46 protein-coding genes (1 of these 46 running past the window's edge) are annotated in these 57,671 nt (G+C 64.8%); 12 read left to right on the top strand and 34 right to left on the bottom strand.

The features are described from left to right. The 33 genes from nirB to ACT6QU_RS09240 form a co-directional block, all read right to left on the bottom strand. On the bottom strand, positions 1–2,366 hold the 5' portion of the coding sequence (gene nirB, locus ACT6QU_RS09400) for a nitrite reductase large subunit NirB (RefSeq protein WP_444563639.1). It extends 85 nt beyond the left edge of the window; 2,366 of the gene's 2,451 nt are visible here — the first part of the coding sequence; its start codon is at positions 2,364–2,366; the stop codon falls past the left edge of the window. Positions 2,367–2,374: 8 nt separating this feature from the next. Further along, positions 2,375–3,172, bottom strand: a complete 798-nt coding sequence (locus tag ACT6QU_RS09395) for an ABC transporter ATP-binding protein (protein WP_444563640.1) — start codon at positions 3,170–3,172, stop codon at positions 2,375–2,377. Positions 3,173–3,186: 14 nt separating this feature from the next. After that, positions 3,187–4,083: a nitrate ABC transporter permease gene (gene ntrB / locus ACT6QU_RS09390; protein WP_444563641.1), complete on the bottom strand. Its 897-nt coding sequence runs from the start codon at positions 4,081–4,083 to the stop codon at positions 3,187–3,189. Positions 4,084–4,141: 58 nt separating this feature from the next. Then, on the bottom strand, positions 4,142–5,452 hold the full coding sequence (locus ACT6QU_RS09385; protein ID WP_444563642.1) for a CmpA/NrtA family ABC transporter substrate-binding protein: 1,311 nt from the start codon (positions 5,450–5,452) through the stop codon (positions 4,142–4,144). A gap of 329 nt (positions 5,453–5,781) precedes the next feature. Then, positions 5,782–7,017, bottom strand: a complete 1,236-nt coding sequence (locus tag ACT6QU_RS09380; RefSeq protein WP_444563643.1) for a CmpA/NrtA family ABC transporter substrate-binding protein — start codon at positions 7,015–7,017, stop codon at positions 5,782–5,784. A gap of 2 nt (positions 7,018–7,019) precedes the next feature. Beyond that, positions 7,020–7,622 (bottom strand): ANTAR domain-containing response regulator, encoded by a 603-nt coding sequence (locus ACT6QU_RS09375; protein ID WP_444563644.1) that lies wholly within the window; start codon positions 7,620–7,622, stop codon positions 7,020–7,022. Positions 7,623–7,698: 76 nt separating this feature from the next. Continuing rightward, on the bottom strand, positions 7,699–9,399 hold the full coding sequence (locus tag ACT6QU_RS09370) for a S8 family serine peptidase (protein WP_444563645.1): 1,701 nt from the start codon (positions 9,397–9,399) through the stop codon (positions 7,699–7,701). Between the two features lie 18 nt (positions 9,400–9,417). Continuing rightward, entirely contained in the window at positions 9,418–10,464 is a 1,047-nt protein-coding gene (locus tag ACT6QU_RS09365; protein WP_444563646.1) for a phospholipid phosphatase, read from the bottom strand. Between the two features lie 24 nt (positions 10,465–10,488). After that, positions 10,489–12,288, bottom strand: coding sequence for an SARP family transcriptional regulator (locus tag ACT6QU_RS09360; RefSeq protein WP_444563647.1), 1,800 nt, complete (start codon positions 12,286–12,288; stop codon positions 10,489–10,491). 337 nt (positions 12,289–12,625) lie between these two features. Beyond that, a complete protein-coding gene (locus tag ACT6QU_RS09355) occupies positions 12,626–12,931 on the bottom strand; it encodes a hypothetical protein (RefSeq protein ID WP_444563648.1) in 306 nt (101 codons plus the stop codon). A gap of 168 nt (positions 12,932–13,099) precedes the next feature. Then, on the bottom strand, positions 13,100–13,492 hold the full coding sequence (gene mnhG, locus ACT6QU_RS09350; RefSeq protein ID WP_444563649.1) for a monovalent cation/H(+) antiporter subunit G: 393 nt from the start codon (positions 13,490–13,492) through the stop codon (positions 13,100–13,102). After that, positions 13,489–13,770, bottom strand: coding sequence for a K+/H+ antiporter subunit F (locus ACT6QU_RS09345; RefSeq protein ID WP_444563650.1), 282 nt, complete (start codon positions 13,768–13,770; stop codon positions 13,489–13,491). The genes mnhG and ACT6QU_RS09345 overlap by 4 nt, the downstream gene beginning before the upstream one ends. Continuing rightward, positions 13,767–14,252 carry a Na+/H+ antiporter subunit E gene (locus ACT6QU_RS09340; protein WP_444563651.1) on the bottom strand — a complete coding sequence of 162 codons (486 nt, stop codon included), beginning with the start codon at positions 14,250–14,252 and terminating at the stop codon, positions 13,767–13,769. Before ACT6QU_RS09340 ends, ACT6QU_RS09345 begins: the two co-directional genes overlap by 4 nt. Beyond that, positions 14,249–15,865, bottom strand: coding sequence for a monovalent cation/H+ antiporter subunit D (locus ACT6QU_RS09335; RefSeq protein ID WP_444563652.1), 1,617 nt, complete (start codon positions 15,863–15,865; stop codon positions 14,249–14,251). Before ACT6QU_RS09335 ends, ACT6QU_RS09340 begins: the two co-directional genes overlap by 4 nt. Then, a complete protein-coding gene (locus tag ACT6QU_RS09330; RefSeq protein ID WP_444563653.1) occupies positions 15,862–16,206 on the bottom strand; it encodes a Na+/H+ antiporter subunit C in 345 nt (114 codons plus the stop codon). The genes ACT6QU_RS09335 and ACT6QU_RS09330 overlap by 4 nt, the downstream gene beginning before the upstream one ends. Beyond that, positions 16,206–19,130 (bottom strand): monovalent cation/H+ antiporter subunit A, encoded by a 2,925-nt coding sequence (locus ACT6QU_RS09325; RefSeq protein ID WP_444563654.1) that lies wholly within the window; start codon positions 19,128–19,130, stop codon positions 16,206–16,208. The genes ACT6QU_RS09330 and ACT6QU_RS09325 overlap by 1 nt, the downstream gene beginning before the upstream one ends. Positions 19,131–19,253: 123 nt before the next feature. Continuing rightward, positions 19,254–19,619, bottom strand: coding sequence for a hypothetical protein (locus ACT6QU_RS09320; RefSeq protein ID WP_444563655.1), 366 nt, complete (start codon positions 19,617–19,619; stop codon positions 19,254–19,256). 140 nt (positions 19,620–19,759) lie between these two features. Next, positions 19,760–22,270, bottom strand: a complete 2,511-nt coding sequence (gene secD / locus ACT6QU_RS09315) for a protein translocase subunit SecD (RefSeq protein ID WP_444563656.1) — start codon at positions 22,268–22,270, stop codon at positions 19,760–19,762. Between the two features lie 72 nt (positions 22,271–22,342). Further along, a complete protein-coding gene (locus ACT6QU_RS09310; protein ID WP_444563657.1) occupies positions 22,343–22,759 on the bottom strand; it encodes a hypothetical protein in 417 nt (138 codons plus the stop codon). 138 nt (positions 22,760–22,897) lie between these two features. Continuing rightward, positions 22,898–24,784 carry a bifunctional sugar phosphate isomerase/epimerase/4-hydroxyphenylpyruvate dioxygenase family protein gene (locus ACT6QU_RS09305; protein WP_444563658.1) on the bottom strand — a complete coding sequence of 629 codons (1,887 nt, stop codon included), beginning with the start codon at positions 24,782–24,784 and terminating at the stop codon, positions 22,898–22,900. Between the two features lie 123 nt (positions 24,785–24,907). Further along, positions 24,908–26,080 carry a glycoside hydrolase family 18 protein gene (locus tag ACT6QU_RS09300; RefSeq protein ID WP_444563659.1) on the bottom strand — a complete coding sequence of 391 codons (1,173 nt, stop codon included), beginning with the start codon at positions 26,078–26,080 and terminating at the stop codon, positions 24,908–24,910. Positions 26,081–26,123: 43 nt separating this feature from the next. After that, positions 26,124–27,440: a polysaccharide biosynthesis/export family protein gene (locus ACT6QU_RS09295; RefSeq protein ID WP_444563660.1), complete on the bottom strand. Its 1,317-nt coding sequence runs from the start codon at positions 27,438–27,440 to the stop codon at positions 26,124–26,126. 74 nt (positions 27,441–27,514) lie between these two features. After that, positions 27,515–30,730 (bottom strand): glycosyltransferase, encoded by a 3,216-nt coding sequence (locus ACT6QU_RS09290; protein WP_444563661.1) that lies wholly within the window; start codon positions 30,728–30,730, stop codon positions 27,515–27,517. 356 nt (positions 30,731–31,086) lie between these two features. Beyond that, a complete protein-coding gene (locus tag ACT6QU_RS09285; RefSeq protein WP_444563662.1) occupies positions 31,087–31,989 on the bottom strand; it encodes a LysR family transcriptional regulator in 903 nt (300 codons plus the stop codon). 73 nt (positions 31,990–32,062) lie between these two features. Beyond that, positions 32,063–32,854 carry a hypothetical protein gene (locus ACT6QU_RS09280; protein ID WP_444563663.1) on the bottom strand — a complete coding sequence of 264 codons (792 nt, stop codon included), beginning with the start codon at positions 32,852–32,854 and terminating at the stop codon, positions 32,063–32,065. Beyond that, positions 32,851–34,137, bottom strand: coding sequence for an amidase family protein (locus ACT6QU_RS09275; RefSeq protein ID WP_444563664.1), 1,287 nt, complete (start codon positions 34,135–34,137; stop codon positions 32,851–32,853). Before ACT6QU_RS09275 ends, ACT6QU_RS09280 begins: the two co-directional genes overlap by 4 nt. A gap of 7 nt (positions 34,138–34,144) precedes the next feature. Next, positions 34,145–34,843 carry a DUF2848 domain-containing protein gene (locus ACT6QU_RS09270; RefSeq protein ID WP_444563665.1) on the bottom strand — a complete coding sequence of 233 codons (699 nt, stop codon included), beginning with the start codon at positions 34,841–34,843 and terminating at the stop codon, positions 34,145–34,147. A 31-nt stretch (positions 34,844–34,874) separates the two neighbouring features. Beyond that, positions 34,875–36,152 carry a TRAP transporter large permease gene (locus tag ACT6QU_RS09265; protein WP_444563666.1) on the bottom strand — a complete coding sequence of 426 codons (1,278 nt, stop codon included), beginning with the start codon at positions 36,150–36,152 and terminating at the stop codon, positions 34,875–34,877. After that, positions 36,149–36,694, bottom strand: a complete 546-nt coding sequence (locus tag ACT6QU_RS09260) for a TRAP transporter small permease subunit (protein ID WP_024587105.1) — start codon at positions 36,692–36,694, stop codon at positions 36,149–36,151. Before ACT6QU_RS09260 ends, ACT6QU_RS09265 begins: the two co-directional genes overlap by 4 nt. A 57-nt stretch (positions 36,695–36,751) precedes the next feature. Then, entirely contained in the window at positions 36,752–37,807 is a 1,056-nt protein-coding gene (locus ACT6QU_RS09255) for a TRAP transporter substrate-binding protein (protein WP_444563667.1), read from the bottom strand. A gap of 60 nt (positions 37,808–37,867) precedes the next feature. Further along, positions 37,868–38,650, bottom strand: a complete 783-nt coding sequence (locus ACT6QU_RS09250; RefSeq protein ID WP_444563668.1) for a putative hydro-lyase — start codon at positions 38,648–38,650, stop codon at positions 37,868–37,870. A gap of 148 nt (positions 38,651–38,798) precedes the next feature. Then, positions 38,799–39,956 carry an NADH:flavin oxidoreductase/NADH oxidase gene (locus ACT6QU_RS09245; RefSeq protein ID WP_444563669.1) on the bottom strand — a complete coding sequence of 386 codons (1,158 nt, stop codon included), beginning with the start codon at positions 39,954–39,956 and terminating at the stop codon, positions 38,799–38,801. 117 nt (positions 39,957–40,073) lie between these two features. Next, positions 40,074–40,592, bottom strand: a complete 519-nt coding sequence (locus tag ACT6QU_RS09240; protein WP_444563670.1) for an ureidoglycolate lyase — start codon at positions 40,590–40,592, stop codon at positions 40,074–40,076. Positions 40,593–40,788: 196 nt separating this feature from the next. On the opposite strand from ACT6QU_RS09240, the gene ACT6QU_RS09235 reads away from it, so the two are divergent. Then, positions 40,789–44,400, top strand: a complete 3,612-nt coding sequence (locus ACT6QU_RS09235) for a hydantoinase B/oxoprolinase family protein (protein ID WP_444563671.1) — start codon at positions 40,789–40,791, stop codon at positions 44,398–44,400. Between the two features lie 14 nt (positions 44,401–44,414). On the opposite strand, the gene ACT6QU_RS09230 is transcribed toward ACT6QU_RS09235, so the two are convergent. Beyond that, complete coding sequence (locus tag ACT6QU_RS09230) at positions 44,415–45,104, bottom strand: GntR family transcriptional regulator (protein ID WP_444563672.1); 690 nt, start codon at positions 45,102–45,104, stop codon at positions 44,415–44,417. 105 nt (positions 45,105–45,209) lie between these two features. On the opposite strand from ACT6QU_RS09230, the gene ACT6QU_RS09225 reads away from it, so the two are divergent. From ACT6QU_RS09225 to ACT6QU_RS09175, 11 genes are all read left to right on the top strand, one after another. Then, positions 45,210–46,574: an acyclic terpene utilization AtuA family protein gene (locus ACT6QU_RS09225; protein WP_444563673.1), complete on the top strand. Its 1,365-nt coding sequence runs from the start codon at positions 45,210–45,212 to the stop codon at positions 46,572–46,574. Beyond that, on the top strand, positions 46,571–46,939 hold the full coding sequence (locus tag ACT6QU_RS09220; RefSeq protein ID WP_444563674.1) for an AtuA-related protein: 369 nt from the start codon (positions 46,571–46,573) through the stop codon (positions 46,937–46,939). The genes ACT6QU_RS09225 and ACT6QU_RS09220 overlap by 4 nt, the downstream gene beginning before the upstream one ends. Positions 46,940–46,970: 31 nt before the next feature. Then, positions 46,971–47,936, top strand: coding sequence for a TAXI family TRAP transporter solute-binding subunit (locus ACT6QU_RS09215; protein ID WP_444563675.1), 966 nt, complete (start codon positions 46,971–46,973; stop codon positions 47,934–47,936). A gap of 67 nt (positions 47,937–48,003) precedes the next feature. Then, positions 48,004–49,881 carry a TRAP transporter permease gene (locus ACT6QU_RS09210; protein ID WP_444563676.1) on the top strand — a complete coding sequence of 626 codons (1,878 nt, stop codon included), beginning with the start codon at positions 48,004–48,006 and terminating at the stop codon, positions 49,879–49,881. A gap of 930 nt (positions 49,882–50,811) precedes the next feature. Next, positions 50,812–50,958 carry a hypothetical protein gene (locus ACT6QU_RS09205; RefSeq protein ID WP_444563677.1) on the top strand — a complete coding sequence of 49 codons (147 nt, stop codon included), beginning with the start codon at positions 50,812–50,814 and terminating at the stop codon, positions 50,956–50,958. A gap of 216 nt (positions 50,959–51,174) precedes the next feature. Then, positions 51,175–52,350 (top strand): hypothetical protein, encoded by a 1,176-nt coding sequence (locus ACT6QU_RS09200; RefSeq protein ID WP_444563678.1) that lies wholly within the window; start codon positions 51,175–51,177, stop codon positions 52,348–52,350. Further along, entirely contained in the window at positions 52,347–52,883 is a 537-nt protein-coding gene (locus ACT6QU_RS09195; RefSeq protein ID WP_444563679.1) for a hypothetical protein, read from the top strand. Before ACT6QU_RS09200 ends, ACT6QU_RS09195 begins: the two co-directional genes overlap by 4 nt. Next, a complete protein-coding gene (locus ACT6QU_RS09190; RefSeq protein ID WP_444563680.1) occupies positions 52,880–54,973 on the top strand; it encodes an AAA family ATPase in 2,094 nt (697 codons plus the stop codon). The genes ACT6QU_RS09195 and ACT6QU_RS09190 overlap by 4 nt, the downstream gene beginning before the upstream one ends. Positions 54,974–55,032: 59 nt before the next feature. Next, a complete protein-coding gene (locus ACT6QU_RS09185; RefSeq protein ID WP_444563681.1) occupies positions 55,033–55,887 on the top strand; it encodes an ATP-dependent Zn protease in 855 nt (284 codons plus the stop codon). Positions 55,888–56,352: 465 nt separating this feature from the next. Beyond that, complete coding sequence (locus tag ACT6QU_RS09180; RefSeq protein ID WP_444563682.1) at positions 56,353–56,706, top strand: hypothetical protein; 354 nt, start codon at positions 56,353–56,355, stop codon at positions 56,704–56,706. Between the two features lie 453 nt (positions 56,707–57,159). Beyond that, positions 57,160–57,671, top strand: a 512-nt coding sequence (locus ACT6QU_RS09175; protein ID WP_444836871.1) for an alpha/beta hydrolase family protein, incomplete at its 3' end; no start/stop codon positions are given.

The following is a 57,671-nucleotide window of genomic DNA, read 5'->3' as shown; positions in this document are numbered from 1 at the left end:
TCGACCTGCGCGAATTTCTGGGAGAAGACGAAGCGCTCGTAATAGGCTTGCCGCTTGTCGGCATCGTCCATGATCTGGCGACGGATCTCGGCCACCCCAATGCGCTTTGCCCACTTGTAGATGCGTTCGAGATAGCGCCCCTGCTCGCGATACATCTGCGTCAGGGCGACGATGTGGACGAGCGCGTCGTCCTCGGTCTTCACCTGGCCGAGGATTTCGGTGCCTTTGATGTCGAGCCCGGCGGCACCTGCGAAATGGATTTCGAAGCCGGAATCGACGCAGATCACGCCGATGTCCTTGCACGTCGCCTCGGCGCAGTTTCGCGGACATCCGGACACGCCCATCTTGAGCTTTGCCGGCGTCCACGAGCCCCACATGAACTTTTCGATGCGGATGCCGAGGCCGGTCGAATCCTGCGTTCCGAACCGGCACCAGTCGGTGCCGACGCAGGTTTTCACCGTGCGCAGGCCCTTGGCATAGGCATGGCCCGAGACGAAGCCGGCCTGACCCAGATCGGCCCAGACGGCGGGCAAATCCTCCTTGGCGATGCCAAGCATGTCGATACGCTGCCCGCCGGTCACCTTCACCGCCGGGATACTGAACTTGTCGACCGCGTCGGCGATGGCGCGCAGTTCCTTCGACGACGTCATGCCGCCCCACATGCGCGGCACGACGGAATAGGTGCCGTCCTTCTGGATGTTGGCGTGGGCACGCTCGTTGATGAAGCGCGACTGGTAGTCGTCGGCGTAGTCGGCCGGCCAGTCGCAGACGAGGTAGTAGTTCAGCGCCGGCCGGCATTTGGCGCAGCCGCACGAGGTCTTCCACTCCAGTTCCTGCATGACGGCGGGGATCGTCTTGAGGCCCTTGGCGACGATCAGGCGGCGCACATCATCATGGCCGAGATCGGTGCAGCCGCACATTGGCGTAATGGCGGCGGGGTTGTAGGCGTCGCCCAGCGTCAGCACCATCAGCTTTTCGACCAGCCCGGTGCAGGTGCCGCACGAGGCGGATGCCTTGGTGTGGGCGCGCACGCCATCGAGCGTGGTCAGGGATTTCGACGTGATCGTGCTGGTGATCTGGCCCTTGCAGATGCCGTTGCAGCCGCAGATCTCGGCATCATCCGAGAGCGCCGCAACGGCTGCCAGAGGGTCCGCGGAGGGGCCTCCCTGGAAGGATTGGCCGAAGATCAGCGTGTCGCGCATCTGCGAGATGTCGGTCTGCTTCTTCTGCAGGTCGGCGAACCAGCCGCCATCGGCTGTATCACCGAAAAGCACCGTGCCGATGATGCGGTCGTCGCGCAGGATGACGCGCTTGTAGACGCCCGCCGAGGCGTCTCGCAGGACGATCTCCTCGCGATCGTCGCCATCGGCGAAGTCGCCGACGGAATAAAGGTCGATGCCGGTCACCTTGAGCTTGGTCGGCGTTTCGGAATGGACGAAACGGTCGTCGCTGGCGCCGGCAAGACCGGCCGCGGCTATCCGCGCCATCTGATAGAGCGGCGCGACGAGGCCGTAGACATTGCCGCCGACCTCGGCGCATTCGCCGAGCGCGAAAATGTCCGGGTCCGACGTCAGCATCTTGTCATCGGTCACGATGCCTCGCCCGACATCCAGTCCGGCATCCTTCGCCAGCGCCGTGTTGGGACGGATGCCGACCGCCATGACGACGAGCGTCGCCGGAATGATCGTGCCGTCGGCCAGTTCCACGCCTTCGACCTTGCGGTCGCCGATGATCGCCTTGGTGTTCGCCCTGGTCAGCACTTCGATGCCGCGCGCTTCCACCGCCTTTTGCAGGAGATACCCGGCGGCCGGATCGAGCTGGCGTTCCATCAGCGTCGGCATGACATGGAGTACGGTTACGTCCATGCCGCGCGCCTTGAGGCCGGCGGCGGCTTCGAGGCCGAGCAGGCCGCCGCCGATGACGACGGCCTTGTCGCGCGATTGCGCGGCAAGCATCATCGCGTGGACGTCGTCGAGATCGCGATAGGTGAGGACGCCGGGCAGATCCTTGCCGGGCACCGGGATGATGAAGGGCACCGAGCCGGTGGCGATGACGAGCTTGTCGTAGCTCTCGGTGACCCCGTGATCGGAGGTCACGGTCTTGGCTGCACGGTCGATCGCGACGATGCGGTGGCCTTTGTAGAGCGTCACGCCATTGTCGATGTACCAGCCATCGCCATGGATGACGATGTCGTCATAGCTCTTCTCGCCGGAAAGGACCGGGGAGAGCATGATGCGGTCGTAATTGACGCGTGGCTCGGCATTGAAGATCGTCACTTCGTAGGCGCCGGGTGCCGTATCGAACAGGTTTTCCAGCATTCGGCCGGGCGCCATGCCATTGCCGATGACGACGAGTTTCTGTGTCATGGGAAATCCTATTCCGCGGCTTCGACGAAGCGGTGGCGTTCGTAGAGGAACTTCAACACCGCCTCGCGGCATTTGAGGTAGGTGCGGTCGCTCGCAAGGCCGATCCGCGCACGCGGGCGCTCCAGCGGCACGTCGAGCACTTCGCCGATAGTTGCGGCGGGGCCGTTGGTCATCATGACGATGCGGTCGGACAGAAGCACCGCCTCGTCCACGTCATGCGTGATCATGATGACGGTGTTGCCGAGCCGTGCGTGGATCTCCATCATCTGGTCCTGCAGATGCGCGCGGGTGAGGGCATCGAGTGCGCCGAACGGTTCGTCCAGAAGCAGGATCTTGGGCTCCATCGACAGCGCTCGCGCAATGCCGACGCGCTGCTTCATGCCGCCCGAAATCTCGGACGGGCGCTTGTCGGCTGCATGGGCCATCTGGACGAGGTTCAGATTGTCCATGATCCATTCGTGGCGTTGGGCTTTCGATTTCTTGCCCGCGAAGACCTTGGAGACGGCCAGATTGACGTTCTCGTAGACGCTCAGCCACGGCAGCAGCGAATGGTTCTGGAACACCACTGCACGGTCCGGGCCGGGCGCATTCACTTCCTGGTTTTCCAGGAGGACCGCGCCGGTGGTCACCGGCGTCAGGCCGGCGACGAGGTTGAGCAAGGTCGACTTGCCGCAGCCCGAGTGGCCGATGATCGAGACGAACTCGCCTTTTTCAATGGTCAGGCGGATGTCGCGCAGCACTTCGGTCGACTGCGCGCCGCGGGTGAAACTCTTGCCAATATAGTCGAGCTTGAGATAGGCGGACATGGGCCGGTGCTCCTTCAGTTGACCGCCGCGCCGCGCGTGACGAGGGTGCCGACAAAGCTGACCAGCTTGTCGAGCATGAAGCCGACGAGGCCGATATAGACCAGCGCGACGATGATGTCGGTGAGGCGAGACGAGTTCCACGCATCCCAGATGAAGAAGCCGATGCCGACGCCGCCGGTGAGCATTTCGGCCGCGACGATGGCCAGCCAGGACAGGCCGACGCCGATCCGCAGGCCTGAGAAGATGTAGGGCGCGGCGGCCGGCACCATGATCTTGAAGAAGAACTCGACCTGGTTGAGCTGCAGCACGCGCGCGACGTTGCGATAGTCCTGCGGGATGTTGCGGATGCCGACGGCGGTGTTGATGATGACCGGCCAGATCGAGGTGATGAAGATCACGAAGATCGCGGACGGTCCGGAATCAAGGAACGCGGCCAGCGACAGCGGCAGCCAGGCCAGCGGCGGCACGGTGCGCAGAACCTGGAAGATCGGGTCGAGGCCGCGCATCGCCCAGACTGACTGGCCGATCAGCGCTCCGACGAGGATGCCGATGATGGCAGCCAGCCCGAAGCCGTAGGCGACGCGCTCCATCGAGACCAGGACGCGCCAGCCGAGCCCGATATCCTGCGAGCCGTAGACGAAGAACGGCTCGACGATGAGGTCCCTGCTTTGCGCCCAGACTTCCGAGGGTGGCGGCAGCGAGGCGCCCGGGTCGGAAAACGCGACCTGCCAGATGGCCAGCAGGATCGCCACCACGATCATCGGCGGCACGATGTTCTCGATGGCGCTCGCCGCGATCGCCGCGACGTCGAGGCGCTTTTGCGGCGCGACGGCCAAAGGCACGACGGTCGCGGGGCGGGTCTTGAATTCGTCAGCGACGACGACGTCGCTCTTGGCGGCTGGCATGGACATGGGCTGGCCTTTCAAACGAGGGGAAGCGGGCCGGCGCGGCTGGACGCCGGCCGCAGGATCAGGCGATCGCCTTGATGTCGAGGCTGTCGAGATAGGCGGTGGGATTGGCTGGATCGAAGACCTTGCCGTCGAAGAAGGTCTCGACGCCCCGGCTGTCGCCAGATGGCAGGTCCGTCAGGCCGATGCCCTTGGCCGCCTCGAGCCAAAGGTCAGAGCGGTTGGTGTTGTCGACCATCGCCTTGATGTCAGTCGATTCCGGGAAATAGCCCCAGCGCATGTTCTCGGTCATGAACCAGGTGTCGAGGCTCTTCCAGGGATAGGACGTTTCGCCCTTCTCGCCCCAGAACTTCATCAGGAGATCGGTGCCCTCGGCGGTGCGGCCATTGCCGTAATTGATGTCGCCCCGGATGCGGCCGATGATGTCGTCGACGGGCACGTTGTACCATTGCCGACGCCCGACGATCTCGGCCATCTCCTGCTTGTTCTCCATCTGGTCGCACCATTGCTGGGCTTCCATCGTCGCCATCATGATCGCGAGCGTAGCGTTCGGGTTGGCGTCGACGAAGGAGGCGCGCATGCCGAGGATTTTTTCGGGATGTCGGCGCCATAATTCGCCGGTCGTCAGCGCGGTGAAGCCGATCTTCTGGTGAACGAGCTGCTCGTTCCACGGCTCGCCGACGCAGAACACGTCCATGTTGCCGACCTTCATGTTCGCCACCATTTGCGGCGGCGGAACCACGATCACGTCGACATCGGTATTCGGGTTGATTCCGCCGGCCGCCAGCCAATAGCGCAGCCACAGATCGTGCGTGCCGCCGGGGAACGTCATGGCAGCGCTGACCGGCTTGCCCGCTGCCTTCTTGGCGGCGAAAGCTTCCTTCAACGCACCCGAATCGAGCTGGACGCCGGTGTCCGCATATTCCTGCGCGACCGATATGCCCTGGCAGTCCTCGTTGAGGTTCAGCAGCGTGTACATCGGCAGCTTTTGGTTGTTCTGGATTACAGAGCCGGACGAATAGAGATGCACCTTGGGACGCAGGATGTGCCCGCCATCGATGCCGCCGCTGTCGCCGCCGAGCGCCATGTTGTCGCGCGTCGCGCCCCAGGAGGCTTGCTTCAGCACCTCGACATCCGGCACTCCATATTTCTCGAACAGGCCCTTTTCCTTGGCGATGATGAGGGGAGCGGAATCGGTGAGCGCGATGTAGCCGAGCTTGGCGCCGGTGACTTCCGGCCCGGATGCGGCCGCATAGGCGCCGGAGGGAAAGAGCTGCCGTGCTGCCGTCAGCAATGCTGCGGTGGCCGTCGCGCCCTTGATGAAGCCGCGCCGGTCGATGCCGGTCTCGAAGCGCCTGGTCTCGATGGTCATTGCGTCAGTTCCCCTGTTCTTCGTTGCGGCCGGAGCCCCGGAAACGAAAAACGCCGCCAACGGGAAGAATGAGCGCCGGCGCTGAGACCGGATCATTTCCTGTTGGCGGCGTTGCCATTATGGGGCGCCCGTCATTGGACGCGTATTGGTCGGTCCCGCAGGACCTCGCTTTTATAAAAGCAGGATGCGTGCCAATCTGATGGCGTGGTGGGTTTACCTGTCAGTTCAGGCACTTATCGCTCTAGTGCCCGCAGGTTGGAATGGGCTCAGGCGAAATCATGGTCATGGCGACGAGGCAAACGCACACGAATTGTGCAATGCAGTATGAGTCACACCGACGTGGCGGCCTGCTGGCTGGCCATATAATCCTCGATGCGGTCGGGATCGAACATCTGGCCGTCGAAGAAGCCGTCCGGTCCGAGCACGAGGCTCGCGCCCGCGGACCCGACCGGCGTCGCCGTCTTCAACGCGCCCTCGACCTTGGCGTTCGCGCCCGGGAGCGCGACGCCGAGCGGTTTCAGTGCCGCGCGATAGAGATCGGGGCGATAGCAGTCGCGGACGATCTGTGCATGGGCGGTGGTGTGCTCGATCTGCCCCCAGCGGACCATCTGGGTGTAGAACCACAATGCGTGGCTCTTCCAAGGAAAATTGGCCGCCTTGTCGAACGGGACGAAAAGGTCTTCGACCCGGCGCAGCATGCCGTCTCCGACATTCAACCGCCCGCTCAGCACCGGCATCTGCATGTCGGGCGGCAGTCCGAGAAATTCGGGCCGCGCCATCAGGCCCGCCAAATTTGCGTGATTTCGTGGGTCCTGACACCAGCGCGCCGCCAGATGAAGCGCGCGCAAAAGCGCGGCGAGACCGGCGTCGTTATCTTCCGCCCAGGATTTGCGAACGCCCAGCACCTTTTCGGGGCTGTTCCTCCAGATCGCCGCCTTGACGGTCGCGATGTGACCGGTGCCGCGCGCGACGGACGCGCTGTTCCAAGGCTCTCCGACGCAGTAACCGTCGATGCGGCCGGCCGCCAGCGCATCGGCCATGAAGGGAGGCGGGACGATGACGATGTCGACGTCGCGTCGCGGGTCGATGCCGCAGGCCGCAAGCCAGTAGCCGAGTTCGTAATGGTGCCCCGAATGGGGATGCGTGACCGCAAAGCGCAGCGGATCTCGACCCGCAGCGGATCGCTCTGCGATGAAGCCGCGTAGCGCGGCACCCGCCGTCATCGGGTCAAGGTCGGGCTCGGCGCCCAGCGCTTGCATACCTTCCCAGACCGCATTCGATACGGTGATGCAGTTGCCGCCGAGCCCGAGCGCGAATGGCACGATCGTATCCGAGGACAGCGGCGTCAGGCCGAGATTGCACGCGATCGGCATCGGCCCGAGCATATGCGCGACGTCGAAATGCCCGATCGCGATCCGGTCGCGTATGTTGGCCCATGACGTCTCGCGATGAAGCGTCAGATCGACGCCCTCGCGCTCGGCAAAGCCGATTTCGCGTGCGACGACCAGCACTGCACTGTCGAAGAGCGGCATGAACCCGGCATTGACGTGGAATTGCCCTGTCATCGTCAATTCCCTTCCTGCGGCCCGAGCAGGCCGGCCGCCGTGATTAGGCTGTCGGCAATCTCGCTGATCTTGCGGTTCTGGTTCATCGCGGTCTTGCGCAGGAGCGCATACGCCTCGTCCTCTGACAGGCCGCGCGATTGCATGAGGATGCGCTTGGCCTTGTCGACCAGCTTGCGGCCCTGCAATTCGCCGCGCATCTCTTCCAGTTCACGCGACATTCTGGAAAAGGCATTGAAGCGGCTCACCGCCATGTCCAGTATCGGCTTCACCCGCTCCTGGCGCAGCCCATCGACCACATAGGCCGAGACGCCCGCTTCCACCGCCGCTTCGATCGCGGCCTGGTCGGAGCGGTCGACGAACATGGCGATCGGCCGCTTTACCGCGCGCGAAAGCTGGAACATGTTTTCCAGCATGTCGCGATTGGGGTTCTCGAGATCGATGACGATGACGTCCGGCTCGATCTCGGCGATTCGCCGCGCGATGCCGGCGACGTCGTGGATCACCGTGATCCGCTCGTGACCCGCCTCGCGCAGGCCGGCCTCGATGACGGCCGCGCGGATGCGGTTCTCATCGATGACGAGGATGGAAAGGGACGGTGCGGCCATGGCCCATTTTGCGCACGCACCGTCAATGTGCAATGCAATATCGCAATGAAAGACGCCCGAAATGGCCGGTGCGTCGTCAGCTTGTGAGCACCTCCGCGACCACTCGTCTTGCATCGAGCAGTCCCGCGCCGAAATAATAGGGCAAACCTTTCGAGGGCTCGTCGTCGGCGTTCATCGGGTCCGGGGCAAGCTGTGCGGTGCCGGGCCGGACGGCAGTTGCCAGTCGGCTCGATTTGGCGAGCAACTCCTTGGCTGCAACCCCTGTGAGCGATGCCCCCGGACCATGCCTGGCCTTGTTGGCCCTTGCCGCGAGGGCCGCAACCCCCGCGACAAGGGCTGAGGCACCCGACGTTCCCCCGAACGTCGTGTAGTACCCCCCGCCCGTACCGGGCTCCGCGAAAGGCGGGACGCGCGCCGAGCGGGGCGGCGATCCGGCCTCGTAGCCGTAGATTCCCGGAAGATCGGTCGTCACCAGCGCGAAGGGGCTGTAGGGCACGATCTTGCCGCGCCCGGGGTCGAAATAGTCAGTGCTTGCCGCGGGATGCGTCTTGTCGCGCCGCAACTGGTGGCGATTGAAGACTTCGCTGTCGTCGGCGGGTGCGACGAGTGTCAGCCCCATGCCATAATTGCTGAAGCCTGAGCGCAGGCCGCGCGGCGTGACGGCACCGACGGCGACCACGCCATTGTCCGGCGCGGCCAGTTTGGCTGGATAGATGATCTGGCTTTCACCATCATTTCCGGCCGCGCAGATCACCGGAATCTTGCGGCTGATCGCGACGATCAGTTTTTCTAGGATCGTCCATTCCCGGTCGCTCGCAAGCGCGGTCGCGTAGGGGGCGATCTCCTCCCCGTTGGCATCGGCAAGGCGGGCGAAAAGGCCGGCCCTTTCACGGTTGACGCGCAGGTCGCCTTCTTGTGCCAGTACCGGCTTCGGCGACACGCGACTGCGGACCGGATCGGGCAGTCCGCGCGGCAGGAGGATGACATCGACGCCGCAATGCCACGCGTAAAGAAAGGCGGCGATGAACTGTTCTGCGTCGGTGTCGAAGGAGGTGCGGATAGACAGCAGCCGCGAAAACGGGTCGACGCCGAAATAGGGCAGGATGCCCTGATTGGCATTGATGCCCAGCGTTTCTCCGTTCGCCGTGGCGAGCGAGGCCGGCTCGATCGCCGCGGGGCCGGAGCCGTCTTCGGATGTGACGGTTGCGGCGGGCTCGCCCACGACGAGGCCTGCTGCTGCCGTGCCGTGCGACCCGAACGTTTCGTCGCCGTCGGCGAGTTGGCGCACGACGCCCTTCGACGCGGCGAGTTCACCGACCAGTGCCGAGAGAAAGGCGGCATCTCCGGCACCCAGACCGATGGCGTCGAGACCCGAAATGTCGAGCCCGGCAAAGAAGGGTGCTTCCTGTTCGCGCTCATGCGGATTGACGGGATCTGCGGGCTGTGTGGCTGCACCGTAGCGATGGCTTGCCAGATCGATCGAGCGGTCATCGATGCGCGTGCGTAGGTTCGGATGCAGCCTGCTGACGCCGACATCGATGAGCGCGACGACGGCCGGCTCGAATGCCTGCGGGAACGCCGCGCCGATTTCGTCCCAGACGGTGCCGGTGATGGTCGGCGACGCGCTTGCGGAAAGCTCGTCCCCAGGATCGCCCGGAGGGCCGAACTCGGCATCGATGACGCCGAGCGCGACAAGGTGCCAGAGGTAGTAATAGGACTGCGGATGGCCGCCGCCGTCCGTTCCGCTCATCTTTTCGGTGAAATCGAACTGGCTCATGGGACATCCTCCGATAGATCAGATCCATTCCCGCTGCGCGGCGTTGAAGGTTTGCCGGAACGCTTCCCGCAGATAGGGTGCGAAGCGCCGGGCGAGTTCCTTGCCGCCATCCGTGTCGCTTGGATAATGCAGGCCCGCCCATTCGCGGTTCTCGGCCACCTTTCGCGCGATGCGGGCAAGTTCGTCGGTCGCCGGATGCTCCGGCAGGATCGTCGCGAAGGCGAACGCGATCGAATGGCACTGGAAGGAATGGTTGCTCGGATAGGCATCGTGGGCCGGGTTCGCCAGGAGCGGGCGCAGGCGCGGCTCGAACTGGTTCGGGCGAATGCGGCCATAGCGCGCCTTGTAGAGAAGCCCGACATATTCGCACATGGCCAGGATCGCCAGGAACAGCGCCTCCGTCTGCTCGTAGCCGCCCAGACCGTCGATGCCGAGCGGGCGGGTGAAGTCGGTGAGGTCGAGCGTCGCTTCGCGTTCGATGTCGCCCATGCGGCGGACACGCTCCTTGTCGCGTCGCTGCATGGAAAGGAGCACTTCCGTCTCGAGCCGGGTCAGGTCGGGTCCGGGCGGTCCCGCGATGTCGAGCGTTTCCCAGGCGAACCGCTTTGCCGGCGCGAAGGGATCGGCGGCGGGGTCGAGGTGGAGCCGTCGCATTTCCAGTGCTGGGAGAAGCGCGGCGTCCGTGCCCGCGGCCGACGCGCCAGCGAGTTTGTTCTTGTTTTTGTTTTTATTCTTGTTTTTGTTCTTGTTGAGCGACGCCTTGTTCTGGACCGCGGATAGGCTTCGAAAGACGCTGAGGGTGCTCGAGAGAACCGAGGCTTCCACTGCGCGGGGGAACTGGCGATGTGCAAACGGCGGCGGCGGTTGCAGGGCACCCGGCCGGATCGCTTCGGTCACAAGCAATCCAGCCATCGCCGGCTCCGCCGCCGCGATTGCAGGCGCGGGAACCGGCCGGTCCTCCTGCGCGCAGGGCACAACGTCGTCATGTTCGACCTTGAACCGGAACCGGTCGAGGAAGTCGGCCAGTTGGTTGGGCTTGTATCGAGGAGCATGGCTGTCAGTCATCATTGCCTCCTTGATGTGCGGCGGTCAGTTCTTTTTGACGCCGGCCTTCAGCAATCCTGCGATGAGGTCGCTGCCGCCTTTGGTCTGGATGATCGGATAGCGCGTATCGATCAGGGCGCCGATCGAGAAGTCGGGCTCCACCACCGTGAGCCTGTCGAGCAGCCGGCGCGCGGTCGCCATGTCGTCCTTGTGGGCATAGCTCGAGACGAGATAGCGCAGCAGGCTGTTGAAGTCCGGCCTGTCGAATAGCGCCTGTTCGCCGGCTGCGATCGCCACGTCATGCTGTCCCGCCAGCGCCGCGTTGATGCATAGCGAAGTGTCGAAATAGTAGCGGTGCGGGCTGTGGGCGCCGAGATGGCGGCCCCAGTTTGCCAGTGCAAGGCCCTTTTCGGGCTGGCCAGCATAGGCATGCAGCATCGAATAGAGGTCCCAGCCGAGAACCTGCGCCGGATTGATCTTGATCGCGCGCTCGAAGAGCCGCGAGGCCGTGTCATATTCACCGAACAGATAGGAATGGACGTGGCCGACCAGGGCCAGCGTCACGGCATTGTTGCCGTCGATCTCGACCGCGCGGCGTGCCAGAAGCTGGGCTTCCTCGATGGTGGCCAGCGTATCGGGCGAAAAGCGCTGGCCGACCCGGAAGGTGAGCAGGAAGGCGAGCCAGGCATAGGCCTGCGGCGCCTCGTTGCGGGCGATCAGCGTGCGCAGCGTGCGTTCCGCCGCATCGAGGTCCGGCCGCGACAGGCGAAACATGGCGTTGACCGCGCCGAACATGGTTTCGCGCGTGCTGTCCGGCTTGAAAGCCGGCTGAAGCGTGAACCAGCGCCGGATTTCCTCGATCGCCTGGTTCGTGAGGGCAAAGGCCTGCGAGGCGTCGCCGCCCTCCACCGCTCGCCGATCGAGCGTCGCGCTGTCGATCCAGACGAGACTCTGATCGGCGACCCGGTGCAGATTGATCGTGGCGTGGATTTCGTGCGGCGAGAACGTATAGCTCGTGCTGACGGCAAGATGGACAGCGCCCATCGTTCCGCTGTCGCCACCGCTGCCGGCGGTCGCGGTTTGAGCGGCCCGGTAGCCCAGGTCGGAGACGCTGATGTCGCCGCCCTCGAGCAGCAGCTTGGCCAGAAGTTCGTTGAGGCGTTGCGGCAGATAGCCGGCATTCTCGGGCGTCCCGAGGACGAGAGGCGGCGTCAGCGCGACCGTCCACCCCGGACGGCTCGGCTGCGTCCCCGCACCATTGGATGCGTCGGCGGGTTTGGCTGCAACCCCCCGCATCGGCTGCGAGGGGGCGGGGCGCAGCGGCTCTCTTGCGGGCGTCAGGTCGCGGGGCGCCGCGGCATTTTCGAAGCGCGAGCGCCAGAGCTGCCTTTCGAGCGTCAGCCAGTCCTCGAATTCGGGATCGCCGATGTCGAGACCTTCGAGAATTTCGCCATCGACCTCGCGCGCATCGAACGTCGCCTGTCTGGTTCGGTCTGACATCTGGTGGAGCAAGTCGAGTGCATCTACCCGCATGCGGCTGAGGTCCAATGTCACCGTATGCTTGTCGGCGACGAGCAGCCTGTCGGCGAGGGGTCCAAGCGATTTGCGCACGTCGAGGAGGGCCTGGCGCAGGCTGGCGGAAGCCTGCTCCTCGCCCCGGTCGCTCCAGAGCTTGTCGCGCAGCCAAACCCTTGACCGGGAACCCCGCGGCGCGAGCGCAAGCAATGCAAGCAGAGCGCGCGACTTCTGGGCCTTGGGCGTACGGTTGATTCCGCGCGCGTCCAGTACCGTCAGCGGTCCGAACAGAAACATCTCGCAAAGATGTTCGGCAGCATCGCTTTGCATTGCGATTGCCTTCAGTATATCTGGCGCCCCTTCCTCAAAATACCACGATCGCGCGTTCTCGGGAGGGAAAACATGCGCGTCGCCGAAGCCCGTCGGCAATGACGCGATCGTCGCGGAAAAGTCGTACGCCTGTACGTCGAACATCCGACAGTCTTTCCTATGGCGGATTGATCCAGTGGCGCCGGTTTAGAACTCGGCCGTCATGCCGTCGTGAAAGTTGCGTGAAAGGCCGGTGCACGCAAAAAAAAGCGCCACCCGGAAACGCGACGGGTGGCGCATAGGGGCGCGGTTCGGCTATCCGGTCTGCCGCCGGATTCGCCATCCCCCGACCGCGGGGTCAGCGCAAATCGTGCGCGCGCACGTTTGCCGAATAGTTGCCGAAGACCGGGTCTTCCACGAAGCGCGGACGCGGGAAGCGCAGCACTTCATCGTCATAGGCGAAGGTCGCCGTCTCGTTTTCGGACGTGGTCGGCTCGACCGGTGTCGCCTGAGCCGGTTCCATCCCGAGATCCCACAGGCGCTCGGTGTTGGCCGAGTACTTGCCTGCGACGTACGGTGCTTCCTGGCTCATCGCCGATCCGAAAAAGGCGAAGCCGGCGAGCGAGGCTGCGACGAACTTCAAGGTGGTGTGGTGTCTGGACATTTTCATCTCCCTCGTTTGGTGGCCTGCTTGTGCAAGCCAGGGGAGAATGAACCCCGGGGAGTGATCCCAGCGTGAAATGGACGTGAAGACAGTGTCAAAAAATACGTCGTCTATCGATTGACGTTCCTCATCGAGGGGAATGGAAATGAAGATGGCGCTTGGCGCCGGTCAGTCGCCGTCCTCTTGCGCTTCCGGCCCGGACACAGCCCCGGTCGGAGACACGGGAGGGATGCCGGGATTGTTCTGCGACCTGTCGCGGTAGATCGCGGCGCGGCCGAGCATCATCAAGGTGACGGGCGTCGTCACGGTGACGAAGACGCCGATCAGGATTTCGTGGATGACGGGACGTGCGGCGGCGGCGGTAAAGAAGATCATCGAGCCCATGACCAGGCCGCCCGCCCCCCAACTCGTCGCGAGCGTCGGCGCATGGATGCGGTCGTAGAATGAGCCGAGCCGCGCCAGCCCGAAGGCGCCGATCAGCGCCAAAGTGGCGCCGAGCAGGATGAAGACCGCGCTGAGGATCGCCGCCCAGAGCGGCACTTCTGCATAGGCGACGCTCATTCGATCACCTCGCCGCGCATGAGGAACTTGGCAAGCGCCACGGTTGCGACGAAGCCCATGACGCCGATGATCAGCGCGGCCTCGAAATAGAGCGTGTTGCCGGTGCGCACGCCGAAGGCGAGCAACTGGAGCATCGCGCAGACATAGAGCCCGTCGAGCGCCAGAACACGGTCCTGCGCGCGGGGGCCGATCGCCATCCGGTAGGTGCAGAGCAGCATCGCGATGGCGATGAAGGACTGGGCGACGAACAGCGCCACCTGCATGATGAGGACGTTCATTCGAATATCTCCAGCAACAGGCGCTCGTAACGGTTGGCGATGAGGTCGACCCACATCGCCTCGTCGACAAGGTCGAAGACGTGGATCAGGAGCGTGCCGCGCGCCGAATTGTAGTCGAGCCAGGCGGTGCCGGGCGTGCTCGTCAGGACGATGGAGAGGATGGCGAGCGCGGATGGATTGGTGAGCCGGATCGGCACGAGAATGAAGCCGGAGGTGCGCTGGTGGCGCTTGCCCGACAGGATGATGCGCGCGACCGCGAAATTGGAGCGCACGATGTCGTAGAGAACGATGCCCAACAATTCGGGGATGGCGGCGTAGCGACGGATGCGCGGGCTCGTCTCCCCGAGTGCTCGCAGCGCATTGCTGGCGCCGATCGCGACCAGCACGGCGAGGATCGCATGGCCGGGCGTGAAGCCGGACAGCGCCAGCCACATGAAGGCGAGGCCGGCCGCAAGCAACGGATAGGGCAGTATGGCTCTCACTGGCTCTCCTCCGCGAAGGGCGGCACGCGCTCGGCGCCGAGGACGGCGTCGAGATAGCGTTCCGCGTCGTGCAGGTCGCCGGCGGTGGCCGTCACGACATCCATGACGAGCCCGGCCTGCAGCGCGAGCGCGACGAGGACCGCGAGCAGGAAGAGGATCGGCGCGGTTTCGACGATCGTCACCCGTGGCGCGAAGCTTTCCACCGGCGCCCAGAAGGTGCGGATGCCCATGCGCGCGAGCGCGATCAGCGCGGTGAGGCCCGAGACGATCAGGAGCGTCGCAAGGATGACCCGCATCGTGCCTCCGCCGGCGATCTCGACCGATGGCGGGCCGATGATGGCATGGAGGATGGCGAATTTCGCAAGGAAGCCGGAAAGCGGCGGCAGGCCGATCAGGACGAGCGCGAGAAGGGCGAAGCCGATGCCCAGGATGGCGAGCGCGCCGGGCATCATCTGGCCGATCTCGGCGTCGTCCTCGTCTTCCGGATTGGCCTCGCCATAGGCTTCCATCGTGACCGCGAGAACGTCGGCGGCCGCGTCCTGCTCGCGCTCCAGAAGCTCGACGACCATGAAGAGCGCACTGACGGCGAGTGTCGAGGAGATGAGGTAGAAGAGCGCGCCGGCGGTGCTGCCGGGTTCGGAAATGCCGAAGGTGGCCAGGAGCGTCCCGGATGACATCAGGACGAAATAGGCGCTTGCGCGCTGCATCGATTGCGACGCGAGCACGCCGATCGAGGCGAAGACCAGCGTGAACGAACCGCCGATGAAGATCAGCATCGCGCCGAAAGCCTCGCCGCTGGCCGGCACCAGGAGCGCGAGGCGCAGGAGTGCATAGATGCCGACCTTACTCAGCATCGCGAAAGTGGCGGCGACGGGCGCGGCCGCGGCCGAATAGGCGGGCACCAGCCAGAAGCCGAGCGGCCACATGCCGGCCTTGACCAGGAAGGCGAGGCTGAGCATGGCGAGCCCGACATGGAGCGCCGGCTCGGCGAAGCCTTCGAGCGTCGCGGCGCGCAACGCGATCTCGGCCATGTTGAGGCTGCCGGTCGCGCCGAAGACGAGTGCGATGCCGATCAGGAAGATCAGCGAGGCGACGAGGTTGACCGCGATGTAGTGGAGCCCCGATTTCACCCGCGCCGAGCCGGAGCCGTGCAGGACGAGGCCGTAGGAGGCGGCGAGCATAACCTCGAAGAAGACGAAGAGGTTGAAGAGGTCGCCGGTCAGGAACGCGCCGTTGAGGCCGACCAGCAGGAACTGGAACAGGCTGTGGAAGTGCGGGCCGGCCTTCGCCCATCGCTCGACGGCGAAGACGAGGGCCGGAATGGCCAGGATCGCCGTCAGCACCAGCATCAGCGCCGAAAGCCGGTCGGCGACGAGATTGATTGAGATCGGCGCCGGCCAGTTGCCGAGGAGATAGACGAGCGCGACGGCGTCGTTGCCGACATGGACGCGTTGCAGCAGCACGACGGCAACGGCAAAGAGCGACAGGCTCGACAGAAGCGCGATGGTCGTCTTCAGCCGCCGTTCGCGATCGTCGAAGAACAGCATCAGCGCGCCTGCGATAAGCGGGATCAGGACAGGTGCGATGACGAGGTGGTGCGGGTCGAAATTCATCGATCGCTCTCCCGCCCGTCGACATGGTCGGTGCCGGTGAGGCCGCGCGAGACGATCAGCACGACGAGGAAGAGCGCGGTCGTGGCGAAGCCGATGACGATCGCGGTCAGCACCAGCGCCTGCGGCAGCGGGTCGGTATAGGCAGCGGGATCGACGGGCAGCGAGCCGTCGAGCACCGGCGGGGCGTTCACGCGCAGGCGACCCATCGAGAAGATGAAAAGGTTCACCGCATAGGAGAGCAGAGCGAGGCCGATGACGACCTGATAGGTGCGCGGGCGAAGCAGGAGCCAGACGCCCGAACCCGTCAGCGTGCCGATGGCGAGTGCGATCAGGAGTTCCATCAGCTCTGCCCTCCGTCGGTCGAGGGTTTGGCCGTCTTGGGCTTGGCCGAGCGGATCGACTGGTGGGCGATGGCGATGAGCATCAGAACCGTCGCGCCGACGACGAGGCTGAAAACGCCGAGGTCGAAGAGCAGTGCCGAGGCGGTCGGCATGTCGCCGATAAACGGAATCTCGGTGTACTGGAAGTAGGACGTCAGGAACGGATAGCCGAAAAGCCACGAGCCGAGACCGGTCACCGCCGCCATCAGGAGACCGAAGCCGATCCAGCGAACGGGCAGGATGCGCAGACGTTCCTCAACCCAGCGTGTGCCGCCGGCGAGATATTGCAGCAGGAACCCGATCGACATGGTGATGCCGGCTGCAAATCCGCCGCCCGGCAGGTCGTGCCCGCGCAGGAAGAGATAGGCGGCGAGAAGCACGATGACGGGGAACATCCAGCGCATGATGACCGACGGCACGAGCAGATAGTCCTTCACCGTCTCGCCGACCTCGCGGTCGCGCTGGACGTCGTCGAATTCGTTCTGCTCGCGCTGCTGGTAGGGAATCTCGCTCGTGTCCTCGGCCGGGCGGAAGCGTCGCAGAAGCGCGAAGACGGTGAGTGCGACGATGCCGAGCACGACGATCTCGCCGAACGTGTCGAAGCCGCGGAAGTCGACGAGGATGACGTTGACGACGTTGGTGCCGCCGCCTTCCGAATAGGCGTGCTCGAGATAGTAGTCACCGACCGAGGGCGGCAGGGGCGTGCGCATGGTCAAATAGGCGAGCGTCGCGGTGCCGAGCCCGGCGGCGACGGCGAGCGCGAAATCGCGCGAGCGACGCAGCCGCGTCTTCGGGTCGATCGACTCGTAGATTTCCTCGTCGCGCTTGGGCAGCCAGCGCAGTCCGAGCAGGATGAGGACGGTGGTGACGATCTCGACCAGCAATTGCGTGACCGCCAGATCGGGCGCCGAAAGCCACACGAAGGTGATGCAGGTGACGAGACCCGCGCCGCCCATGAGGATCAGGGCGGCGAGGCGGTGGAACTTCGCCTGATAGGCCGCGCCGACCGCGCACAGGCCGCCGATGACCCAGAGCATCGCCAGGATCGGATCGATGCCGCGGACCGAAAGGTCCGGCAACTGGTCGCCAGCGCCCCACATCGCCCAGATGCCGGCGAGGATGGCGACGAGCAGGAGCATGCGCAGCTGCGGCTGCAGCTTGCGCGTAGCGAGGACGCCTTCGAGATACCGCGCGCCGCGCCAGCTTACCGTGACGAGGATGCGCTCGAAGATGCGCTGCCCCTTGAGCCGGCGGAAGAAGGGCGGACCCTCCTCGGAATCGCGCAGGTAGGGTTGCAGGAGCAGATAGAGAACCACGCCGGCGACCAGCGCGATGACGCTCATCAGCAGCGGCAGGTTGAAGCCGTGCCAGACGGCGAGGCTGTATTCGGGCGTATCCTCGCGCAGCACCGCGACCACCGCCGTGTCGAGGAGGCTTCCGACGCTGAGCGCGGGGATGATGCCGACGATGAGACAAGCGAGGACGAGCAGCTCGATCGGCACGCGCATCCAGTGCGGCGGCTCGTGCGGCTCGCGCGGCAGGTCGACCGGCTTCGGGCCGAAGAAGACCTTGTGGATGAAGCGGATCGAGTAGGTGACCGCGAAAGCGCCGGCGATGGTCGCCACATAGGGCGCAACGCCGTCGAGAAGCGAGGCGCGGTGCTGCTCGATGGTCTCGGCGAAGAACATCTCCTTCGACAGGAACCCGTTGAGGAGCGGCACGCCCGCCATCGCCGCGCTCGCGACCATGGCGAGCGTCGCGGTGATCGGCAGGAAGGTGAACAGCCCTGACAATCGTCGCATGTCGCGCGTGCCGGCTTCATGGTCGATGATGCCGGCGGCCATGAAAAGCGACGCCTTGAACGTCGCGTGGTTGAGCATGTGGAAGATCGCCGCGACGGCGGCAAGCGGACTGCCGAGGCTCAGCAGCAGCGTGATGAGACCGAGATGGCTGATCGTCGAATAGGCGAGGAGCCCTTTCAGGTCCTGCTGGAAGATGGCGAAGGCGGCGCCGAGGAGAAGCGTCGACATGCCGGCCAGGCCGACGATGAAGAACCATTCGTCCGTTCCGGCCAGCACCGGCCAGAAGCGGGCGAGCAAGAAAACGCCCGCCTTCACCATGGTCGCCGAATGGAGATAGGCCGAAACGGGCGTCGGCGCAGCCATGGCGTTCGGCAGCCAGAAATGGAACGGGAACTGCGCGCTCTTGGTCAAGGCGCCGGCGAGGATCAGCAGCAGGGCGGGAACGTAGAGGTCGTGGTTGCGGATCTCATTCCCGGCGGCAAGCACCACGTCGAGATCGTAGCTGCCCGCCATCTGGCCGAGCAGGACCATGCCGGCGAGGAGGCATAGCCCGCCGGTGCCAGTGATCGTCAGCGCCATGCGCGCGCCGTCGCGCGCGGCCTGGGTGTGGTTCCAGTAGCCGATCAGCAGGAAGGAGAAGATGCTCGTCAGCTCCCAGAAGACGGCGAGCAGGATGATGTTGCCGGAGAGAACCACGCCCTGCATCGCGCCCATGAAGGCAAGCAAGAACGCGTAGAACCGCGCAACCGGGTCCTTCGGCGACATGTAGTAGCGGGCGTACATAACGACGAGGAGGCCGATGCCGGTGATCAGCATCGAGAACATCCAGGCGAAGCCGTCGATGCGCAGCGTGACGGACAGGCCGAGCGCCGGCACCCACTGGATGACGTGCTTGACGACGCCGCCATCGGCGACCTGCGGATAGGCGAGCGCGGTGACGGCGAGCCCGCCGAGGGCCACGAACCCGGCGAGCCAGGCCTCGGCATTGCGGGCGTTGGACGACAACAGCGCGGCGAACAGGCTGCCGACGAAGGGAAGCCCGACCAGAAGCACTAGAAAGCCGCTATGCCAGATCGTTGTCATCAATACGCGTCCGTTATCAAGCTCGAGGCGAAACGAGCGTCAGGGCGGCGATGACGGGTGCGAACTCGAAATGCGGGGCGGATCACCCGCAGGAGGTTCGCAGCGCGATGCGGCGCAGGACGCTCAGACCGGGGTCGAAGCGGGCGGTGCGCGCGCGTGCGCGATGTGACGGGCGGTGCGAATCCCGCCTGCTGCGGGAGGCGGCGCACGCGCGGGCGTGATCGTTGTGCGATCGGAGGCGGGCAGGGGCGCGGGCAGGGCCGCGTCGCCGTCGAAGCCGATCGGGCCGGCGACAGCCTCCACGTCGCGCTCGCGATATTCCTGTTCCTGCTGGGGCGCGCTGAACTTGTGCGGCGGGGCCGGATCGGCCTTCAGTTCTTCCGACAGCGCAGCCGCGATGTGGATGCCGTTGGCCGGAACCGAGGGCAGACCGGCATAGCCGAGAAGGGCGAGGAAGAGGAGCGTGAACGGCAACGCGCGCCACGTCATGACGCGACGTCCTGCCGGGGCCAGATTTTGCTCCGCTCCTGCCAATGAACCACCATTTGCCTGTGTTTCCAAAGGACTTAAAGCACAGGTTGCGCCCTGTCCAGATATGCGATCCGGACAGGCCAGTTTGTCGCGTTTGCCTACTCGGCCGGCGCGGGTTCGGGCAGTTCCGCCTTGCGGCCCGGCCGTCCGCCGGCCCATTCGCCCAGAAGGAGCAGGATGGGTGCTGCGATGAAGATAGACGAGGTCGTCGCGACCACGACGCCGAACACCATCGGCCAGGCGAAGTTCTCGACCGCGCTGCCGCCCCAGATCGCCATCGGCAGGATGGCGAGGAAGGTGGTCAGCGAGGTGAAGACGCAGCGCACCAGCACCCGGTTGATGCTCATGTCGATGATCTCGCGCAGCGGCTTTTGCCTGTAGAGCCTCATGTTTTCGCGCATCCGGTCATAGACGACCACCTTGTCGTTCACCGAATAGCCGATGATCGTCAACAATGCCGCGATTGCGGTCAGGTTGAAATCGAGCCCGGTGAGCGCGAAGAAGCCGACCGTCTTGGTGGTGTCGAGGACGAGCGTGGCGATGGCGCCGACCGCGAAGTACCATTCGAAGCGACACCAGATGTAGACGAGCATCGCAAGGCTGGCGAGCACCACGGCGATGACGCCGTTGCGTGCGAGTTCGCCGCTGACCTTCGGCCCGACGACCTCGGTCCGCTCGACGCTCGCGCCCGGATCTACGGTCGCGACGGTGGTGCGCAGGAGGTCGATGGCTCGCGTCTGCGCCGCCTCGCCGCCTTCCTGGCGCTGCAGGCGCACGAGCACGTTGTTATCGCCGCCGATGCCCTGCAGCGTGACCTCGCCGAGACCGAGTTCGCTGAGGTTCGAGCGCAGCGTCGCGAGGTCGACATCGCCGGTGGTGACGATCTCGGCCTGGATGCCGCCGGTGAAGTCGATGCCGTAGTTCAGCCCCGGCTTGACGAAGAGGCCGATCGAGGCGAGCGACAGGAAGATCGACATGCCGATGCCCAGATACCGCGCCCGCATGAAGGCGAAACGCGTTTCGCCAGGCGCGATGCGCAGCGGCGAGCGCAACACGAGCGTCTTCATGTGCCGGCGCCGCACGATCTCGGTCATCGCGATCCGTACGACTGCGACCGCGGTGAACATCGAGATGACGATGCCGATCATCATGGTGATGGCGAAGCCGCGTACCGGGCCGGACCCGAACATAAACAGAAGCGCGGTGGCGATCAGCGACGTCACGTTGGCGTCGACGATGGTGGAATAGGCGCGGCTGAAGCCGTGGTCGAGCGCGGCGAACGCACTGCGCCTGCGCGCGGTCTCCTCCTTGATGCGTTCGTTGATGAGGATGTTGGCGTCGACGGCGATGCCGATGCCGAGGATGATGCCGGCGATGCCGGGCAGCGTCAGGGTCGCGCCGAGGAAGCTCAGCGCGCCGAGCGTCAGGACGACGTTGAGGAAGAGCGCGCCACTGGCGATCATGCCCCAGCCGCCATACAGCGCGACCATCAGCCCCATGACGAGGCCGAAGCCGGCAAGGCCGGTGACAATGCCCATCTCGATGACGTCGGCGCCGAGGTCGGGACCGACGGTCCGCTCCTCGATGACGGTCAGGGGCGCCGGCAGGGCGCCGGCGCGCAGCAGGGCGGAAAGAACGACGCTGTCCTCGACCGTGAACGAGCCGCTGATCTGGCCCGAGCCGCCGGTGATCGGCTCGCGGATGACGGGCGCGCTCAAGACCTTGCCGTCGAGCACGATGGCGAAGGGGTGGCCGACATTCTGCCGGGTGATCTCGGCAAAGCGCTGCGTGCCGACGCTGTCGAACCGGAACGAGACGATCGGCTCGTTGGTGCGCTGGTCGAAACCGGCGCGCGCGTCGGTCAATCGTTCACCGCTGAGCGCGACACGATCCTCGATCGGATATTGATGGCCTTCCTCGTCCGACATCACGGTGATGCCGGGGCCGGTCGCCTCGCGGGCGACCATGTGGAACGACATCTGCGCGGTCGAGCCGAGCAGTTCGCGCAGCCGCGTCGGGTCCTGCAGGCCGGGAAGCTGGACGAGGATGCGGTCGGAGCCGACGCGCTGGATCGTCGGTTCGGCGACGCCGACCTGGTCGACGCGCTGGCGCACGATTTCGAGGCTCTGGTCGATCGCCTGGTCGACGCGCTCGGCGATGCCGGCGTCGCTCAGGGTGAGCGTGAACCGGTTGCCTTCGCGCCTGACAAGAATGTCCGTCGTCGGCGCGAACGTCGCCGCCTGGACGGGTGATATCAACCCGTCGAGAAGCGGGGCGATCCCGTCGGATGTCGCCGCATCGCCCGGATCGACGACGATGGCGTCGCCCTGAAGGCGGGGCGCTGCGCCGGTGACGCGCTCGCCGCGAAGCACGGTGCCGATCTCGTTCTGGAGCCAGGTCAGGCGATCCTGCTTCAGTGCGGCGGCATCGACCTCGAGCACGAGGTGAGAGCCGCCTTGAAGGTCGAGGCCGAGCGTCACCTGCTGGCCGGCGATCCAGTCGGGCAGGGCGGCGAGGCGATGTTGCGGGATGATGTTTGGAAGCGCGGCGATGAGGCCGCACAGAATGACCAGGGAATAGATGGCAAGCTGCCATTTGGGCGTACGCATGTAGTCGATCCTTGCATGCACGACCCTCCGCCCGCGGGTGAGCCCGCGGCGGATGAAAATCGTGCAGTTCCGTCAGAGGGTGGCGGAGGGAAGGATCGGTGCTGGAGGGGCGCGTGCGGCGGCATGGAGGGTCGTCGCCGCTGCAGCGGGCTCTGCGAGGCGACTGCCGGCTGGCACGCGCCGGACGGCGAATATTGCGAAGTCGGCGTGCGGCGTCAGCCCAGCATCCGCAAACCCGTCCGGATCGAACTTGTGCGTTCGATTCTGAATCGCATGGCGCGGTCCGGGCGCGGCGGGGTCGAATTCGAGCGGGTTGCCGTCGAAGGAGCCCGGGTCGGCAGCGATCGCAACGCGATCGACGAGGCCGGCGAGCGAACCGTGCCTGGGCCCGGCCGCCTGCGCCGCGAAGAGCGCCACGACGAGCGCCATCGTCGCGGCAAGCACTGCTGCGAAGGCGGGTCTGCGGTCGTGGTTCGTTCGTTTCGACACTGGCTGTCCAGGCTGGCGGGCTGAGCGCCTAGGCACGATCTATCACGCGCTTCGAATTTGACCAAACGATGCGCGGGGATCGATCGGTGCCGACTTAGATGTAGCCTCGTGACCGCAATGGCAACGCGTTGGTCTGTCTTATCGTTTCGGCATTCCGGCGGGGCGCATCAGGCGCTTCTGGGCCGCGATCCTGAACGGCGCGTTGGGTGCGCCGTAGCCTTTGTAGCCGCCGCGCCGTTCGACGATCTCGAAGAAGAATCCTTCGCCGAACGTGGCACTGTAGAGCTGGAAATATTCGCCGTCGCCGTCGCGGTCGTAGAGGATGTTCGCGGCGCGCAGCCGGTCCGCGAAATCGGGATCGAGGCCGAAGCGGGCTTCGAGATCGTCATAGTAGTTCGGCGAAATTTGCAGCGTCGCAAAGCCGCTTTCGACGAGACTGGCGGCGGTGCCGAAGATGTCGTCCGACGCGAATGCCAGGTGCTGGACGCTTGAGCCGAAGCTTTCGGCAATGAAATGCCCGGCAAGCGTTCGCCGGTTCTCGGCACCGTTCAGCGTCAGCCGCAGCGCACCGTCCTCGCTTTCGACCACCTGACTGCGCACGAGGCCGGCCGGATCGACGACGTCGACCATCGGCAGCTTCCGCGTCTTCAGGATCGAGGTGTAGAAGAGCAGCCAGGTCAGCATCTCCTCATGTGCCATGGTCTGCGCGACATGATCGATGCGTGTCAGTCCCGCGCCGCGCCGGTCGTCGCCGGTCGCATCGAATTCGACGTCCCAGACCCGGGCGAGTTCGGAGCGCTCGTCGAGGAAATAGATGACGCCGCCGCCGACGCCGCGAATGGCTGGAATGGCGAGTTCGCCGGGCCCGGGCCGCTGTTCGAAGATTTCCGCGCCGAGCGCTCGTGCCCGCGCCACCGTGGCCGCCGCGTCCTCGACCTTCAGGCCGATCGCATAGGCCGAGACGCCGTGGACGAGGTAGGAGGAATGCGCGAAGCCGCCCTTGTCGGTGTTGACGACGATGTTGATGCCGCCCTGCCGCCAGAGCGTGACGTCCTTCGACTTGTGCCGCGCGGTCTGCGCGAAGCCGATCGTCGACAAAAGCGTGCCCAGTTCCTCCGCTTCGGCCGGCCCGGCTGCGAATTCCACGAATTCGACACCCTCGACCGCGATCCGGTCCGGCATCTTCGGCACGCTGATCGCGATGCCCGGCTCCTTGCGCGCGACTTGGTCCATGAGATGAACGAGCGAGCGCCGGCCGTCGACGGCGATCGATTTCGGCGAGCCGCCGCGGAACTGGTCGTTGAAGATTTCGAGCGAAAGCGGCCCGTCATAACCGGTGGCGGCAACGGCGCGCATGAAGTCGGTGACCGGCAGATCGCCCTCGCCGGGCATGTTGCGGAAGTGCCGGCTCCAGTAGAGAAGGTCCATGTCGATCTTGGGCGCATCGGCAAGCTGGACGATGAAGATGCGGTCGCCGGGAATGGCGCGGATGGTCTCGACGTCGATCCTGCGCGCGAGCGTGTGGAAGGAATCGAGGATCAGGCCGATGTTCGGATGATCGGCACGGCGTACGATCTCCCAAGCGTCGCGGTGGTCGTTGATGTGGCGACCCCAGGCGAGCGCCTCATAGCCGATGCGGATGCCGCGCCGTGCCGCCCGTTCGCCAAGTTCACGAAAATCGTCGGCAGCGCGGTCGATGCCGCCTAGCGCGACCGGTGAGACGTTGGAGCAGACGAGCATGAGATCGGTGCCGAGTTCACCCATCAGGTCGAACTTGCGTTCGGCCCTGTCGAAGCCTCGTTTGCGCTGCGGCTCGGGCATGCCTTCGAAGTCGCGGAACGGCTGGAACAGCGTGATGGTCAGCCCATGGTCACGCACCATGCGCCCGACTTCGGCGGGCGATCCGTCGAAGGCGAGGAAATCGTTCTCGAAGATCTCGACACCGTCGAAGCCGGCGGCCGCGATGGCGGCGAGCTTTTCCTTCAGGTCGCCGCTGATCGAGACGGTCGCGATCGAGGTCTTCATGCCGATTGGTCCTTTCTGGTCAACATGCCATTCGACATGGCCACCGGTGTGCCGCAAGCGTCCCTCCATATAGCGCGGCGCAAGCGAAATCGATCACGCATTGCGTCTGCGCGGGCACCGCGATCATTGTTTCGGCTGGTTTTCCCCGGCGGCTGCATCGTCGAAAATTGCAAGCGATCGCTCGCTCGCGCCGCCAAGGTGCCAGATCATGACGCCGGCCAGCGAATGCTCGCGAGCATAGGCCGCTTTCGCCGCCAGGGATTGCTCGTCCTCATGGCTGATCCAGATCCCTTCGTTCCGATTGAAGAAAAAGGGAACCTTGGCCTCCTCGCTCCAGTGACGGTTGAAGCCCTTGGCTTCCAGTTCCATGTGTCCCAGCGTCCGCAAGTCGAGCCCGTCTGCCGCCCAATCGGGGGCCGCCGCGGCGTCGGCAGGGCGCAGAAAGCCGTCATTGGTCGTGTTCACGCCTCCATATGCGCGGGCATAAAGCGGAATGCCCATGACGATCTTCGATGCCGGGACGCCGGCCAGGCGCAGGGAGGTGATGCTGGCATCGACGGTTGCCAGTGGCGTGGGATCATCCTTGACCGGGTATAGCGGCGCGTTGAAATGGGTGTAGGGCGATCCGACGTGATAATCGTATGTCATGATGTTTAGCGTATCGACGAGGCCGGTCATCCTCTTGAGCTCGACATTGCCGCTGATGGCGACATTGGCGGACAGGGCGGCCATCAGTCCATATCGCCGATTGTTGAACTGGCCGAGCTTGTCGAGCTGCTCTCGAAATTCCTGCATCAGCAAGGTGAAGTTCGCCCGGTCTTCGGACGAACGGCCGTTGTCTGGCAAGCCGCCGTCGACCGGATACTCCCAATCGATGTCAACGCCATCGAAAAGGTCGGGATACGCCTCAAGGAAAACCCGGAGCGTCGAACGCACGAAGCGCTGCCGGCCTTGCTCGCTCGAAGCAATGCGGGAAAAATGGGTGGAGCCGTTCCAGCCGCCCAGGGAGATCAAGACTTGCAGGTGGGGATGACGCGCCTTGAGCGCTTCCATCGCAGCGAAATTTCCGCCCTCCTCCGACCCGGAATCGCAAAGGCCGATATCCGCGCACGGATCGCCAAGTTCGGCCTTCCCCTCGGCGGTCACCGCGCCGAAAGCATAGAGAATGTGCGTCAGCCGACTGGCGTCGATATCGGCGATTTTGGTGCCGTCGCCATAAGCGGTCCACGACGCGAAATAGCCGATGACCGAGAATTCGCGTTCGTGCCGGCTTTCGGTGCCGGACGCCTGCGCCATTGATGCCGTCGTGACGAGCAGTAGAAGGGCACCGAGAAATCCCCTAATGCACAAGGCGGGCACTTTCCCCTGAAGAAATTGCTTCACGACGCTGGATGTTCAGGACGTCCCCGGGCCGAAGTGGTGACAGAAGATCGCCCTCCGTTGTCACAATGCCCTGTGTGGTTCTCCGGACGATCTCGAAGCGAAGCTCCGCCGCCGCTCGCTCATCGTCTCCAAGCGGCAGACTGCGCATTGCCTGCACAAGATTGTCCATCAAGGATCGCGTCGTCTCTTCCTCGGTGATCGACTGTCTGGTCAAAAGGAACGCCCGTTCGGTCGCTATGCGATGGCCGGTCAGGGCCTGGGCGTCGCGCTGACGGGTTTCGACAAGCGTGCGCTCCACCCGTGCCAGCATTCCGCGTAAGTCGTTCCATGTGCTGCGCGCCAGTACATACTCGTCCCGTACGATGTTGACGTTCTGGTCAGTGGTGGTGCCGCGTGCGCGCAGGTTCTGCATGAAGCTCAGCCGTTCCGCCTTGTCCTGAAGCGCCGTCTCGGCATCGGCGAGGCTTTCGGTCAGGATGGCCCGTTCGTTGTTGAGCGACGCGATGACCCCGGCAGCCGCTGCGCTTTGGGAAACGAGCTGCTCTTCCTCCAGGTCGCGAACAGCCCGCTCCTCAGCGATCAGGCGATCGGCGGCAGGCCTGCCTGACAACTCGACCAGACGCTGCATGGCTCCCTCATTCGAACTGCCCTTTTCCTCAGCCAGGACCGTCAGTCGTGCCAGAAGGCGGGCGAGACGATTTTCCGCCTGTGCGACACGCTCGCGCTCGCGTGCAAGGTCGACCATCCGCCATTTGTCGGCGCCGCCCTGCGCGGCAGCGCCGCCGGCCAGTGCCAGTGCGTGCAGAGCCGTCATTCCTGGACTGTAGCGGAAGACGCCCGATTGGGCGAGGTCGCCCGTCACGTAGATCGGTTCGCGCTCCAGGAGTTGGATCGCCACGGCGACCTTGGCGCCCAGCCTGCTTGCAAAACTCGTCTGGATCGCCGTTTCGAGTTGCGTGGCCGTCGCGCCGGACGTCGCTATGGCGCCCACGAGAGGCAGGAAGATGCCGCCGTCTTCCTGAACGACATAGTTGCCGGTTATCTCGGAGCGCTCGACAAGCGACATCAGTGCCGGATCGCCAGGTTTGCTGCTCGCTGCCGCGAAGTTTTCGTAGACGGTGATTTTCAGTTGGTCGCCCAGGACGAAGGTATCGCCTTGGAGCCGCTGGCTCGTCTCGCCCGTTGCCAGGACGGTGGCCGTATTGCCATACGCGTCGGTCGCAGTCGCCTCGACCGGGATCAAGCCGAGCGCGATCGACAGCGAGAAGGCCAAGGACGCCGGCATCGTCCTGACGAAGAATCCGCATCCAGTCTTCATATCGTCTCTCCTCATCGATAGCGTCAGCGTTAAGTTGCGGGCCTCAAGATGCGACCTGTACGCGCGAGCTTGCCCCACCCTACGAACGTGCCCTTCAGGGCAGCGAGCAGTGCGCGGATCGCAACGACGTAAAGGAGTTGCCGGTAGGAGACACGCTGCAGGACGACGAGCGGCAACAGCCGCCACGCCCGCAGGTCGCCATTCAGCGCCAGACCGACACCGGCGGTGAAGAGGTCGACCGCCTGGAAGAGCGCCCAATAGGCGGCGAGAAGCTGAAGCGTCTGGCTATCGATGGGAGACATCGCGCCCGTCAGCGACAGCGCCATCGCGAGGACGATCCAAAGGGTCAGGATGTCCATCAGCGGTGCGATCAGCGTGAAGGCGAACTGAAGCGCGATGTTCGGCAGGATGATGAGGGAAACGCCGCTGGGGCGAGCCGCGATGGCGCCGATATGCTTGAATCCCACCTGCAATGTCCCGAACATCCAGCGGAAGCGCTGCTTGAGGAAGGCGCGTAGCGTCTCGGGGGCTTCGGTCAGTGCGATCGCGCGAGGCGCATTCACGACCTTCCAGCCGGCGCGCTCGATCGCGACCGTCAGGTCCGCATCTTCGGCGAGCGTGTCGGTCGCGTAGCCCTGGACTTCCTCGACTGCGGTCCGGCGCCAGGCACCGATTGCGCCGGGCACCACACCGATCGCGTTGAACAGAGCGAAGGCGGTGCGCTCGAGGTTCTGCCCGATGATGTATTCCAGGGACTGGAAACGGGTGAGCAGGTTGACGGCGTTGCCGACGATTACGCGCCCGGCGACGGCACCGATGGCGGGATCGCCGAAAGGCGCGACCAGATGCTCGATCGCATCGGGCTCGAGCACGGTGTCGCCGTCGATGGCGACGACCACGTCCGCCCTCGTCTGCGCAAAGCCATAGTTGAGCGCGCTTGCCTTGCCGCCATTTTCCTTGCGCAGCACCCGAACGCGCGGGTCGGCGGGGAAGGTCTCGCGAACGATGTCGCTCGTCCGATCCGTGGAACCGTCGTCGATCACGGTGACGACGATCCGGTCGGCGATCGTCGCCGTCAACAGGCCGCGTACCGTGTTGCAGACGACCTTTTCTTCATTGAAGGCCGGCACCAGTACGGCAATGGACCCGCTGAACGCCGACACGGCCGCGCGTGACTGGCGGCGCGTTTGAACGAGCGCGGCCACGATGATGAGGAAGAGGCGAGCGGTTCCGATGATGACCGCCGCAATCGCAATCGTGGGCAGGATGTCGACGACGCTCAGGAAACCGCCGACGAAGGCCGAGCGTATTGCGGACTGGGCGCTGACCGTGAAGGTTTCAGGCATGTACGGCGTCATCATCACGTCACGCGGTACGCCGACCAGTTCATGCGTGGCGACGAAGCGGTAGCCGTCCTTGCGCAATTCCTCGAGGATCAGCGGCAGCGCCTCGACGGTGGCGCTGCGATCGCCACCGGCATCGTGCAGCAACACCGCATTTCCTTCGCCTGCACGCACGGCGCGGATCACCCGATCGGCGATCTGCCGCGGCGTCCAGATCATGTAGTCGAAGGCGTCCACGTCGATACCGCCGAACAGGTAGCCCATTGACGAGGCCGTGACCGAGAGGTTTGGCGCCGTTTCCAGGTAGCCGTATCCGGTCATCGCGAAGGGTGGGCGGAAGAGTGCCGAGCGAATGCCCAGAACGTCCTCGAAGACTCGCTGGGTCGCCGTCAGTTCCGCGGAGATGCGATCCGTGCCGGCCAGGTTGAGGTCGGGATGCGAGAAGGAGTGGTTGCCGATGTCATGCCCGCCCTCGAGTATCCTGCGGGAAATGGCCGGGTGCTTAACGACGCGCTGACCGATCAGGTAGAAGGTCGCCTTGGCGTCGTGCTCCTCGAGAATGTCGAGAATTCTCGACGTCCAGACCGGGTCGGGGCCATCGTCAAACGTCAGCGCCACCATTGCCGCGTCGATGGCGGGCCAAAGTGCAAGCGCGGTCTGTCTGGGTTTCTCCTCGATGGTTTGCGCCACGATGAGCCCGATTCCGGACTGGTAGGAGATTGCGCGCCTTCCTGAGCTTGCCTGGCGGCCAGACAACAGGACGCCCTTGGCATTTTCGAACGCCCCGAAACCCGCCTCGATCGATCGCAGACTTTCGAGCGCGTCACCGTCCGGCAGCTTTCCCTTGCCCACAACGTCGTAGACGCCCTGGTCTTCCCAGCCCAGGCGCCAGATGGCCAATCCCCCGACCGATGCCGCCAGCGCGCTTCGCGCCTGATTGAACATGCTGACGGCGTCGGTCATCCAGACGCGATGAAAATCGCCATCCGTGTCGCGGTAGTCGAAGACGAGGTTCAAGGTGGGCGTGTCGAAGACGATCGGCGCATTCGCCCGGCTGGCGATCTCCCAGGCCTGCTGGACCGACAGCTCCGTCTTGCGGGCACGAGGTCCCCAGTCGATCGCCATCGAGCCAAGGACAGGAATGAGCTTGCTTGGGGGCGCATGGGCCGTATAGGCCCGCAATTGCTGCTCGAACCATCCCTGACTGGCTATGGGGCCTGCAATGGCCGAACTGGCGTCGCGGTGATACAGGGGCAAAAGAACGTAGTCCACCTGATGGACGATCCGCGCCAGTTCGGCCGGCGTCTCGTTGCTCTCGGCCATGTAGAGCAATCCGCGCCCGTCGGGTTCGAGTGCGCTGCGAAGGTCCTCCAGAAAAGCCGCCATCGCCCTCGGGTCGCGGACGCTCGCGGATAAGCCGACGGTTATGCCGTCGAACCCTTGTTCCTGGACGGTCTTCAGGACCTGCGCCACCAACGCGTCTCGAAGGGGAGGCATCGCCATCGCCATCGCAGTTTCGCGCGGCGACAATGTGCTCAGCAGGAGTGGGTACAGCTTCACGCCCCGCGCCTCACGCTTGAGCCAGTCATAGGCCTTGCCGCGTCGCGCAGTGCTGCTCACCATCTCGCCAGTTGCGGAGCGCAGTTCCAGCCATTCGGGGATCAAGCCGTCGAGGTGCGCCGCGTTCCGCTTCAACGAGTTCAGGGCGCCGGTATCCTCGTCCCGGAACATGGCCAGCCGCATCGTTTCGCGGGCACGTTCAGGCACCATGCGATTGTTGCTGGGCTGGATCGCCGGCTCGCCGATCGTGCGCAAAGCTTGGATCGGCCCGGTCGAGGCCGGCGACGTCGTCGGGCGCTCCGCTACGCTCATCGTCGGAGCGAACAGGACGCTCAACGCCACGGTTATGACTGCAAAAACAAGGGCTATGAGGGTTGTTACGAGGGCGAGATTGACCGCGGTCCCCCTTAGACCTGTCGAATCTGAAAATACAGGCGCGGTTCTTGCCATCGAATACAGGGCCCCGGCACGAATTCAAACATTCTGCGCCACAAATCCTGTTAATCCATAGACAAAATTATCTAATCTAATTCGGGCACATGAGTAGTTCGAACAAGTGATGTTAGTGAAGGAAATAAACAATCGGCTAGCGAGCATTTAATCAATGTTGCGTGATCAACTGCAAGCAATGTAGCATCTACGCGCCTGTTTATTTTTGGATCAAGCGGAGATTTCTGAGCGGGGACATCAGTTTATCGTCAAACTGGCGCACTCTCGAGCGATTGGGCGCGGGCGACGCGGGCGGCGATGTCGACGACCAGTTCGACGGCGAGCGTGTCGGGCGATTCCAGCCAGCTTGCGCAAAACGAAAGCTGAGGCATCCGCACATCGGACTGAATCAGCTCCAATCGTCCCGAGTCGAGCTCTTCCTTGACCAGTTGGTAGGGGATGACGGCGACGCCGATCCCTTCGAGCGCGAGATGGACGACCGTTGCCATCGATGCGCTGGCATGCAGCTTGATCGCCGGCAGATCGGGACGGTTGAAGAGCGATTTCACCAGCTCGTAGGGCTGCGTCTTGCGAGCGAAGGTGATGATGGGAAACGTCGCGAGCTGACGGATATCCGCCGGGTTGGGAACCTTCATCGCCGGGCTCGCAATGAAACCGACCGCATATTCGCACAGGAGACGGTTGCGCAGGAGCGGCGCGGTCAGGGGACCGAGCAGGAACGCGATATCGATTTCCTGCGCCAGGAGGCGTGCGCGCAGGGAGGGCGAGATGTCGACCTCGATCTCGACCGACAGGTGCGGATAGCACCGGTTCACTTCCTTGATGAAGTCCGGCAGCCAAGTGTGCACGATCGTCTCGGCGACGCCCAGCCTGATGATGCCGCGGATCGCCGCGGTGTCGCGCAGGGCGGCCAGCATCTCGGCCCGCATGCCGATCATCTTTTCCGCATAGCCGAGCACCTGCCGGCCACGCGCGGTGGGCGTGATGTTGCGTGCTTCACGCGTCAGGAGCTTGAAGCCGAGTTCGTCTTCGAGCTGCGCGATCCGGTGCGAAATCGCCGGCTGGGTGGTGTTGAGCTTTTGCGCAGCCCCGCGAAAGCTGCCGAGCGCCACGACCCAGACGAAGGTTTCCAGCCCCTTGAAATCGACCATCCAGCCTCAGCCCTGCGCTATGCTCAACCCAGCTTACAATGGTCATCGCCAATGCGGGAACGCAAGCAATCCATCATGTGGGCCGACGTTGGGCGATGACGGTCAAGGCAATGGTGATTGCAAGAGATGCCAGGAGAGCGGCGCCGAAGGCCTGCCATTGCCCGATCGTTTGGCTCGTCACTGCAAGCGCGAGGCAAAAGCCCGCCAGGCTGACGACGCCGACGAGACCGGCATGGGCGGTCTGGCCGGCGATTTCGGCGCCGTGGTCGAGACGCAGCGACAAGAGGATGACGCAAAAGCCGATGGGGAATGCCAGCAGCGTTCCGGCAAGTGACGCGCCGAGGCGCGACGCGGCGAATGTCACGCATCCCACCAGCATTCCTGCCGCGATGCCGCGCAGGATCAGGAGGCTCCAGCGTGCGGGCGAGGGCGCCCGCCTGTCGGGATCGACGAAGCGGCGGCCGACCAGACGTGCAAGCAATGTGGTGAGCGCGAACAAGGCAGTGCCGACGAACGGGTCGTGCGGCACGAAGGCCAGCGGAATGGCCAGAACGCACCAGGCCGCGATGGCGGCGGCCGTGGCGCCCGCTGCTCCAAGGCGCGTCGAGGCGACGACGAATGCGCCGAGGAATATCTGCGTCGCGGCGAGCGAAAAGATCGCTCCCGATGCGCTGGCGGCGACGAAGTCGGCGGAATGTTCGCGCAGCATGAAGAAGAAGCCGGGCGCGAGCACGATCGGCAGGCCGATGACGACGCCGCCGATCGTCGGGCCGAGCCGGGCGGCGATCCAGGCGACGAAGACGACGACGAAGGCCGTGGACGCGGCCCTGATCGCGAATTCGGTCCACTGGCCGGCATCGCTCATGCGTCGAGGATGGCTTGCGCCTTCTCCGCGAGGTCCAGCACGCGCCAGTCGGCTCCGCCGGGCGCAAAGAGCATCAATCCCGTCGCGAGCTTCTGGTCACCCTGCATCGGCAGCGTCGCCGCGCAGCCGTCGAGGAAGTTCACGGCCGACGGATTGCGCAGCATCGATGCGTTGAGCCTGTCGAAGTCGGCTTCGACATCTGCGATCAGCGGCGCGACCGTGGGTACGGTCGGCGCAACGAAGGCATCGAAATCGCGAGCCAGAATCTCGAACGCGGCGACGGCGTACTTGCGCTTGGCGTGGGCATCTTGCACGTCGGACGCGCCAAACCCTTCGGCCGCGCGAATCCGGCTCAGGACGCGCGCATCGCCGACTGTTTCCAACGCGGCGAGCCTGTCCTTGTGGATCGCATGCGCCTCGGTCGCGACGAGGATGCGGTTGACGCTGCCGAACCCGTCGAGCATCGGCAGGTCCAAGTCGACGAGTTCGAACCCGCCGGCAGCAAGGCGCTCGAGGGCCAAGTCGAAATCGCGGGCAACTTGCTCATCGAGCCCTTCGGTCAGAAGGCCGCGCGCAACGCCGATGCGCGGGCTGCGGACGGTGTCGGCGTCCGGGCGCTGCGTCTGCGACAGAACCGCGTAGACGGCTGCGCACTCCGCAATCGTGCGGGCGAGCGGACCGATGCTGTCATAGGTCTGCGACAGCGGAAATGCGCCGTCGAGCGGCACCGATGCCTGCGTCGGCTTGAAGCCGGAAAGGCCGTTGAGCGCGGCCGGAATGCGCACCGAGCCGCCCGTGTCCGAACCAAGCGCTACGTCGGCCAGTCCGAGCGCGACGGTGACGGAACCGCCCGACGTCGATCCACCAGTGATGCGGGCCGGATCGAGAGCATTGGACGGATTGCCGAAATGCGGGTTCAGCCCCACGCCCGAATAGGCGAATTCGGACATGGTGGTGCGCCCGAAGGCAACCGCGCCCGCAGCTTTCAGCCGCCGGACGGCTTCGGCATCGCGCGCCGCTGCCGGTTCGCTGCCGAGAATGGTCGAGCCTGCCGTCGTGGCGATGCCGGCCTCGTCGAACAGATCCTTGATCGAGACGAGCAGGCCGGCCAGAGGCTTGCGGCTCCGCCCCGCATCTGCATCGAGCGCGCGGGCATCATCGAGGATGCGCGCGGCGTCGAAGCTGGTGAAGATCGACGCCCGCATATCGGGCGCGAGCGCCATTGCGCGATCGATGGCAGCGCGCGCGCGATCTTCGGCGCGAAGGGGCGAATTGTCGTTCATGCGGGCCTCACGAAATGACGGGCAGGGGGGTCATCTCGTAGCAGTGCTCGATCGTTCGGCCCAGCCTCTCGTCGATCATTTCCATGCGGAAGAACCGCGACGGGCGCACGCCGCCCGACAGGACGGCGAAGGTGCCGCACATCATCGCGGTGCCCGCGTTTAGCCGCAGCGCGCCGGATGCGGCCGGCGACGAAGCCACCAGCTCGCCCAGCGGACGGATCGAGGCGAGCTTGCCGTCCTGATAGGGCGTCCATTCGGCGTTCGCGTCGTCGCGGACGAAGGAACGGATGCGGATGTCGTCGAGATGGCCCTCGACCTCGTCGAATGGCCACAGGACGGGCGCGACCGGCTTGGCGCAGATTTGCTTCGACAGTGCGACGGAATGGGTTTCCAGTTTGCGGTCGGTGTGGTCGGAGCCAAGACCGAGATAAAGCCGCGTCCCGTCGTCGACCAGCACCGGCTCGGCCTCGCCCGACGACGTGCCGTCGACGGTTTCGATCGTTTCCTGCGTGGTCAGGAGACTGGCCGAGACGCGGTAGAAGAGCGGCACGGTGCTCGGCGGGGGAACGCCGATTTCCTGCAGTTCTGCGATATGGTGGTTCACGGCATCTGCATTGCGTCCGGTCCAGCCGGCGATGATGCCTCGATTGATGTCGATGGATGCCTTGCCGTGGCCGACGATCTCGAATTCCAGTTTATTGGTCATGTGTTTTCCGTGACTTCTCGAATGGCGTTGGTCAGGCCGGCGCGAAGAACAGGGCGATGCTCGGGAATGCGACGAGCAGGACCACCATCAGCAGCATGACGAAGACGAAGGGGATGACGCCGATCATGACGTCGCTCAGCCGGCCGCTCTTTCGCGCGCCCTGCACGACATAGAGGTTCAGCCCGACGGGCGGCGTGATCAGCGCCATTTCGATCAGGACGATCAGCAGGATGCCGAACCAGACCTTGTCGAAGCCGAGGCCGGCGATGATCGGGACGACGATCGGAATGGTCGCGATCATCAAGGCCAGCGTCTCGATGAAGAAGCCGAGCACGATGTACATCAGGATGATGACGAGCAGCATGCCGTAAGGCCCGAGGCCGAGGTCGTTGAGGAAGGTGGTCAATTGACGCCCGAGCCCGGTCGCGCCGAGCGCGTAGTTGAGGAAGTAGGCGCCGACGATGACGAACATCACCATCGACGTGGTCCGGACGGTACCGAGAAGGGCGGCGCGCATGTTGGCTAGCGTGACCGCGCCGTGGAAGGCGGCGATGACGAGCGCCATGGCAACGCCGATGGCGGCCGCTTCGGTAGGCGTCGCCCAGCCGCGATAGATCGAGCCGATGATCACGGCGAAGACGAGGAAGACGGGGATCAGATGCGGCAGACCGGCCAGCCGCTCGCGCCAGGTGAAGGAGCGGCTGGGGCCACCCAGTTCCGGCTTGATCTTGCAGATGATGGCTGTGATCAGCATGAAGCCGAGAGCCATCAGGAGGCCGGGAATGATGCCTGCCATGAAGAGTTGCGGCACCGAGGTCTGGGTCAAGAAGCCATAGACGATCAGGTTGATCGAGGGCGGCAGCATGATGCCGAGCGTGCCGCCGGCCGCGATGGCGCCGGCGAAGAGCTTGGGATCGTAGCCCTGTTTTTCGGCCTGCGGCATGGCGACGGTTGCAACTGTTGCCGCCGTTGCGACCGACGAGCCCGAGGTTGCCGAAAACATCGTCGCCGTGCCGATATTGGCGTGGACGAGGCCGCCCGGTAACCAGGAGAACCAGGTGTCGAGCGTCGCATAGGTGCGTTCGGCAATGCCCGCCCGCACCAGGATTTCGCCCAGGAGGACGAAGAGCGGAATGGCGATCAGGAGAAAGCTGTCCGAGGACGAATAGACCATCTGGCCGAGGCCCCGCATCAGCGGCAGGGGCGAGAAGAATGCGTCGAGACCAAATCCGAGGATGAAAAGCGCGGCACCTACCGGGATGGAAAGCGCCAGCAGGACGGCGAGACCGATCGCGACATAGGTGATCATGAGACTTCTCCCGTTTCCAGTGGAATGCCCGAGAGGTCGGTGACGAGGTTCCACTGCCGCGCGAAGGCGAGGATCACCGTGCAGACCAGCATGACGGACGCCGTCAACGTCATCCACGCCCATCCGGCAAACCAGATCACCTGCGGAATCCACAACTGGATCGCCAGGGGCGTGTTGGATCGCGAGCCGCGCTCAACCGATTTGGCGAGGACGTCATAGGCATAGTAGGCGACGAGCACCGCCACGCAGAGCACGCTCGCAAGCGCGATCACATCGAACAGAGCGCGGCCGGGCGCAGGCAGTTTCGCGTGGACGATGTCGATGCGCACATGGGCACGCTCGACCAGCGCGTAGGAAAAGCCCCAGGTCGCGATGCCGGCCATGACGTAGCCGGCAAGCTCATCCGCGCCGCCGACGCGAAAGAACGGAATGCGGCGGCCGACAACCTCGGAAAGGATGAGGGCGACGGTGATCATCAGAACCACGCCGCAGATGAGCGCGATCCAGCGGTTGAGTGTTTTCACGAGATCGGCGATACGCATCGCCGACCCCGCAAGTGACCTTTGTCCAGACATCGCGTCGCCCTCGGTTCCTCGCCTTTACTGGGCGATCGTCACGTCGAATTCCGCGCCGATGCTCTCGTTCCAGCGCGCGGCCCAGTCGCCACCGGCGCGTTCGGCCCAATCGGGCAGGATCGTTTCTTCAAGCACCTGCACGGCACGTGCCTTGTCTTCTTCGGAGAGCTCGACCAGCGTCATCGAAGCCGCCGCGCCCGCCGCGCATTCGCCGCCGGTCAGGCAGGCGATGTCACGCTCCAGCGCGCCGCCCGCATCCGCCCATGCCTTCGCCTCGAACTCGGTCGCGACCTGTTCGGTGAGGAAGGTCTGGACGGCAGGATCGAGGGCTTCCCATGCGTCGAGATTGACGGCGGTGATGACCGGGTCCCAGCCGCCGAGCGGCAGGTTGACGAGATGGGTCGAGGATTCGAACCAGCCCGACGCATAGCCGGAGCCGGCGCCCGTGACCGCGCAGTCGATGACGCCGCGCTCGAGCGCGCCCGGCACTTCCGAGAACGCCATCGTCACGCCTTCGGCGCCCAAGGCTTCCAGGAACAGCGAGGTCATGCGGCCCGAACCACGGATCTTCTTGCCCTCGAGGTCCGCGAGACTGGCGACTTCCGCGTTGCAGAAGACGATCTGCGGCGGGTAGGGCGCGATGGCGAGGGCGTGGGCATTGAAGCGGTCGCGCATGATGTCCGCCACCATCGGCTTGGCGGCTTCGGTCATGCGCTGCGCGGAATCGGCGTCGGTGGCGATCAGCGGCACGTCGAGGCCTTCGAGTTCGGGCGCATCGCCGACCGTGTAGTCGCCGACCGTCATGCCGACGTCGAACACGCCGTCGCCGAGCATGCGGAAGACGTCGCCGCCGGTGACGCCCATCTGGTCGAACGTGGTCATGTTGACGGTGATCTTGCCGTTGGAGGCGGTCGGAACCGTCTCTTCCCAGAAGCCGCGCTCGAATTCCTGGTAAAGTGGAAGATTGCTCCAGCTACCAACGACGTTGAGCGTCGTCTCGGGCAGGTCTTGGGCGGATGCGGCGAAGGCGAGCGGAGCCATTGCGGCGCCGGCAAGAAGCGTGCGGATGATGGTTTTCATTTTTCAGTTCCCCTTGTTTTGTTGATCTTCATCGACCGGCTTCTGGCGCCGGGTATGCGGTTATGCGATCTCCGCTCGAAGGTCGGTCACCAGCATGTGGCCCGGCGCATGCGTGATCGCGATTTCCGGCCTGGCGTGCCGGATGGCGGTTTGCGGCGTGACGCCGCATGCCCAGAAGACGGGAACGTCGCCGGGGCGAATGTCGGGCGCATCACCGAAATCCGGCTTTGCGATATCATGGATGCCGATCTGCGCGGGATCGCCGATATGGACCGGCGCGCCATGCGCCTGCGGCAGATGCGAGGACAGGATGATCGCGCGGATCGCGTCCTGCGGCGAAAACGAGCGCATCGAGACCACCAGCGGACCGGCGAACGGGCCGGCCGCAACGGTCGGGATATTGGTCTCGTACATCGCGACGTTGCGATCGGCCTCGATATGGCGGACCGGAATGCCGGCACGCAGCAATGCGGTCTCGAACGAGAACGAACAGCCCAGCACGAAGGTCACGAAATCGGCGCGCCAGAGCGCTTCGATATCCGTCGCCGTGTCCGTCGGCTCGCCGTTCCGGAAAATGCGGTAGCGCGGGGCGTCGTGGCGGATATCGAGATCGGCGCCGAGCGAGGGCAATTTCGGATCGCCGACTTCCGACACGCCCAAAATCGGCGCGGGCTTGGGGTTGCGAACGCAAAAGCGAAGGAAGTCGTCGGCATAGGCGGCCGGCAGGATCACCAGATTGCCTTGCTGAAATCCCTGGGCGAGGCCGCTCGTCGGTGCGGAGTGCTGCCCGGTTCGGCAGGCTTTGCGCACCTGTTCGGCGGTTTCGAAGCGAACGCTATCCATTCTGGCGGGTCTCGCATCTGGTCATGCGTCCGGCCTCGAAAATCATCTCGTGCCGGCTACTGATCGCAATTAAGTCGCGAGAATGGCGATGAGTCGAATTTTTAGTTTTCATCGGCTTCGATCAATTTCATTCATCGCCACGTCGGCACTAGAAAATGTTCGAGCGCTCATACTGCACCGGCCAAGAAACGTCGGCTGCGCGCAACGAATTTGCGGCGCGCAGCGGCCAGTGCGGGTCCGCCATCAGACCGCGGCCCAATAGAACGAGATCGGCCGAGCCGTTGGCGATGATGGATTCGGCGAGGTCCGGCGCGTTGAGAAGGCCAACCGCCGCAGTCGCCATGCCCGTCGCCTCGCGCACCTTTTGGGCGAGCGGAACCTGATAGCCGGGATGGATCGGGATCGATTGGCGCGGATCATTGCCGCCCGACGAGCAATCGACGAGATCGATATCGCCTCGCTCCTTGAGGATTCGAACGAGCCGGATCGTGTCGTCGACGTTCCAGCCGCCTTCCATCCAGTCCGTCACCGACAGGCGCAGGAACAGGGGCAGGTCGTCGGGCCATTCGCGCCGCACAGCGTCGAGCGATTGCAGCAGGAAGCGGATGCGGTTTTCGAAGCTGCCGCCATAGGCGTCGTCGCGAGAATTGCTGACCGGCGAATAGAATTGGTGGATCAGGTAGCCGTGGGCCGCATGGATTTCGAGTATCTGGAAACCGGCTTCGCGGGCGCGGCGTGTCGCCTGCGCCAAAGCCTCGATTTCTGTGCGGATGCCGTCCTCGTCGAGCGTCCGCGGCGCGGGCCATGCGGCGGCATAGGGCAGGCCGGAACACGACACGGTTTCCCATCCGCCATCTTCCGGCGCCACCGGCCCGCTTCCCTCCCACGGCCTGCCGACCGACGCCTTGCGTCCGGCATGGCCAAGCTGGATGGCGGGCACGGCCCCTTGCGCGGAGACGAACCGCGCGATGCGCGCCAGCGCATCGCGTTGGTCGTCGTTCCACAGGCCCAGATCGTGCTGCGTGATCCGGCCGTGCGGCGCGACATGCACCGCTTCCGTGCAGACGATGCCCGCACCGCCAACGGCGCGCGCGCCCAGATGAACGAGGTGCCAGTCATTCGCCATCCCGTCGACGGCGGAATACTGGCACATCGGCGACAGCATGATGCGGTTACGCGTCTCGACGGACCGGAAACTGATCGGTCGGAACAGATGGGGCCGGGGATCGCGGCGCAAAATGCGGCGGCCATCTTCGCCCGAAACCCGCGAATCCGTACTCGACTTCTGGCTGTCCGGTTTCGTCATGCGCTGCTCCTGTCCGCTCGATCCCATGGGGCTGGGGCCCATCCATCTGCCGCAGATTGGTGCATGGCGATGGGCCGAGTCGAATGGTCAGTTTTGATCGCCGCCGATCAATCGCGCTTATCGCGCGAGGACGAGCGAGACGGGATGAAACGCGCTTTCGTCAAGCACGCCGCCGGTGTTGAGATGGCGCGCGAGATCCAGCGTCGTGGACCGGCGCGTCAGCATCGCGCAGATAACTTCGTCGTCCTCGATACGCGTGGCATGCCAACAGCCCGGCCGCATGCAGACGCCTTGTCCAGGCGGAACCTGGAACGCCCTGACGCTCGCCTCGTCCACCGACCCGTCCGGAAGCCCGAGGCCGACGATCTGGATGATCGCGCCGTTCAGAGGGATGATGGCCTGTTGCGTCAGGAGATGGGCTTCCAGCCGGGCGATCGCGACATCGCGGCTGCGATAGACGACCCACAGCATCTCGGTCTGCCCGCCGGCGGTGTCGAAGACATGCTCGCTCCAAAAATCGCTGGCCGGGCTGAAGAAGCTCGCCGCATCCGCCGGGTCGCAGGGCTTGCCCAGCATCCAGCCATAAGGCGCGATAGCCTCAGCCGTCAGCGGCTCGATTGCAAGTAAACGGGCCATGCTCGTCTCCTTCGGATCATCGCCCCTGCAATGCGCAATTCAACGCCGAATGTCGAATTGTCGTTGCTGATTGCGAGCGATCGAGCCCGTCTATCATGTGTCGATTTATTTATCGATTTTGATCCAAAACGATAATTCGACTTATCGAGCGGGATCGACAAGATTGCCGTCATCTTCAAACCGGGATGGCGAAGCGATGGCACAGTGGGATTTCTGGATTGATCGTGGCGGCACATTCACCGACGTGATCGGGCGCGATCCGGGCGGCATCTTCCACCCGATCAAGGTCCTGTCGGAAAATCCGTCGGCCTACCGCGACGCGGCCGTCCACGGCATTCGCAAACTGCTCGGCCTGCAGCCGGCCGAGGCCGTGCCCGCCGGCCTCATCGGCGAAGTGCGCATGGGCACGACCGTCGCCACCAACGCGCTTCTGGAGCGCAATGGCGAACGGCTCGCGCTGGTGACGACGCGCGGTTTCCGCGATGCGCTGAAGATCGGCTATCAGGAGCGCAAGCACATCTTCGCCACCGAGATCGTCAAGCCTGAAGCGCTTTATGACAGGGTCGTCGAGGTTGGCGAGCGCGTGCTTTCCGATGGCACGATCGAAACGTCGCTCGACCCGGACGCGCTTCGCTTTGAACTCTTGGCGTTGCGACAGGAAGGCCACGACGCTGTCGCGATCGTGTTCATGCACGCCTACAAATTTCCTGCCCACGAGGTTGAGGCGGCGCGGATCGCGCGCGAGATCGGCTTTGGCCAGGTCTCCGTCAGCCACGAGGTTTCGCCGCTCATCAAGCTGGTCGGGCGCGGCGACACGACCGTCGTCGACGCCTATCTCTCACCCGTTCTTCGCCGCTATGTCGCGCAGGTCTCCGAGGAACTCGACGTCGCGCGGACCGGTGCGCGGGTGATGTTCATGATGTCGTCGGGCGGCCTGACCGCTGCCGACCTTTTCCAGGGCAAGGATGCAATCCTGTCCGGTCCGGCGGGCGGCGTGGTCGGGCTTGCCCGCACCGGCGATGCCGCCGGTTTCGACAAGGTCATCGGCTTCGACATGGGTGGCACCTCGACCGACGTCGCGCATTTCGACGGCGAGTTCGAACGCGCCTTCGAAACCGAGGTCGCAGGCGTTCGCGTCCGCGCGCCGATGATGCTCATCCACACCGTCGCAGCCGGCGGCGGATCGATCCTGCACTATGATGCGGGACGGTTTCGCGTCGGGCCGGATTCGGCCGGCGCCAATCCCGGACCGGCCTGCTATCGCAATGGCGGACCGCTGACCGTCACCGATGCCAACGTCATGCTCGGCAAACTCCTGCCGGAGCGCTTTCCGGCGATCTTCGGGCCCGCGCAAAACCAGCCGCTCGACGTCGCGATCGTGCGCGAAAAGTTCGAGGAGATGGCGCGGCAGATCGGCGATGGCCGCAGTGCCGAGGACGTCGCCGACGGCTTCATCCGCATCGCGGTCGCCAATATGGTCGAGGCAATCAAGAAGATATCGGTGCAGCGCGGCTATGACGTGACGCGCTATGCGCTGAACTGTTTCGGCGGCGCGGGTGGTCAGCATGCCTGTCTGGTGGCCGATGCGCTCGGGATGAAAAGCGTTCTCCTGCACCCGATGTCCGGCCTGCTTTCGGCCTATGGCATGGGTCTGGCCGACATTCGCGCGACGCGGCAAAAAGCGCTCGGCGTCGCGCTCGACGACGAAGCGCCCGCCGCACTCGCCGGCCTTGGCAGCGAACTCGATACCGAATGCAGCGCCGAACTTTCCGCGCAGGGCATCGCCGAACAGTCGATCACGCGCCACCTTCGCGCCCATATCCGCTATGCCGGAACCGACACACTCCTCGCCGTCGAGGCGAGCTATCCGCAGATCGACGATGCTGCGCGCCTGCGCGCCGGCTTCGAGGACGTCCACCGTCGCCGGTTCGGCTTCATCGCGGAAAAAAAGGCCCTCGTGATCGAGGCGGTCGAATTGGAAGCTGTCGGCGGCGGCGCGGTCGAGGCCGAGCTTGCGGGTGCGGTTGAAGCGCCATCTGCAGCCGTTCCGGCCGCACGGACACACTTCCACTCACAAGGGGCGGATCACGATGCGGGCGTGGTTCTGCGCTCCAGCATGATCCCCGGCCAGTTCGTGACCGGCCCGGCGATCATCATCGAGGCCAACCAGACGATCGTGATTGAGGAGGGCTGGCAGGGCCGACTGACCGCGCGCGACCACATCGTCCTCGAGCGCATAAAGCCTTTGCCCGCGCGGCTGGCGATCGGGTCGCAGGCCGATCCGGTCATGCTGGAGATCTTCAACAATCTATTCATGTCGATCGCCGAGCAGATGGGCGTGACGCTGCAGAACACCGCCTATTCGGTCAACATCAAGGAGCGGCTCGACTTTTCCTGCGCCGTCTTCGACGCGGCGGGCAACCTCGTTGCCAACGCCCCGCACATGCCTGTCCATCTGGGCTCGATGGACGCGTCCGTCGCCACCGCGATCCGCGAGAACCCGGTCGTCAATCCGGGTGACGTCTTCCTCATCAACGCGCCGTACAATGGCGGCACGCACCTGCCGGATTTGACGGTCTGCACGCCCGTCTTCGACGCGGGTTCGCGTACCATCCGCTTTTGGGTCGCAAGCCGCGGACACCATGCCGACATCGGCGGGCTCGCACCCGGATCGATGTCGCCGCTCGCCACCACGATCGAGGAAGAAGGCGTCTATATCGACAATTTCAAGCTCGTCGACAAAGGCCGGTTCTGCGAGGACGAGCTGTCGCAACTCCTGACCGGCGCGCGCTATCCGGTGCGCAATCTCGTCCAGAACGTCAACGACCTGAAGGCCCAGATTGCGGCCAACGAAAAGGGCGTGTCCGAACTTTCCCGCATGATCGACCTCTTCGGCCGCGACGTCGTCGAGGCCTATATGGGCCATGTCCAGGACAATGCCGAGGAAAGCGTGCGGCGCGTCCTCGACCGGCTTCCCGACGGCGAATTCACCTATCCGATGGATCAGGGATGCCAGATCAAGGTGCGCGTGACGGTCGACCGGGCGAGCCGCGAAGCGACGGTTGATTTCACCGGCACGTCAGCCCAACGTCCCGATAATTTCAACGCGCCGGCGCCCATCACGCGGGCGGCCGTTCTCTACGTCTTCCGCCTGCTGGTGCAGGGCGACATCCCGATGAATGCCGGCTGCCTGCGGCCGATCCGCATCGTCGTGCCCGAAAACTCGATGCTGTCGCCCAGCTACCCGGCGGCTGTCGTCGCCGGCAATGTCGAGGTCAGCCAGGCAGTCACCAACTGCCTGTTCGGCGCGACCGGCGCCATGGCGGCCGCGCAGGGGACGATGAACAATCTGACTTTCGGCAACGAGGAGTATCAGTACTACGAGACCATCTGCTCGGGCGCGCCTGCCGGGCCGGGATTCCACGGTGCCGACGCCATCCACACACACATGACCAATTCCCGCCTCACCGATCCCGAAATCCTGGAGACGCGTTTCCCGGTGGTCCTCGAGGATTTCCATATCCGGCATGGCTCGGGCGGTCGCGGCAGGTGGAATGCTGGCGACGGCACAAGGCGCACCATCCGGGCCCGCGAGACGTTGGAATTCGCCATCCTTTCCGGCCACCGAAAAGTCCAGCCGTTCGGCCTCGAAGGAGGGCAATCAGGCCAAGTGGGAACCAACCACGTCCGCCGCGCCTCCGGCGCGATCGAAACGCTGAGCGGCTGCGATCAAACGGTTCTCCAGCCAGGAGACGCCTTCATCCTCACCACCCCGACGGGCGGCGGATACGGAACGTCTGAGGGCTGATACGTGCTCGCTGGCTACGGCGTGGCACTCTGTGCAAGCATCCTGTTCGCGCGCAGATAATAGTCCTTCGGGCGCTGAATGTGCGCCACGCAAAGCTTTGCGAGAGCATCGGCGTCGCCGCCCGCGAGTGCATCGAGAATCTGCCTGTGCTCCTCGACCGCCAGACGGCGAAGCTCGACGTCGGGAAAGCCTCTGCTCCTGATCGGGTGGCTGGCGAATGTATAGGACTTGATGGCTTCGGCCAGAAGCCCGTTGCCGCAATGCCCGTAGAGCTTCTCGTGAAACTCGTTGTTGAGCAGGAAGATGTCGAGATACCGCTCCTCTCTTGAGGCACGCGCATGCGCCTCGGCGATAGAACTGAGCTCTGCGAGGAGACTGTCGGGGGCAGGTAGAGACATGCGCCTTGCTGCTCGTGCCTCGAGGATTTCGCGGATTTCGTAAAGCTCCTCGACCTCGACGAGCGTGTAGTCGCGCACCTGAACGCCGCGATTTGGCGTGCGTATGACGAGGCCGACGCGTTCCAGTTCCGCAAAGGCCCTACGCACGGCGTGCCGTGTCGCGTCGAGGCGCGCGATGACTTCATCCTCAACGAGACGCTCTCGCGGCCGCAGGGTGCCGAAGATGATCTCGCGCTGCAATTCCTTGAAGAGAGCCTCCCATCGGCCGGGATCGCGCTTGTGTTCGGATAGTGCGTAGTCGGTCATTTGAACCCCTGTGTACCGGTTCCCACCTTACCTCGCCCCCTGTCGACAATCCAAGCGTTGACATTATCGATAATCATTCCGATAAAGACGACGGGAGGACTTTCATTGACGTACAGGATCGGAAGCGGTTCGGGTTTTTCAGGCGATCGTGTCGATGCGGCCATACCCGTCGTGCGGCAGATGATCGCCGATGGCGGCGGCGGCGCATTGATCTTCGAGACGATCGGCGAGCGGACGCTGGCGCTGGGTCACCTGGCTCGCCGATCGAATCCGCAGCATGGCTACGATCCGCTACTGTCTGAGCTTCTCGCGCCGATCCTCGCCAACTGCATCCGTTCCAGCATCGTCGTGGTGGGCAATTTCGGCGTTGCCAATCCACGTGCGGCGGCTGATCGCATCGCCCGGCTGGCAGGCGAGCTGGGCCTCGACGGCATCCGGATCGCCGTCGTCGAAGGCGACGATATCCGCGAGGGGCTGGACCTGTCGGGCCTTGAGCGATGGGAGGGTGATACCGAACTTAGCGCCGGTCCGTCCGACATCATTTCCGCCAATGCCTATATCGGCGCGCGGCACATCGCAGAAGCTATTAAAAACGGTGCGCAAGTGGTCGTCACGGGGAGAGTGGCCGATCCTTCGCTGGTGCTCGGTCCGCTGGTCGCGCATTTCGGATGGGACTGGACCGACTGGGACAGGCTGGCGGCGGGAACGCTGGCCGGCCATCTCCTCGAATGCGGCAGCCAGGTAACCGGCGGATATTTTGCCGACCCCGGCTTCAAGGACGTCGCCGATCTTGCCGATGTCGGGTTTCCGATCGCCGAGGTCGAGGTGGACGGCTCGTTCACCATCACCAAGCCCCATGGCACCGGCGGTGTGGTCGATCTGCGCACCGTCAAGGAGCAGATACTCTACGAAATTCATGATCCGGCAGCCTATCTGACGCCCGACGTCATACTCGACATGACGCAGGTGGCGATCGCTCAAGTCGGCAAGGATCGCGTCGCCGTCAGTGGGGCGCGCGGCAGGCCGGCGCCCGATCGCCTCAAGGCCACGATCGGCGTTTCGGGAGACTGGCTCGGCGAGGCCGAGATATCCTATGCGGGACCGAACGCGCTCGCGCGTGCTCGTCTGGCGGCGGATGTGGTGGAGGCGCGCCTCAAGTCGAAGACGTCGCGCGTGCGCCGGCGCTACGACTTCATCGGCGCGCTGAGCGTCTTCGGCGGCGACGACGCCGGCCCTCACGATCAGGTCCTACCCGAAGGTCCCGATATCCGGATGCGCCTTGCCGTCAGCGCTTCGGACAAGGCCGAGGCCGAGCTGGCCCTGCGCGAAGTCGGTGCACTCTACTGTACCGGCCCGGCCGGCGGCGGCGGCATCCGGACACGCCTTCAGTCGCGCATCAACACGGCTTCATATCTCGTGCCCCGATCGATGGTCGAGGAGCGCCATACGTTCTGGGAGGGCGAGGCATGAGCGAGATGCTGACCGTGCCGCTGCACGACATTGCGCATGGCCGATCGGGCGACAAGGGCAATCGACTGAACATCTGCGTCATCGCCTATCGCCCCGAAGCATGGCCGATCCTCGTTCGGGAGGTGACCGAGGCGCGCGTGCTCGCCATGTTCGCCCATCGCGGTGCGTCCAAGGTGAAGCGCTACGTGCTCGAAAACATCCAGGCGCTGAATTTCGTCATCGATGACGCACTGGAGGGCGGCGTCAACTCGGCGCTCAATCTCGACACGCATGGCAAGACTACCGCGTTCCATCTGCTGTCGATGGACGTGACCGTACCCGCCGCACTTGTCGGTAATCGCAATTCGGAAAATGCGACCGGGTGACACCAAAAAAATCCAAGGGAGGAGAACTAAAATGAACAACTCGGGAAAGATCTTGGCCGCCGCGGCAATCGCGCTGCTTGTCGGCAGCGCGACGCATGCGCAGGAGCGTATCCTCATCGGGTCGTCTTCGTCGTCGTCGAGCCATTACGGCTATTATGTCGCCGTCTCGCAGCTCATCAATGACGGTGTCGAGGGCGTCTCGGCGACGGTCGTCGAAACGGGCGCGACCATGGACAACATGCGCCGGCTGCAGCGCAACCAGATCGACATGGGGCTGGTCACGACGAACGTCGCCTACGACGCCTGGGCCGGACAGGGGGACTTCGAGGGTCAGCCCTACACGATGCTGACCTTGTGGGTCTATTCGTCCGCGCCGCAGAACGTCGTCGTGCGTCAGGATGCCGGCCTCGAAACGATTGCGGATCTTGCAGGCCAGCGCATCAACCCCGGCATCACCGGATCGGCGACGGAAAAGACCACAGAGGCGGTTTTCGCTCATCTCGGCGTCGAGCCGGACTGGGTTCGCGGCTCGACCGGCGACGTCGTCGATTCCATCAAGGACGACCGTGCGGTCGGCTATGTGAAGAGCGGTGCCGGCGAGAGGCTGGATGCGTCGAGCCTCGACATCGCCACGCTCACCCCCGTGTCCCTGATCAGCCTCGACGACGAGCAGGCCCAATCCGTCACCGATGCCTTTCCGAATCTCGCGGTGATCGAGATCGGCGAAAACGCCGCCGGTGACGGCTATCCCGCCTATCGCACTTGGGCGTTCGGCACAGCGACGGTCGCCCACCCGGAGATGAGTGACGACATGGCCTACGCCATTACAAAGGCGGCGGTGGAAGACGAAACCGTGCAGTCGGCCGCCTTCGCGAATCTGAAAGGCTCGCAACTCCCCGACATGACGATGGCGCTGGCGACCTCACCTCTCCATCCCGGCGCAATCCGCTACTTCGAGGAGGTCGGCGTCGAGATTCCCGAGCGCCTGCGTCCCTGAGCACGGCCCTGCGCCGCAAAGGGGATCGGATTGGCCGATCCCCGTCTTTCCAGCCGCGAGCCCCACAATGCTTGAAAACTCCCGCCGACTGGTCGCTGCGACGATCGGTGCTTTCGTGTTGTGGACTGCCTATGCGGGCCAGTTCGAGTCCCTCGTCCAGCGGTCCGTAATGGTTGCGCTGCTTCTTCTTCTCGGTTTCCTGACCTACCCGCTACGGCCCGGCGGGCGGGCGCGGGTATGGTCGATCGCGCTCGACGTCGTGCTTGCGGGAATCGGCATCGCCGCCGCGGTCTACGTCACCTTCAACGCCAATCGCATCATGACGACCTTACCGATGGCGTCTCCCCTCGAGCTTGGCCTGACGCTGGGTCTCGTCGTCGTACTGCTCGAATTGGCCCGCCGCACGGTCGGACTTGCCTTTCCGATCCTCGTGATCGTCGGCCTCTCCTATGTCTTCCTGGGTCACCTCATTCCGGGACGACTCGGTCACCGTGGCTTCGACGTCTACTTCATTGCCGAGACGATCTACCTCTCCGATATCGGCGTGTGGGGATCGCTGACCGGCCTTGCCTCGACATTGATCGCCGCCTTCGTCTTGTTCGGAGCCGTGCTCCTGCATACTGGCGGCGGCAAGACGTTCATGGACATCGCGCTCCTCGTCTCGGGTCGGTCGATCGGCGGCGCGGCCAAGATGGCGACGATTGCGTCCGCATCGTTCGGCACGGTCAACGGCAGCGCCGTCGCCAATGTCGCGACGACCGGAACCTTGACGATCCCGCTGATGAAGCGGCTGAACTATCCGCCGCAGTTCGCTGCCGCGGTCGAGGCGGTGGCGTCGACCGGCGGGCAGGTGACGCCGCCGATCCTTGGTGCTGCTGCGTTCATCATGGCTGAAATGATCGGCGTCGAGTATCTGCGCATCGCACTCGCTGCAGTCATTCCGGCCGCGATGTTCTACATCGCCGTGCTTTTGACCATTCACCTGGTCGCACTGCGCAGCAATGTCGGCCTAGTGCCGCGCGAGGAAATTCCCTCCGCCCGCCAGGCGCTCGATCCCCTGCGGCTGATCCCGGTGCTCGGCGGTCTCGGTGGCCTGATCTTCATGCTGGTCTCCGGACGTTCGATCGCCTACTCCGCGGCGATCGGCATTGCGTGCATGTTGATCCCGTTCGTCATCGGCGATCTGTGGCGACGGCGAGACGTAGCCGCAACCTCGCGAACCCTGTTCGACGCGCTCGTCGAGGGCGGTGCCGGCATCGTCATCATCGGCGTGATGCTGGCTGGTGCTCAAATCCTCGTATCGCTGCTGAACCTCACGGGCATCGGCGTGACGCTGTCTTCGCTGGTCGTTGCCATCGGCGGCCAGAACATCGTGTTGATCGGCCTCATCGTCGCCGGGTCATGCCTGATCCTCGGTATGGGCATCCCGACGACGGCCGCCTATGTGCTCGTCGCATCGGTTATGGCGCCGGCGCTGATCGCCGTCGAGGTCGAGCCGCTGGTCGCACACATGTTCGTGTTCTACTACGCGACGATCTCCGTCATAACGCCGCCCGTTTGCATCGCGGTCTTCGTCGCGGCGAGCATCGCCAATGTCGGGTGGTGGCCTGTGGCGCTCAATGCGGTTCGGCTCGGAGCGGTGACCTATGTCGTGCCGTTCATGTTCCTGGCCTATCCCGGCATGCTCTGGTCCGGCAGCGGGCTTGGCATCGCGGAGGCCGCTCTTTCAGGCTTGGTGCTGGTCATCTCGACGGCAATGCTGACATCCGGCGTGACATTGCGCGGCAGCCGAATGCTCGCAGGAGCTATCTTCGCTCCATCAGCACTTCTTGCTCTCTATCCCAACGAGCTGGCGCTTGGTGCCGCCATTATTCTGTTGTGCTTCGGAATCTATCTCGCAAAACCGTTTCATCAGTCGCAGATGAAGCTGGTGCCGGGACAATAGGCGGGCTTTTCGGCGAGCGGACTTTGAATGGCCCCGATGTTCCTGGCCTTCCGGGACGCATCCCTGCCGCCGATCGTTCGACCTGGTGCACATTGGCTGAATCTGATTTCCAATTTTGGCAGCTCGAAGGATCGGCCAAAGCGACCGAGCGGCGTGACTAGCTCGATTGCGCCTCCCGGCTATCTGAATTGAAACCACGCAGGTCGGTCCGCCGCGTCCGCGGCGAAACATCTACAAAAACAATTGCTTGATATTGGAAGTGGCGGAGAGGGAGGGACTCTAACCCGCAATCGCGCAAAACCGCCTGTCCGAGCGAGTTTTCCTCGGGCAACCATTGCAACGATACTTCGCACGATACCTAGCATGATATTTTTCGCCAGGACGCCCCTAAAATCGAACGATAGCCCAGAATCAACACACGGCGTTGCCGACTCGAACTCCGGTCTCGGTCAACGGTGCATGAGAGAAGGTTCGACGGGATCATTCGCACGCGATCCGTTCGATCTCACAGCTTACGGGGCACCCACCGTAACGTCACGATCGCGTGTTGGATTTTGGGGATGTCTCGGCGTAAGCCCGAGACGATGCCGACCACGCCCGGGAGACGCCGGACAAGATTTTGCGGGCGCGGTGCATTTTGGGGGCGTCTTTCCGGAAAAGATCCCGCTACGGTGATGTGGCTTCGGGTTGACCGGAGCCGGACTGCGGCCTCCGCCGGTGCGTCAACACCAGCGAAGGCCTGACCCGCCACCTTCTCTTGAAAGGCAACAGGCTATGAACAGCACTACCTCTTCTGATCTCCGCGATGAAGTCGCCGCGTCGGCGCGTCCCCAGGCATGTGGGACGGCCCGCGCCGATGATAGCGCGGCACGGCCGTACCCGGCACAGCCGATCTCCCGCGCCCCGTCGCTGCCCGCTTTGATGGATCGCATGCTGCGCGATCTCGAAGCGCGGGCCGTGCGCGCCGAGCAGTTGCTGGCCGATCACCAGCGTCACTGCATCTGCCGGGCCGGCCACGTCGCGGCGGAAGGGACGGCGGATCATGCCGCCTCGCCTTCGTGGTCGACCGCCGCCTGACCTTCACCCCCGATCGAGCAGCAGCATCGGCCACCTGACCGGCGTCGACGATGGCGGTGTGATCTTGCGTCGCGTTCGTCAGAGCGGCTGAGCCCGCACGTCTTCGCCTGACCACGTCCGGCTAATGCCCATGACCTGCGACTGTCGCCCTGTGCGCCATAGCGGGGTGCGGCCGGCTGTGCGGATCGATCCCTCTCGCGTCTCAAGGAGACCTCCATGCCTTTCTTATCCCGCTCCCGCTCTCATCGTGGCCGAACCGCTGCCGGCGCAGACCGCCGCTCCCATACGGCTTCCGGTCAGGATGCCCCCGACGACAGCACCGCGTCGGTTGCGCTTGCCGAACTGCTGCCCGCCTTCGCGAAGCTCGTCGACGACACGATCGCCCAGGTACTGGCCTGTCCGGCCAAGCCTGATCCGACCTTCGAGGGATTTGGCGATCTCCTCGCGGTAATCCGCTCGGCGACGACGCTCGAAGGCGCGCTTCTGGAAAAGGGGATTGCGCTTGTCGCTGCCTGCCATCCCGATCTCGACCGCATCCATCTCGACCGACCGCTGCCGGTCCATGATGCCGCCAAGGCGATCTTCCGGCGCAACGACTGGGCACGCGCCTCCAGCCTGCGGCTCGACTCGCAAACCATCACCCGCGAGTTCTACCGGCCGGACCTGCTTCTGATCGACGGGGCGCGCCAGCTCGGCCTGATGCTCGACATCAAGCGCTCGGTCGCCTCATTGAAGCCGCGCGCTCTGGTCGACCTTCGCGCGCGGATGATGGCGTCGGCGCTGGTGACACGCGACATGCTCGAGCGCGAATACGATGCGTCGCCCATCGCACGGGTCGAGATCGCCATCATCGACTGCTCCGGCGAGCGGCGCGACGAGGCACGCGGGATCCTGACCCTTACCGATCTCGACTGGTTGCTCGGCATCGAGGGCGCAGCCGCCGCCCTCGTGCATCTGCGCCGAATCTATGGCGGCGAGGTCCGCCGCCTTCTCGATGAGCGCTGCCGGGCGATCGTCGGCCCGCAACGCCTGATCGCCGCGCGCGCTCCGTCCGATCGCCAGCGCCGCGGCGAAGGCGATGACGTGTTCGGACGGGGAGGCCAGGGCACACGCGCCGACGGTCAGGAATACGGCACGCGGGACGAGGCCGCCTCAGTCGATGACGTCATCGACGCGGATGCCGACCGGGACGCTGACGGCGATGTCGACACCGAGGACGATCCTCAGCGTGTAGCTGCCGAGGAAGATGGTCCGGGCGACGGCGATCATCTCAGAACGCGCTCGCCTGGGATGGCCGGTTCCGCCATGTACGTCGCACGTACATCGCGAACGGTCCGCTCGAACGCGCCGCGCTGCAGCGTCGGGCTTGCCGCGCAGAGGAGCCGGGCATGAAGAAGCCGCAAGCTCCAACATCGTCGTTCACTGCCCGGTCGGCCCGACTACCGCGCCGCCAGACCACCGATGGCGGTCAACCGTCGACACCGCGTTCGCACGCCGCAGGCGAACTGCCCCGCCTGGACGCGATCGCCGCCCTGCCGACCCATGCGGAGCGACGGGCAGCGCTGCGCGCCGCCAACCTTGCTCTGTCAGGACAGGAGCCAAGCGAACGCGCGGTCGACTACCAGATGATCCTCTCCGGGCTCGCCGCCGGACGTGGGGCCGCTGCGGGGCATGGGGGTGGTAAGGTTAGCCCGGGCCTGCCGGGGCTGTTCGATGACCCGGCGGTGGTCGTCGGTCTGGTGCTGCATCACGTCCGTCACTTCGGCAGTCGCGGCATCCCGATCTCGCGCCGGGTGCTTCGCGCGCTCGACCAGCATGCCGCCCGCGGCGATGCGACGGCGCGGCTGGTGCGGGACTGGCTCGCCACCCGCATGGTGCCCTGTGGCAAGCGGCAGCTGTGGATCAGTCGGGGAGGAGCATCATGAGCGACCGGCTCATCCAGCTCGTCCTTGCCCGCCTGACCCGTCGCGCCCGGCGACGGGCCGTCAGCCGCGCCATCGACCTGAACTTGCTTGCCGAAGGCGGAGGGAACGACGACGATGACGACGATCGCACCATCTTCTTGCGACGGACGCGGACGTCGTCAAGCTGGGACGATGACATCGACCAGGTGGAGACCAGTCGCCGAGGCCGTCTCGTCCCAGGCTATGAGGTGCAGGATTTGCCGCGTGCGACGATCGCACGTGTCCTGTCCCATCACGGCATCGATCTTGAGGTGGTGCGTGCAACGTGCGCCATCACCGATGATGGTATCGAGGCGTGTGGAGACGGGCGCGTCGATGCGCCTGCTGCGGCTCCGGCGTCCGGCGATCTCGTCCGCGCCGTCTGGCGCTCCACGTGGCTGCATGCCGATGAAGTCGCCGTCGTGCTCCTGTTGCGGGAGGCTCTGGCTCGCGCCGGGTGCGATGCGGCACGGATGGCTCGATCTCTGTCCGGCTTGCCCGGTCCGATGATCACGCTCGTCTCGCCCGTCGAGGGGTTCGAGGCATGCCTTGCCGATCTGATCCGGCAGGATGTCTTTGCCCGCGGATCCAACACGATCAACGGCTACGAACTGCGCGCAATCAAGACCAGCGCGCGGCGCGCCCCCAAACCGGGCCCGACCATTGTCCTGTTCCGCGGTGACGATGCTTCGGAGCGAGATGGTGACGAGATCGATGGCAAGATCGGCGTCGCCCTCAGGCTCGGTGCGCCGATCCTCGCCATGGGCTCGACCGCCGACGGCCTGCCCCCGCGTCTGGTTTGCAGCGCTGACCTGGCACTGGAGACCCCGTCGCTGACACCGAACCTCATCGGCGAGGTCATCGCACGTGTCGTTGGGCAGGAGCCGAGCACCGCCGCCCTCGACTTGCTGCAGCCGGTCTGCGCGCATCTGACCCTGCGCGATCTCGTCACCGCGATCCGGCCGGGTCATATGCCCGAACGCATCGGCGCGCTCCTGCGCCAGCTTGGCAGCGACACGGCATGCACTGCGGCGCAGCCGGGACGCCGGATCGCTCGTACTTCCGGCGCGGCGGGCCGGACGATCGAGAAGGACCGGTCCGGCAAGCCCGTCCGCTCGGGCAGCGACATCGTGCAGCCGGTGCCTGCTGCCACCCTTGCCGCCGACCCGCATCTTGCCACCGTCGAGCGGCTGCATGGCTATGGTGCAGCCCAGACCTGGGCGCTCGATCTGGCGCAGGATCTCGTTCAGTGGCGGCAAGGCCATGTCGAATGGAGCGATCTCAGCACCAAGCTCCTTCTGTCCGGTCCGCCGGGAACGGGCAAGACGAGCTTTGCCAGGGCGCTCTGCAACACATTGCAGCTGCCGCTCATCGCCACCTCCGTATCGACCTGGCTCGAGCCGAGCCATCTCGGCGACGTCCTGCGGCGCATGCGGGTCGTCTTCGACGAGGCGCAAGCGCTCGCTCCCGCCATCCTCTTCATCGACGAGATCGACGGCATCGGCCAGCGTGGCCAAAAGAACGAGTATGACGACTACTGGAATGCCGTCGTCAACAAGGCGCTCGAACTGCTCGACGGCGCGATCCGGTCGCAAGGTGTGATCGTCGTCGGCGCTACCAATCATCCCGCGATGATCGACCCGGCGCTGCGTCGCTCAGGCCGGCTGGAGACGCATATCGAAATCCCGCTTCCGGACGTCGATGCCCTCGTCGGCATTCTCGCGCACCATCTGGGCAAAGATTGCCTGACCGTGATCGACAGCCGTCCGCCGGGACCGGCAGAAGCGGGCGGAACCGTGGACGCGGCGGCGGGCGGTACCACGAATGCGGTCGGGACAGCCGGCGTCGCGGAGGGGACACACCCGTCGAACATGACGGCCAGCGAGACGGTGCCGCTCGACAGCCAGCAGGCGAATCAGCCCCGCGACCGCGGTCCCTGCGCCAGTGTCGGCGGCTGTGGAAGGCCGGAGGAAGAGGCGGGACACATCGGCTTGGAAAATGGGGATGCCGATGGCCGAAACGATATTACGCGGCCCGTTCCTGACCGCCGGTCCCGCGAGGTGAGCCGATGACCAACCGCTTACGCCAGGCGCATCTCTTTCCATCCACCGAAACTGGAGTTATCCCCACCATGATCTGCAGCACCCCAGACGCGAGCAACGGTCCTGATGGCGCAACCTCCCTGCCGCCGGACCTTCAGCGTCTGCGTCCGCTGGCGCGTCGCCTTGCCGGACGTTCCGGCGCCGATGTCGAGCGCATCGTTCGCGAAGCACGACAGGTCGCGCGCAGGGCAGGGCGGCCGCTTGCCTGGCACGACCTCGAGCGGCAGATGCTTGACGCCGACGGGCCACGTCCCGAGGCGTTGCGCTGGCGCATGGCGGTGCATGAGGCCGGACATGTGCTGGCCTGCCTTCTCCTTGGCGGTGCGTCGATCCGGATGATCTCCATCGATGCACCGCATGGTGGTCTCGTCGAGCGCAGGGTCACACTCCATTCGCTGCAGAACGCTGCGTGGGTCATGGATCAGATCGTCATCCTCCTGGCCGGGCGCACGGCGGAGGAGATCGTCTTCGGGGAAACGCTGGCAGGATCGGGCGGAGAGAAAGGGAGCGACCTAGCAATGGCGACACGCCTGGCTGTCGCCATGGAGACCGAGTTCGGCTTCAGCCAGCACCAACCACTCGTCCATCGCCCCGTCGCCGACATCGGTCATCTCCTGACCATCGACCGCGAGCTTGCCGCCCGCGTCGACCGGCGTCTCGAACAGGCCCATGCCGACGCGGTCGTGCTCCTTGGCATGCAGGGCCTGACGCTGAACTGGCTGGCGCGCATCCTCCTGCAGCACGGCGTGCTCGAAGGCGCCGAGCTGGACCGCGTTCTGGCCGAGGCCCGAACGCGCCTCGAGCCGGTCGAGCTCGGCACGGGACGGATGGTGGGGGCGCAGCGGGCTCAGAGAGGAGGGGTGGTCGTGAGGGCGACGCGGTAGCCAAGACGGTAGCCGTCTGCAAGTGAGCGGCGCATCCGCTCTCACGGCAGGAACGCTTTGCTGTCGATGAGAGAGGAGGGCCACATCCGGGTCCGGTTGGCGTGCGAGCGCGAGACCGAGAACAGGTTGCAACGACGTGCCTGCAACGTGTCTCGATTTGCGCTGTTCCGATTCGAAGATCGCGGCCGCCGATTCAAATCTCGGCGCCAGCGATTCCGTCCGCATGAAAGCCGATTCAAAACCTGGCGTCAGCGTTGCACCGTCAAACGCCGTGAGCAGGGCAGGGCATCATGACCTGTCTGCAACCCATCTCGAGTTGAGACAAATTGCGTTGTTCCGATTCCGGACTGCGCATCGCCGATTCGAAGGTCGAGATTGCCGTTACATCCTCACGGCGTTTGTCGCTTGCATGGTCGCCGGTCATGCTTCTAGCAGGCAATGATGCCGGACGAGGAGAACCGATCGATGACAGATGACAGTGAGCGGCTTCGCAAGCAGAGGGAATACCAGCGCGCCTATCGCAGGCGCCAGAAGGCGATCAGGGTGCCGGATCGCGACGAGATCGCGCGCGAACTCCTGCACTATGCGGTGACGAAAAACCTGGCACTTGGGCGGGAGGCCGAACTCGGACGCCTGATGGACGCCGTTATCGATGGCCTCGCCGCGCGCGGCTACGACCGCAATGGCACCAGTCGGGTCTTCTCCGCATTGGTCGACCGCTACGAGCAGGGATGGTCGTTCCAGCGGCGGCTGCACCTGATCGAGGCGGGGGGCGATGGCGCCCGGAAGGCGGTCGGTCAGGAGACGGACGACCGCTGACGGGGCCGCCCAGGATCGGGGTGCCGGGCAGCGACGTCCGGCATCCGGCGTCCGGTCCGCCGCGGGGCGGCGCTTCGGCTGGCGACGGGCATCCACCCTGCGGTGGCAGGCCCAGATTTGGATGGCTATTCCCGAAGATGGCTTGCGCGGCTCTGGTCAGCAGTCCTGCATGTTCGATTGGCATCCCCACAAACCGCGTTTGTCTTTCCCTCAGCTTGTCCCCCCATTACTCCCTCAAACGCGGTTTGATTCTGGATCGGGGTCGGGTTGGGGAAGCATTGTCTGGCGGATGGTGGAAAATGATATTCCGCCGTGAAGCTAGCCGCGCGGCGTCATGACGGCGCATGAGCCTGGCCCCTTGCTGGGCAGCACCAAAAGACCGGCTGCGGCGATCGATTTTGGGCGTGCTGCGTTGTGACGCTTTAACGAAAGCGCAGCGGAGAGGATCGACGAATGGACATTCTGATCGATAAGGGCGACGCGTCCTTCGCGACACTGCTCTTCGCCCATGGTGCTGGCGCTCCGATGGATGCGGCAGTGATGACGCGGTGCACCGAGGCGCTCTGCCAGGCAGGCTTTCGCGTCGCCCGGTTCGAGTTCGCGTACATGGCTGCGCGGCGAAACGGCCAGCGAAAGCCGCCGCCGAAGGCCGAGACGCTTGTCGACGAATATCGCGCGGCGGTCGCCACTCTCGACGTCGCGGGCCCGCTCGTCATCGGCGGCAAGTCGATGGGCGGGCGCGTCGCCTCGCTGGTGGCGGATGAGCTTCATGCCGGCGGCAAGATCGCCGGGCTCTTCTGTCTTGGCTATCCCTTCCACCCGCCGGCCAAGCCGGAGCAGTTGCGCACCGCGCATCTGATGGGCCTGAAGACGCCGGCGCTCATCTGCCAGGGCACGCGGGATCCGTTCGGTACGCAGGAGGAGGTCGCCGGCTACAAGCTTCCCGCATCCATCGAAATCCAGTG

Source organism: Aliihoeflea sp., assembly GCF_052435475.1.
In the GTDB taxonomy this organism is placed as follows: domain Bacteria; phylum Pseudomonadota; class Alphaproteobacteria; order Rhizobiales; family Rhizobiaceae; genus Aliihoeflea.
The sequence above is the reverse complement of the archived record's forward strand: the minus strand, read 5'-3'. Positions and strand labels throughout refer to the sequence as shown.

Bases quoted from the DNA above. Each gene is read 5' to 3' on its own strand.
- ACT6QU_RS09355 (WP_444563648.1), bottom strand. From the start codon at position 12,931: ATGTCCAGACACCACACCACCTTGAAGTTCGTCGCAGCCTCGCTCGCC.
- ntrB (WP_444563641.1), bottom strand. From the start codon at position 4,083: ATGTCCATGCCAGCCGCCAAGAGCGACGTCGTCGTCGCTGACGAATTC.
- ACT6QU_RS09205 (WP_444563677.1), top strand. From the start codon at position 50,812: ATGCTGCGCGATCTCGAAGCGCGGGCCGTGCGCGCCGAGCAGTTGCTG.
- ACT6QU_RS09370 (WP_444563645.1), bottom strand. From the start codon at position 9,399: ATGAGCCAGTTCGATTTCACCGAAAAGATGAGCGGAACGGACGGCGGC.
- ACT6QU_RS09235 (WP_444563671.1), top strand. From the start codon at position 40,789: ATGGCACAGTGGGATTTCTGGATTGATCGTGGCGGCACATTCACCGAC.
- ACT6QU_RS09285 (WP_444563662.1), bottom strand. From the start codon at position 31,989: ATGGTCGATTTCAAGGGGCTGGAAACCTTCGTCTGGGTCGTGGCGCTC.
- ACT6QU_RS09245 (WP_444563669.1), bottom strand. From the start codon at position 39,956: ATGACGAAACCGGACAGCCAGAAGTCGAGTACGGATTCGCGGGTTTCG.
- ACT6QU_RS09210 (WP_444563676.1), top strand. From the start codon at position 48,004: ATGCTTGAAAACTCCCGCCGACTGGTCGCTGCGACGATCGGTGCTTTC.
- ACT6QU_RS09255 (WP_444563667.1), bottom strand. From the start codon at position 37,807: ATGAAAACCATCATCCGCACGCTTCTTGCCGGCGCCGCAATGGCTCCG.
- ACT6QU_RS09300 (WP_444563659.1), bottom strand. From the start codon at position 26,080: ATGGCGCAGGCGTCCGGCACCGAAAGCCGGCACGAACGCGAATTCTCG.
- ACT6QU_RS09280 (WP_444563663.1), bottom strand. From the start codon at position 32,854: ATGAGCGATGCCGGCCAGTGGACCGAATTCGCGATCAGGGCCGCGTCC.
- ACT6QU_RS09385 (WP_444563642.1), bottom strand. From the start codon at position 5,452: ATGACCATCGAGACCAGGCGCTTCGAGACCGGCATCGACCGGCGCGGC.
- ACT6QU_RS09335 (WP_444563652.1), bottom strand. From the start codon at position 15,865: ATGAATTTCGACCCGCACCACCTCGTCATCGCACCTGTCCTGATCCCG.
- ACT6QU_RS09250 (WP_444563668.1), bottom strand. From the start codon at position 38,650: ATGGATAGCGTTCGCTTCGAAACCGCCGAACAGGTGCGCAAAGCCTGC.
- ACT6QU_RS09180 (WP_444563682.1), top strand. From the start codon at position 56,353: ATGACAGATGACAGTGAGCGGCTTCGCAAGCAGAGGGAATACCAGCGC.
- ACT6QU_RS09195 (WP_444563679.1), top strand. From the start codon at position 52,347: ATGAAGAAGCCGCAAGCTCCAACATCGTCGTTCACTGCCCGGTCGGCC.
- ACT6QU_RS09185 (WP_444563681.1), top strand. From the start codon at position 55,033: ATGATCTGCAGCACCCCAGACGCGAGCAACGGTCCTGATGGCGCAACC.
- ACT6QU_RS09375 (WP_444563644.1), bottom strand. From the start codon at position 7,622: ATGGCCGCACCGTCCCTTTCCATCCTCGTCATCGATGAGAACCGCATC.
- ACT6QU_RS09190 (WP_444563680.1), top strand. From the start codon at position 52,880: ATGAGCGACCGGCTCATCCAGCTCGTCCTTGCCCGCCTGACCCGTCGC.
- ACT6QU_RS09240 (WP_444563670.1), bottom strand. From the start codon at position 40,592: ATGGCCCGTTTACTTGCAATCGAGCCGCTGACGGCTGAGGCTATCGCG.
- ACT6QU_RS09215 (WP_444563675.1), top strand. From the start codon at position 46,971: ATGAACAACTCGGGAAAGATCTTGGCCGCCGCGGCAATCGCGCTGCTT.
- secD (WP_444563656.1), bottom strand. From the start codon at position 22,270: ATGCGTACGCCCAAATGGCAGCTTGCCATCTATTCCCTGGTCATTCTG.
- ACT6QU_RS09325 (WP_444563654.1), bottom strand. From the start codon at position 19,130: ATGACAACGATCTGGCATAGCGGCTTTCTAGTGCTTCTGGTCGGGCTT.
- ACT6QU_RS09330 (WP_444563653.1), bottom strand. From the start codon at position 16,206: ATGGAACTCCTGATCGCACTCGCCATCGGCACGCTGACGGGTTCGGGC.
- ACT6QU_RS09320 (WP_444563655.1), bottom strand. From the start codon at position 19,619: ATGACGTGGCGCGCGTTGCCGTTCACGCTCCTCTTCCTCGCCCTTCTC.
- ACT6QU_RS09265 (WP_444563666.1), bottom strand. From the start codon at position 36,152: ATGATCACCTATGTCGCGATCGGTCTCGCCGTCCTGCTGGCGCTTTCC.
- ACT6QU_RS09345 (WP_444563650.1), bottom strand. From the start codon at position 13,770: ATGAACGTCCTCATCATGCAGGTGGCGCTGTTCGTCGCCCAGTCCTTC.
- ACT6QU_RS09230 (WP_444563672.1), bottom strand. From the start codon at position 45,104: ATGACCGACTACGCACTATCCGAACACAAGCGCGATCCCGGCCGATGG.
- ACT6QU_RS09305 (WP_444563658.1), bottom strand. From the start codon at position 24,784: ATGAAGACCTCGATCGCGACCGTCTCGATCAGCGGCGACCTGAAGGAA.
- ACT6QU_RS09365 (WP_444563646.1), bottom strand. From the start codon at position 10,464: ATGACTGACAGCCATGCTCCTCGATACAAGCCCAACCAACTGGCCGAC.
- ACT6QU_RS09220 (WP_444563674.1), top strand. From the start codon at position 46,571: ATGAGCGAGATGCTGACCGTGCCGCTGCACGACATTGCGCATGGCCGA.
- ACT6QU_RS09260 (WP_024587105.1), bottom strand. From the start codon at position 36,694: ATGCGTATCGCCGATCTCGTGAAAACACTCAACCGCTGGATCGCGCTC.
- ACT6QU_RS09395 (WP_444563640.1), bottom strand. From the start codon at position 3,172: ATGTCCGCCTATCTCAAGCTCGACTATATTGGCAAGAGTTTCACCCGC.
- ACT6QU_RS09360 (WP_444563647.1), bottom strand. From the start codon at position 12,288: ATGCAAAGCGATGCTGCCGAACATCTTTGCGAGATGTTTCTGTTCGGA.
- ACT6QU_RS09270 (WP_444563665.1), bottom strand. From the start codon at position 34,843: ATGACCAATAAACTGGAATTCGAGATCGTCGGCCACGGCAAGGCATCC.
- ACT6QU_RS09275 (WP_444563664.1), bottom strand. From the start codon at position 34,137: ATGAACGACAATTCGCCCCTTCGCGCCGAAGATCGCGCGCGCGCTGCC.
- ACT6QU_RS09200 (WP_444563678.1), top strand. From the start codon at position 51,175: ATGCCTTTCTTATCCCGCTCCCGCTCTCATCGTGGCCGAACCGCTGCC.
- mnhG (WP_444563649.1), bottom strand. From the start codon at position 13,492: ATGAGCGTCGCCTATGCAGAAGTGCCGCTCTGGGCGGCGATCCTCAGC.
- ACT6QU_RS09380 (WP_444563643.1), bottom strand. From the start codon at position 7,017: ATGACAGGGCAATTCCACGTCAATGCCGGGTTCATGCCGCTCTTCGAC.